The sequence below is a fragment of the Brucella tritici genome (genome assembly GCF_008932295.1).
Classification (GTDB): Bacteria; Pseudomonadota; Alphaproteobacteria; order Rhizobiales; family Rhizobiaceae; genus Brucella; species Brucella tritici.
Window position 1 is genome coordinate 113700 of sequence record NZ_WBWA01000004.1, and the last position, 57671, is coordinate 171370.

Genomic DNA, 57671 nt, shown 5'->3' on the forward strand with positions numbered 1-57671 from the left:
GGAAGAAGCCAGGCTGCCCTATCGTGTCGAAGGCGTTCCGTTCAAGAATCGCGGGCCGGAACATTTCACTCATCAGCCTTTCGGGCAGGTGCCATGGCTGATCGATGGCGATATGTCGGTCTTTGAAAGCGGCGCCATCCTGCTTCATATCGCGGAGAAGAGCGACATGCTGTTGCCGCCTGATCCGAGGGCGCGAAACGAAGTCATACAGTGGCTCTTTGCAGCACTGAATTCGGTAGAAATGGCTGCCTTGCCGCTCGCCCTTTATAAATTCACCGGTGATGAAGAGCAGACACCGGGGCGCCAGCTCATGGACAGTTTTCTGGCCGGTCGGCTTGGCCATATGGAACAGGCGCTGTCAGGCCGCGAATGGCTGACTGAGCAATTTTCGGTTGCCGATATTCTGATGGCCGACGTGTTGCGCCTGGTCGATCATTTTAACGGTCTGGCGCAGCATCCGGCCTGCCGGGCCTATGTCGAACGTGCCATGGCGCGGCCTGCATTCCAGAAAGCCTATGCCGACCAGATGGAACATTTCGCTGCGGCGGACTGATATTCCGGCGAAATTCTCACGTCATGGTGAATTTCACGCCCAAGTTGCGCTCGACAACTCCCCAGAAATTGGTAAACAGGATGTCGGCGAAGTAATTTATCAGTGCTATTTTGAATGAACAGACTGCCACATTTCGATGGATTACGGTTTTTATTATGTATGGGAATCGCCGTTTTCCATTTTTCTTTCCGCATTTCGGTGCAGAATGAGACACTGAATGATTTTATATTAACTTTTGCTTATTTTACTGATGTCTTCTTTATTGTCTCTGGGCTGTTTCTGGCAAGACGACGAAATTATCTCTGGAGCTGGCCCCGCTACGTGGCTTTTGTCGGAAGGCGGCTGGCGCGGATTTATCCGCTGCATGTGGTGGCTTTCTCGTGCTTTGTGCTTCTCTCCGTCCTGACGACAGCGGGAATCCTGCATCCCTCGGGCAACCCCAGCACAAGCTGGCGCGATGGGCTCACTCAGTTGCTGCTGATCCACAATTGGGGTCTGGGACACACGTCGTCCTACAACTATGTCAGTTGGTCGCTGAGTGCCCTTTTCGCGATGTATCTGGCTTTTCCGCTGTTCGATATGTTGTGCCGTCGTTTCGGGAGCTGGGTTCTGGTCGGCGTAATCGTGGCCATTATCGGCGGTGAATATCTGGCGCAAAAGCTCGGTGTGTTGTCACTCACCCGCATTCAATTGTCTGCTGTGGGTGTGTTCCGGACCTTACCGTCCTTTCTCTTCGGCATGTGGCTTGCAAGGCGAACACATCCTGCGATGCCAGCAGCGGCAATCAAGATATTGCTGGCCGTTTGCCTGATCGTCTTTGTGTTCTATCATCCGGGAAACGGGCCGGGTGAACCCAATACGCTCGAAGGTCCCTGGCGGCTGGCATTCCTCTATGCGGGTATCTATGTGCTCTATCTTGCGTCCAGTCAGGGCATTTATACGCCGCTACAGTGGCATGGACTGACAAAACTCTCCCGTTACAGTTTCGGTATTTTCATTCTTCATCCGCTGGTGGGGATGATGTTTTTCAGAATGACCCCGGAGCGATGGGAGGAGACAACAGCAGGCGCGGTCATGCTGCTTGCCGGAGCTGTTCTTGCAAGCCTAATGACCGCTATCGCCGCATATCACCTGTTCGAAAATCCCGTTCAACGCTGGCTGGTGCAGAGAATCGACGCCTGGGTCGGTAGGTTCGAAGGCCCAGGTGAATTTTCTGAGGCTGCGAGAGACAGCCTGCCCGTCTCCCGATAGGCAGGTATCCTCACCGGCTCGATCAGGCGGTGCGCGTCGTGCCGCTATCCTGACGCATCAGATAGAGCGATGCGCCGACGATCAGGACAGCTCCCGGCCAGAAATTGATGCTTGGCGTGGCAGCAAACACGATCCAGCCGAAAATCACGTTGATCGGCAGCCTCAGATCGTCGAACGGCTGCAGGTAGACAGCATCCGCCACCGCATAGGCTGCCGTCTGGAAATATTGTGCCAGAGCCGTGAAAGCGCCGATGATGACCAATATGGACCAGATTTCGATGGTCGGTGCGGTGATTGCGGACATGCCCAAGCCGGACGCCAGCCAAAGGGCGGCGTTGATGGGCGTGAGAAGCACCAGCATATAGGCCGAAATGCTGGCAGGCTTTTCGAAACGGGTCAGATATTTGGTCATCACCGAATATCCCGCCCAAAGTGCCGCGGCGAGGACGGGCAGCAGTGAATAGACCGTATAGGAATCCGACCAGGGTGCGATGATGATCAAGGCTCCGACAAATCCGGTGAATGTGGTCATCAGGCGTGTTGGCGTGACCTTTTCCCGCAGAAACAGTCGCGCGCACAGGATGACGAAGAAGGGTGAGGTCATGGACAGGGCGACCACCTGCCAGATTGGCACATGGGTCAGAGCGTAAATCCAGACCTGTACGCCAGCGGCAGCCAGCGCGACGCGAATGACGTGAAGACCGAAATGGCTGGTGCGTAAGGCTCTCGCGCCATCGCGAACGAGCAGGGGCAAGGTCAACACCAGCGCGATCACATATTGCCAGAAGGCGATGATGACGGATGGAATGCCGGTACGCGTTCCGGCCCATTGGGTGGCGACATTGACGGCAGCATAGGCCGAACAGGCCGCAACCATCAGTGCTGCTCCGCGCACGGTGGGTTTCAAAGTTGGGGTAGAGGCAAGTTGGCTCAACGGTTTCTTCCCTTTTTTAAGCCTGTTACCTCAGGGTACGGGAAGAAAAACTGCAGGACGAAGACGGCAAGCCGCCCAGCCGAGCATGATTCCAACCTCGTTCTCTCTCATCCGGACTATGACCGTCGGCTTCGGATTTGCACCGAATCTGCTGACCCTGTCACGTTTGCCGTGTCAGGCGCTCGCGGGCTTCGGGTGTTTCACCCGTTACCGCCGGTGGGGAGTTTCACCCCGCCCTGAGAACTGGATATTTCTTTTGCATCGAAAGGCATCAGGATGCTTCCGGCGCGGGCTGTAGTTAGGTTACGCTTTCCCATAAAGCAAGATGCACAGCAGGTTCAGCCTGTTTGTCCGGCAATCACAATTGGAGCATTTCCAGCAAAAGTGCGAAGCGGTTTTGCGTGGGAAAATGCGACGAAGCAAATATTCGAGCAGTTCCAGTGGCTCCGTTTGGGCCGAACCGCTCGAGGTGCGGGCGATAGGGTTCCTTTGATGGGCCATCCATGGGAAAAGCATGGACGTATCGGAAACTCTCTTTTAGAAACTCGTGACGGAGTTGATCGGGAGAGGGCTGGCTCCGCATGGTTCTGGGAGGAATGATGAGCACCAACGCAGTCCCCACGCAGTTTTCGCATGACCATCCGCTGTGGCAACCGGACGCTGGGCGCATCGCCGCCAGCAATCTGGAACAATTCCGCATTCGCGCAGAACAGCGCACGGATCTGAGCCTGCCGGACTACACTGCGCTGCATCGCTGGTCTGTCGAGGATCGCGGCGGGTTCTGGCAGCTTGTGTGGGATTTCTGCGAGGTTATCGGCGAGCGTGGCAGCACGGCCCTTGTCGATAAAGGCCATATGCGTGACGCAAAATTCTTCCCCGAGGCACGGCTCAATTTCGCCGAGAACCTGCTGCGCCATGAGGGGGGCGAGGAAGCCATCATCTTTCGCGGTGAGGACAAGGTCGAACGCCGCCTGACATGGGATGATCTTCACGCGCTGGTCTCGAAACTGCAGCAGTTCATGCTGGCGGAGGGGGTTCAGCCGGGCGACCGCGTGGCGGGGATGATGCCCAATATGCCGGAGGCTGTGGCCCTGATGCTGGCTGCTTCGTCCATCGGCGCGGTCTGGTCTTCCTGCTCGCCGGATTTCGGTGTGCAAGGCGTGCTGGATCGGTTCGGCCAGATCGAACCGAAGCTTTTCTTCGCCTGCGATGGCTACTGGTATAATGGCAAGCGCATCGAGGTTGCCGACAAGGTTGCTGAAGTGACGGCAAAACTGCCGGGGCTGAAGCGCTCCGTCATCGTGACTTATCTCGGCGAAGCGGAAGCCGTCGCCGCCAAGGCGGAAAAGGGCATGTCGCTCGACGCGGCTCTGGAGCCATTCAAGGCCAGGGACGTGGAATTCACGCGGCTCCCCTTCGATCATCCGCTTTATATCCTGTTTTCCTCCGGCACGACGGGCATACCGAAATGCATCGTGCACCGGGCTGGCGGCGTGCTGCTTCAGCACCTGAAGGAACACCGTCTTCATGCGGATATTCGCGACGGCGACCGTTTCTTCTATTTCACCACCTGCGGCTGGATGATGTGGAACTGGCTGGCTTCCGGCATCGCCTCCGGCGCCACGCTTCTGCTCTATGACGGTTCGCCGTTCTATCCCGATGGCAATGTGCTGTTCGATTATGCCGCCGCCGAGGGCATGACCTATTTCGGCACTTCGGCGAAATTCATCGACGCCGTTTTGAAAGCCGGTCTGAAGCCCGGCGAAACGCATGATCTGTCGGCATTGCGCACCGTCTCCTCGACCGGCTCGCCGCTATCGCCGGAAGGCTTTGCCTTCGTCTATGAGGCGGTCAAGGGGGACGTGCATCTCGCATCCATTTCCGGCGGTACGGATATCGTGTCCTGCTTTGTGCTGGGCGTTCCGACCGAACCGGTGTGGCTGGGCGAAATTCAGGGTGCCGGCCTTGGCATGGCCGTCGATGTCTGGAACGACGATGGCAAGCCGGTGCGCCGCGAAAAAGGCGAGCTGGTCTGCACCAGGGCATTCCCCTGCATGCCGCTGCAATTCTGGAACGATCCGGAAGGCGCGAAATATCAGGCCGCCTATTTCGAGCGTTTCGACAATATCTGGTGCCATGGCGATTTTGCCGAATGGACCGAGCATGACGGCATCGTCATCCATGGTCGTTCGGATGCGACGCTCAATCCCGGCGGCGTGCGTATCGGTACGGCGGAGATTTACAATCAGGTCGAACAGATGCCGGAAATCGCCGAGGCGCTCTGCATCGGGCAGGACTGGGACAAGGATGTGCGGGTGGTGCTGTTCGTGCGGCTCGCCGAAGGTGTGACGCTGGACGACGACCTCAAGGCGCGCATCAAGACCAAGATTCGCACCGGCGCCACGCCACGTCACGTTCCGGCAAAGATCGTTGCGGTTGCTGATATTCCGCGCACCAAGTCGGGAAAGATCGTGGAGCTTGCCGTGCGTGATATCGTGCACGGGCGCGACGTGAAGAACCGCGAAGCGCTTGCCAACCCGGAAGCGCTGGAGCTTTATCGGGATATTGTAGAGCTTCAAGGGGATTGATTTGGTTGCCGGATAACGAGCGCAACAAAATTTCGTTATCCGGTAATAAATAGCCACAGAACGCCACGCAAAGCCATTGCCTATTTGAAATTCACGGGACACTCTGGCCTGAACATAGCCCATCGCGAAAGTGGTGGTTGCCGGGCAGAACTTGTGGAGGACGAGTATGTTTGCATCGGGCATGAATTTCGGTCTTGGCGAGGAGATCGAAGCCCTTCGCGATACGGTGCGCCGTTTTGCGGAAAGCCGCATTGCGCCGCTGGCCACTGAAACCGATCGCAACAATGCATTTCCCATGCATCTTTGGCGTGAACTGGGTGAGCTTGGCGTACTCGGCATTACGGCGCCCGAAGAATACGGCGGTGCGGGCATGGGCTATCTCGCCCATTGCATCGCGATGGAAGAAATTAGCCGCGCTTCCGCTTCTATCGGTCTCAGCTATGGCGCGCATTCCAATCTCTGCGTCAATCAGATCAAGCGGAACGGTTCTCCTGAACAGCGCGCAAAATATCTGCCTAAGCTCATTTCCGGCGAGCATGTCGGCGCGCTCGCCATGTCCGAGCCGGGCGCGGGTTCCGACGTCGTTTCGATGAAGCTTCATGCTGAAAAGCGTGGGCAGACCTATGTGCTCAATGGCAACAAGATGTGGATCACCAACGGCCCGGATGCCGATGTGCTGGTGGTTTATGCCAAGACCGATCCGTCGGCAGGTCCGCGCGGAATCAGCGCCTTCATCGTTGAAAAAGGTTTCACGGGATTTTCGACCGCGCAGAAGCTCGACAAGCTCGGCATGCGCGGTTCCAATACCTGCGAACTGGTGTTCGAGGATTGCGAAGTGCCTGCCGAAAACCTGCTCGGGGCAGAAGGCAAGGGCGTCAATGTGCTGATGTCGGGTCTCGACTATGAACGCGTGGTGCTGGCTGGCGGCCCGCTCGGCATCATGGCGGCCTGTCTCGATGTCGTGGTGCCCTATGTGCATGAGCGCAAGCAGTTCGATCAGCCGATTGGCGAGTTCCAGTTGATGCAGGGCAAGCTTGCCGACATGTATGTGATCTTCAACGCCTCGCGCGCCTATACCTATGCGGTGGCGGCGGCCTGCGACCGGGGCGAGACGTCGCGCAAGGATGCGGCGGGCTGCATTCTCTATACGGCGGAAAACGCCACGCAGATGGCCTTGCAGGCGATCCAGTCTCTCGGCGGCAATGGCTATATCAATGATTATCCAACCGGGCGCCTGCTGCGCGACGCCAAGCTTTACGAAATCGGTGCAGGCACATCGGAAATCCGGCGTATGCTGATCGGACGGGAACTCTTTCAGGAGACCCGTTGATGGCGGTTCTGAAATCTGAAATCTCCACACGCAGCGCCAGTTTCGAGGCCAACCGCAAGGCGATGCTGGCGGCAATCGATATCGTGGCCGAGGCTTCGAGGATTGCCATTGATGGAGGCGGCGAGAAAGCACGCGAGCGCCATGTTTCGCGCGGAAAACTGCTCCCGCGCGAGCGCGTGGCGCAGTTGCTCGATCCGGGTTCGCCCTTTCTGGAAGTGGGGCTGACGGCGGCGCATGGCATGTATGGCGGCGCGGCTCCCTCGGGCGGGATCATCACCGGCATCGGGCGTGTATCGGGCCGGGACTGCATGATCGTCTGCAACGATGCGACGGTGAAGGGCGGCACCTATTATCCGGTAACCGTGAAAAAGCATCTGCGTGCACAGGAGATCGCGGGCGAGAATCGCTTGCCCTGCATTTATCTGGTTGATTCCGGCGGGGCCAATCTTCCTAATCAGGACGAGGTTTTCCCGGATCGCGACCATTTCGGGCGCATCTTTTATAATCAGGCGCAAATGTCGGCAGCGGGTATTCCGCAGCTCGCCGTGGTCATGGGGTCATGCACCGCAGGCGGCGCTTATGTGCCTGCCATGAGCGACGAGACGGTGATCGTGCGCAATCAGGGCACGATCTTTCTGGCCGGTCCGCCGTTGGTGAAGGCCGCAACCGGCGAAGTGGTGACAGCGGAAGATCTCGGTGGCGGCGATGTGCATACAAGGCTGTCCGGCGTGGCCGATCATCTGGCCAATGACGACGCCCATGCCTTGCAGATTGCGCGCGCCATCGCGGCCAATCTCAACAGCGAAAAACGCTCCTTCATTCCGAAGGGCGACGGTGCTGCTCCGCTTTACGACCCGGAAGAACTGCTCGGCGTGGTTTCCGCCGATACGCGCATTCCCTATGATGTGCGCGAAGTGATCGCGCGGCTGGTCGACGGCTCGGACTTCGATGAGTTCAAGGCGCGCTATGGCACCACGCTGGTTTGCGGCTTTGCCAGTATCTACGGCATGCCTGTCGGGATTATCGCCAATAATGGTGTGCTGTTTTCCGAAGCGGCCACCAAGGGCGCGCATTTCATCGAGCTTTGCTGCCAGCGCAATATTCCGCTGATTTTCCTGCAAAATATCACCGGCTTCATGGTTGGGCGCAAATATGAGGCCGAGGGCATTGCTAAGCATGGCGCCAAGCTGGTGACAGCTGTGGCAACGGCCAATGTGCCGAAAATCACCATGCTGATCGGCGCATCCTATGGTGCGGGCAATTACGGCATGGCGGGGCGGGCCTATTCGCCGCGCTTCCTGTGGACCTGGCCGAACAGCCGCATTGCGGTGATGGGCGGCGAACAGGCGGCGGGCGTACTGGCAACCGTCAAGCGCGACGGGATCGAACGCACCGGCGGAACGTGGTCGGCGGAAGAGGAAGCGGAGTTCAAGCGCCCGACGCTAGACATGTTCGAGCGCCAGAGCCACCCGCTTTATGCCTCGGCGCGGCTTTGGGATGACGGCATTGTCGATCCGCGCAAGAGCCGCGAAGTGCTCGGCCTGTCGCTTTCCGCCACGCTGAATGCACCCATCGAGCCGACACGCTTCGGCTTGTTTAGAATGTGAGGCAATCAGATGTTCAAAAAGATACTGATTGCCAATCGCGGAGAAATTGCCTGCCGGGTCATTCGCACGGCGTGCAAGCTTGGCATTGCCACCGTCGCGATCTATTCCGATGCCGACGCCCAAGCGCTGCATGTGGAGATGGCCGACGAGGCGGTTCGTGTCGGCCCTGCCATTTCTGCGCAAAGCTATCTGAATGTCGGTGCGATCATAGAGGCTGCGAAGGAAACCGGCGCAGAGGCTATCCATCCGGGCTATGGGTTTCTCTCCGAAAATGCACGTTTCGTGGACGCGGTTGAAGCCGCCGGGCTTGTCTTCATCGGCCCATCGGCCAAAGCCATTCGCGCCATGGGGCTGAAGGATGCCGCCAAGGCGCTGATGGAAAAGGCTGGCGTGCCTGTCGTTCCGGGTTATCACGGCGATAATCAGGATGGAGCCTTCCTCAAAAGCGAGGCGGACCGTATTGGTTATCCCGTGCTGATCAAGGCACGCGCAGGTGGCGGCGGCAAGGGCATGCGCCGCGTCGATCAGGCGGCGGATTTCGCAGCAGCACTGGACAGCGCGCGCCGCGAGGCAGAAGCCTCATTTGGCGACAGCGCTGTGCTGGTGGAAAAGTACATGACCAAGCCGCGCCATATCGAGGTGCAGGTCTTTGGCGATGATCACGGCAATGCGGTGCATCTCTTCGAGCGCGATTGCTCACTGCAACGTCGCCACCAGAAGGTGATCGAGGAAGCGCCAGCACCCGGCATGACGCCGGATATGCGCACGGCCATGGGCGAGGCTGCAGTGAAGGCCGCCTTGGCCATTGGCTATTCCGGCGCAGGCACGGTGGAGTTCATCGCCGATGTTTCGGAAGGGCTGCGGCCTGACCGGTTCTTCTTCATGGAAATGAACACACGCTTGCAGGTGGAGCACCCGGTGACGGAGGCGATCACCGGCCTCGATCTGGTCGAGTGGCAATTGCGCGTGGCCTCGGGCGAAGTCTTGCCGAAGCGACAGGACGAACTTGCCATCCATGGCTGGGCCTTCGAGGCGCGGCTTTATGCCGAAGACCCGGCGCGTGATTTTCTGCCTGCAACTGGCAAGCTTGCACTTTTCGCCCCACCGGAACAGGCGCGTACCGATTCCGGTGTGCGAACCGGTGACACGATCACGCCGTTCTACGATCCGATGATCGCCAAGATCATCGCCCATGGCGCAACGCGCGATGAGGCACTGAACCGGCTTGATGCGGCACTAAACAAGACCCGGATTGCGGGCCTCGTCACCAATCGCCAGTTTCTGTCGGCGCTTTGCAACCTCGAAGCTTTCCGTACCGGTGATGTCGATACCGGCCTGATCGCACGCGAGACGGCGACACTGTTCGCCGATAAGCAGCCTTCGGATATCGCATTTGCGCTCGCCGCGCTTGGTGCGCTCGATCTCCTGGATGCGCCACAAAACAGAGCCCCACAAAACGGAGCCCCACAAGGCGACCCATGGTCGAGCCTGCACGGGTTCCGGCTTTGGGGCGAGGCATCGCGCTCGGTTCTGATCGATCATCACGACGAACGCCGCACGGTCAGCTTCACGACGAGGGACGACGGGCATTTCGGCTTTGCTCTCGGCACCATCGAAATTCGTGAGCATAAGAACGGGCTGGTTCGCTTTGCTGTCGATGGCCGCGTGTCTGAGGCGTCCGTGATGCACATCGGGCATGATGTGACGGTGCAAGTCGACGGTCGCGACACCATATTTCATCATGTGCTGTCTGCCGGAGCGGAAGACGACGCCGCCACCGAAAGCCGCATTTTGGCGCCAATGCCGGGACTGGTACGGCTTGTATCCGCCGTGGAGGGCGCTAGCGTTGCCAAAGGCGATCTGCTGGTGACGATGGAAGCGATGAAGATGGAACTGTCACTGACCGCGCCGCGCGACGGCAAGGTTGCGACGGTGACGGTCGCAGCGGGCGATCAGATCAATGAAGGCGCGCTGCTTGTCGAATTGGAGGAAGACCATGGCTGACCATGTCGAAATCGTTGAAATGGCAGCACGTGACGGGCTGCAAAACGAGAAGCGCTTTGTGCCGACGGCCGACAAGATCGCGCTGATCGACCGCCTGTCCGATTGCGGCTATGCCCGCATCGAGGCGACGAGTTTCGTCAGCCCGAAATGGGTGCCGCAACTGGCCGATGCGGCAGAGGTGATGGCCGGCATTCGTCGCGCCGATAGCGTGCGCTATTCGGTGCTCGTGCCGAATATGAAGGGCTATGAGGCGGCGGCAGCCGCCAATGCGGACGAGGTCGCGGTCTTCATTTCCGCTTCGGAGGGTTTTTCGAAAGCCAATATCAACTGCACGATCTCTGAGAGCATTGAGCGCCTGTCGCCGGTTATCGGTGCGGCGATCAATGACGGGTTGGCTATACGCGGCTATGTCAGCTGCGTTGTCGAATGTCCCTATGACGGACCGACCGCGCCGCAGGCCGTGGCCGAAGTCACCGAGCAACTGTTCTCGCTCGGTTGCCATGAGGTGAGCCTTGGCGACACGATTGGGCGCGGTACGCCGGACAAGGTTGCGGCCATGCTGGATGCAGTACTGGCGATTGCGCCCGCACATAGTCTGGCGGGCCATTATCACGACACGGGAGGCCGCGCCCTCGACAATATCCGCGTCAGTCTGGAAAAGGGCCTGCGGGTTTTCGATGCTTCGGTCGGCGGCCTGGGCGGCTGCCCGTTTGCGCCTGGTGCCAAGGGCAATGTCGATACGGTTTCCGTCGTCGAAATGCTGCATGAAATGGGTTTTGAAACCGGGCTCGATCTGGACAAGCTGCGGTCAGCGGCATTGTTCGCGCAGGCACTGCGGCAGGATAAAGCTGCATGAGCGACTTTGAGACCATCGATGTTGCGATTGATGCACGTGGCGTTGCAACGCTGACGCTGAACCGGCCGGAGCAGCACAATGTGCTGTCCGGCCTGATGATCGATGAACTGACCACCGCGACGCTGCATCTCGCCGATAATGCGGCGGTCAGGATTGTCGTTCTGACCGGCGCGGGTAAAAGCTTTTGCGCGGGCGGCGATCTGGGCTGGATGCAGGCGCAGATGAATGCCAGTCGCGCGCAGCGGATTGAAGAAGCGCGCAAGCTTGCCCTGATGTTGAAGGCGCTCCGCGATCTGCCAAAGCCGCTGATCGGGCGCGTCAATGGTCAGGCCTATGGCGGTGGTATCGGTCTCATCAGTGTCTGCGATGCGGCGATCAGCGTTTCCGGCGCGCGCTTCGGGCTGACGGAAACAAAGCTCGGCCTGATACCGGCCACCATCAGCCCCTATGTGGTGGCGCGCATCGGGCAGGCGAATGCGCTGCGCACATTCACCTCGGCGCGGCTTTTTGATGCCGAGGAAGCACGGCGGATCGGGCTGGTCCATGACGTGGTCGAGGTGGAACGTCTCGATGCGGCAGTGGAGGCTGAGATCAAACCCTATTTTTCCACCGCGCCCGCCGCAGTCGCCGCTTCCAAGCGGTTGGTTCACGCGCTGGGCGCGCCGATAGACGAGGCGGTGATCGACATGACGCTCACCCGCCTTGCCGATACATGGGAAACACCGGAGGCCGCGGAAGGGATCGCGGCCTTTTTTGCGAAGAAATCACCGTCATGGAAGGGAGGAGACTAAGACTTTGGGAGGAGCCGATTTTCGTTGTAGTTGCGGGTACTTGGCGCTTGCAATCGAAAGCCGGAAATGCATTCTTATTACATCATGAAAGCGCGCTCCCGGTCTGGAGCATGATTCCGAAAGAGCTGATGCTGTTTCGGATAATATTATGGCTCTGGCCTCTTTGAGGCGGCGGTGTGGTGTGCTTTTGGATTGACCCTTTGAGATCATGTGATGAACAAAAGGGAGGGCCCGGCAATTCGGTAGCGCAGATGCGTTGAGATTTGACCGGCAAGGGTTGTCTCGGGGCCGTCGGAGGACGCTGCCCCACCAAAGGAGAAAAAGAATGAACCTGAAACTTCTGTCCAGCGTGGCTTTCGCAGCTACACTCGGCTTTGCCAGCACCGCTTATGCAGACATCACCATTGGCGTGGTTGCACCGCTGACGGGGCCTGTCGCCGCTTTCGGTGACCAGGTGAAGAAGGGTGCGGAAACCGCCGTTGAAGTCATCAACAAGGCTGGCGGCATCAAGGGCGAGAAAGTCGTTCTGAAGTTTGCCGACGATGCCGGTGAACCGAAGCAGGGCGTTTCCGCCGCCAACCAGATCGTCGGTGACGGCATCAAGTTCGTCGTCGGCCCGGTCACGACCGGCGTTGCCATCCCTGTTTCCGACGTGTTCTCGGAAAACGGCGTTCTGATGGTCACTCCGACCGCCACCGGCCCGGATCTGACCGCTCGCAATCTGGAAAACGTGTTCCGCACCTGCGGCCGCGACGACCAGCAGGCTGAAGTCATGGCCGACTATGTCCTGAAGAACTTCAAGGACAAGAAGGTTGCCGTGATCCACGACAAGGGTGCCTATGGCAAGGGTCTGGCCGACGCTTTCAAGGCGGCGATCAACAAGGGCGGCATCACCGAAGTCCATTATGATTCGGTCACGCCGGGCGACAAGGATTTCAGCGCGCTCGTCACCAAGCTCAAGTCGGCTGGCACTGACGTCGTCTATTTCGGCGGCTACCATGCCGAAGGCGGCCTCCTCTCGCGTCAGCTTCATGATGCTGGCATGCAGGCACTGGTACTGGGCGGCGAAGGCCTGTCCAACACCGAATATTGGGCAATCGGCGGCACCAATGCACAGGGCACGCTCTTCACCAATGCCAAGGACGCCACCAAGAACCCGGCTTCCAAGGATGCTATCGAAGCGCTGAAGGCCAAGGGCATCCCGGCTGAAGCTTTCACCATGAACGCTTATGCTGCTGTGGAAGTCATCAAGGCTGGTATCGAGAGCGCCGGTTCGGCTGACGATTCCGCTGCGGTTGCCAAGGCGTTGCATGAAGGCAAGCCGATCGAAACCGCTATCGGCACGCTGACCTATGGCGCAAACGGCGACCTCAGCTCGCCGAGCTTCGACATCTTCAAGTGGGATGACGGCAAGATCGTCGGCCTCGAATAAGATCGTCGTGGTTTTAGAATAGAAAAACGCCGGGGTTTTCCCCGGCGTTTTGCATTTGTGAAGCTGAAAATTGTCAGGAACCGGTATAGCCGAGTTCCGCCTCAATGGCCTCGAATGTCTTTTCCATCGCGTAGGTGGGGCTCAAGGGAAAGCCGAAATGTCCGTAGGCAATGGACATCTGCCGTTCGGCCTTGCTTTCGCTGCCCTTCGCGACTGCCGCCACGTAGAGCGCCGCAGCCAGGCCGGTACGGTCGGCACCGGATTTGCAATGGATGAGTACCGGCTTTTCCGCATTCTGCATCAGGGCGATGAGCTGTCTGGTTTGCGCGCGGTTCAGTTCCCGCCTCGACGACATTTCGAAGTCAGCGTGGTTGATGCCGAGCGTCTTTGCAGCCGTGATCTCATCATCATACCATTTCGAGCCCGGTTCAGGCCCGCGCAGATTGATGATGGTCTTGATGCCGTAAAGCTTTTGCAGGGAGGCAATGCGTGCAGCATCGGGCTGGTTGGAGCGATAGGCCTGCCCGTCGATGATGGTGTGCACGTTGCCCTTATATTGCAGCGTATAAAGATAACCGCCCATGACGCTCAAGCCGACAAGCAGCCCAAGCCCGGCCATCCAGGCGTAAGTGAAGGACCAATCGACATATTTCCGAAAAAACGATATAGGAGCCTTATTCGAATGCAAGTAAATCATAAAATATATCTGCTTGAAAATTTCTTCTTGGATTTCGCGGCAAATATACTAAGATTTAGACTTAATCTTGTCCAAACGAACAAGAATTTCATTTTTTCTGTTTGAGTTATTTTTAAAATGCCATCCTGCGAATGTGTGGGAAATGTGTTGGAGCAAGCGTCTGCGTCAGTTTGTGGTGTCGGTAAATCGCGTTGGTTTTTCGTGGCTTAAGCTTCGGTTAACCATGACTGTTTAATCTACGATCATGTGCTGGGGCAGATAGCGGAGCAGGTTTATGCAGCGCTACAGATTTGACGATAAACGAATTCTGATCGAGGCGATTGTTGAGTTACTCAACCGGGGCGTAGAGCCCGACGAACTCGATCTTGTGCTGAGCCGGATCGGTCCGGTCGATCTTGATTTGATGCGGCAATGCCTGATCGAGGTGTGGAACTACAACCATCCCGATGTGGCGGAAACGCCGATGGCGGCCTGACGACAGGTTCTGCGGCCCCTTTGGGCGCAAAGCTTCAGGCGTCGGAAACGAATATCATGAGCGACGATCTGCGGAAGCGGGTTGAACGCGGACGACATGGCGCACGATCAGGCGCTCACGGAAGAATACGGCAGTTTCAGGCAACGGTTTGTGGGCCGAAACTGTCGGGGCAGGGCCGGGTTGAACCGGTTTTGGAGCAATCTGGCTGCTGCCCGCAATGTCATATTCCTGAAATGCAGACGGGTTATATCCATATGCGTATCGGGAATTCACTTGGGATCGTGACCACGGATGTACTGGCGCAAACTCAGGTGAAAGCGGAAGGTCGGGTTCAACCCGGCCTTTTTCGCTTTTGGGATGTCTCTGAAGGGCGCAAAGCAACTGCGCAGGGGGACTGGTTCGGTCCGAGCAGATAAGCCCATATCAAAAAGAGTTCGAATACTGACGGCAGGCGAGTTCCAGCAGGGTTTGATTCGAGAAATGGCTTCCGATGCAGATCCTGATGTTGCTCCGTTCCACCGGATGTAGCGGAAGCATTTTCTCTGCTTGATAAATACCGTATGAGAGAAGTTGCACGACGCCATTTCCAGAGGCGGCGCGATCTTATTTTCAATCACGGAAACCGTTCATGATACGTCATATCGTTCTCATCAAATTCAGTCCCGAAGTCGGAGCAGCGCAGATCGAAGAGGAGCTGCAAGCCGTCGTAGCCCTCAAGGACAAGATTGGCGGCATCCTGTCCATCACGGCAGGCGAAAACAACAGCCCGGAAAATCTCGAAAAGGGATACCGGCACGGCTTTGTGGTCGATTTCACGGATAGCGCGGCGCGGGACGCTTATCTTCCTCATCCCGAACACGCGAAGGTCGGCAAAAGCCTCGTTGAAGCAGCAGAAGGCGGTATCGAAGGCATATTGGTTTTCGACTACGCGCTCTAATTATTTGTTTTAAAGCGCATCCTGAAAACCGTTTCACACTTTTCGGGATTCGCTCTAAAGCACCAGCCCACCCACTCCCATGCGGGAAAGATCGTCGGCGGAAAGCGCAATACCAGCCATCAGGCGATCCAGCACCCAGTCGAGACTGTTTTCGCGGGCGCTGCGGGCCGATCCGGGCGCAGCGACAATATATTTGCCGTCGTGCTGGCCCAGAACCAGCAGATTGCCGGGATCGACCGGCATGCCGATGCGCAGGATTTCGCCGCCTGACATGCGGATCGACTGCGGTACGATATCCGCCTCGTCAGCAACCGCCGAGGCGCTGAAAATCACGATGATGTCGCAGGCCGGGCTGACTTCCATGATCGCTGCTGCCAGTGCTGACTGATCATGCGCGACGCGCTTTTCGCAAACAAGCGTCCCGCCATTTCGGGCAGCCCGCTTTTCCATCAGCTCGCGGGTCTTCTCAAGAACCGTCTCGCGGATCGAAGGGAGGCGCGACTGGATCAGCCCGATCCGCGCGCCATTGAAGGGATAGATGTGCAGGGCAGGCCGCGCATCGGGGCCGATTTCCCGCAACAGGGCTTCCGGCACGGCAAAAGGAATGATCTTGACGGTGGCGATCATCTGTCCGGCTTCCACCCGAACATGATTGCGCAGTGTTGCGATCGAAATCCGCGCATCATGCGCATTGATCGCATCGATACGGTCGGCATCTGCCGAAAATACGCCGTTCTTCCGGGCATGCAGGTTGACCCGCCCGGTCGTAGCGCCGCCGATCTCCACTTCGGCAGAAGCAAGCATGCTCCCAACGGCAAGTGCGGCCTGATCCTCGCCGATATCGCCCTTTTCCAGGCGTGCAGCCAGAACCGAGCCTATGCCTGCCTCCCGCAACAGAGCGAGATTGAGGCTATCGAGAACCGTGCCTTTGCGTAAAGTGAGCGCACCTGCCGTCATCGCATAGCCGAGAATTGCACCTTCGGCTTCATCGAGTGGCATTTCGGCAAATATCATTTCTACCCCCAATTCCCTCGCGCATTTTCAATAAGCATACATGGCGGGGAAGATAAACCGTCTCTGTGCTCCGGTTCTTTGTCGAAGGTCATCCCGCTCCATAAACGTCGGGCGTGGGTGGGGATGAAAGTCGTTTCACAGTTTTCGGGATGTGCATAATTCGCGGTAAATTCCTATCACGATCCCGTTTATTCACGGGATAAGCGGCGGTTTTCATCTTGCAAAGCCCATGCTTTGGGCCTATTCGCTCCGCCGCACCTGACAATTGGCGACCCATTTAGGCAGCCGTCGGATGTCGATCCCTTTACGAGGATCAATAGTTTAGAACATGTCTCCCAAAAGTGGGAACCGGTTTCGGGATAAAGACATGCGTGAAACAAAGAGACAGAGCCGTTCCTGCGACTCCGTTCTAACCGGAACCGCTCTCGGACCAGACGTACGCTATAAAAAATGGTTAGAGCGCATTGCCTAATATGACGGCCCGCATCAGCGATAGGGCCGGATTGTTCGAACAAAATGCCCAATTTTGGGCGCGACATTACGATCCAGCACAATTTTCGTCAGGCACGTGACAAACGGGATTATTCGTTATAACGGTACTTTTGGAAATTTCAGAATTTACCGAAAACTAGGAAATGACGCATGCGCCGGAGATGAAACTCTGCGCGCAGGATGGAAAGACAAATGAAACACGGCACCCCCCGGACGATCGTTTCGTTCGCCGTCTTGGCCCTCACGGCGTTTCTCGCCGGCTGCGAGAACCAGGTCCTGCTTTCCCCGAAAGGGGAAGTCGGCATGGCAGAACGCGATCTCATCCTTTTTGCGACCGGCATCATGCTGCTTGTCGTGCTTCCCGTCATCTTCATGACGCTTTACTTCGCATGGAAGTACCGCGCCTCGAATGAAAAGGCGGATTACCAGCCCGACTGGCACCACTCGACCAAGATCGAGCTGGCCGTCTGGCTCATCCCGTTGGCGATCATTGTCGTTCTCGGCTCGGTCACCTGGATCAGCACCCACAAGCTTGATCCGTATCGCCCGCTGGAATCGAACGCGAAGCCGATCAATGTCGAAGTCGTCGCGCTCGACTGGAAATGGCTTTTCATTTATCCGGATCAGGGCATCGCCACCGTCAACGAGATGGCAATGCCGGTCGATGTGCCGGTCAACTTCAAGCTGACCTCCAGCAACATCATGAATTCCTTCTTCATCCCGCAGCTCGGCAGTCAGGTCTACACCATGCCAAGCATGCAGACGAAGCTGCATCTGGTTGCCAATCATGCAGGCGAATTCGACGGTATCTCCGCCAACTATAGCGGTCAGGGCTTTGCCCAGATGCGCTTCAAGGCACATGCCTACAATCAGGCCGACTTCGACAAGTGGGTGGCCGATGTGAAGGTAAAGGCGAATGGCGAAGAACTGAGCCGCGACCGTTACGCCTCGCTGGTCCAGCCGAGCGAAAAGGTTCCGCCGCAGTTCTTCACCTATAGTGACCAGGCGCTGTTCCACAACATCGTGAACCGCTGCTGGGACGGCAAGTCCGTCTGCCTCGACGATGAAATGCATCGTCAACAGATGATCCGCGAAGCCCGCTCAAATCTGCGCAAGTCTTCGCCTGTCGATTTCAGCCAGTGGGCGAGCGACATCATCTGCGCAGTCCAGCCGCAGCGCCTTTCGCAGCTCGAAAACTGATGTGCCGATAGGTTCGTGATCTCGCAAGAGGTCACGGCCATCCGCATTCAATCCTTTGTTTCACGCGGTTCCGGAAAGATGGCCGTCTTGTGCCGTCCCGGAATTGCTCCAATCGAAGCGTGATAAAAATGTTCGGAAAACTTACGCTCGAAGCGATACCCTATCACGAGCCAATCATCATGGTCACTTTGGCCGCGGTGGCTGGCGGGGCACTCGCTATTCTGGCAGCCATTACCTACTATCGCAAATGGGCTCCGCTCTGGAACGACTGGCTGACGTCGGTCGACCACAAGCGCATTGGCGTCATGTACATCATTCTGGCACTCGTGATGCTGTTCCGCGGCTTCTCGGATGCTGTCATGATGCGCGCCCAGCAGGCTCTTGCCTCGGGTGCGAATGAAGGCTTCCTGCCGCCGCACCATTACGATCAGGTCTTCACCGCTCATGGCGTGATTATGATCTTCTTCGTGGCGATGCCCTTCATCGTCGGCCTGATGAACTTTGCAGTGCCGCTTCAGATCGGCGCGCGCGACGTGGCTTTCCCCTACCTCAACTCGCTCAGCTTCTGGCTGACGGTTGCCGGTGCGATCCTCGTCAACATCTCGCTCGGTGTCGGCGAATTCGCCAAGACCGGCTGGCTGGCCTATCCGCCGCTCTCCGGCAAGGAATTCAGCCCGGATGTCGGGGTGGATTATTATATCTGGGCCTTGCAGATTTCCGGTATGGGTACGCTGCTTTCGGGCGTGAACCTCATCACCACCATCATCAAGATGCGCGCGCCCGGCATGAGCATGATGCAGGTTCCGGTCTTTACCTGGACCGCTCTCTGCTCGAACGTGCTGATCGTTGCTGCCTTCCCGATCCTCACCGTCACGCTGGCCCTGCTTTCGCTGGACCGCTATCTGGATTTCCACTTCTTCACCAATGATGCCGGTGGCAATCCGATGATGTATGTGAACCTGATCTGGATCTGGGGACACCCGGAAGTCTATATTCTGGTTCTGCCATGCTTCGGCATCTTCTCGGAAATCGTGGCAACCTTCTCCGGCAAGCGCCTGTTCGGCTACAAGTCGATGGTTTACGCCACCGTTGCGATCACCATCCTGTCGTTCCTGGTCTGGGTCCACCACTTCTTCACCATGGGTGGCGGTGCCAACGTCAACGCCTTCTTCGGCGTGGCGACGATGATTATCTCGATCCCGACAGGGGCGAAGGTCTTCAACTGGCTCTTCACCATGTATAAGGGCCGCGTTCGCATGGAAACGCCGGTCATGTGGACCATCGGCTTCATGTGCACCTTCGTCGTCGGCGGCATGACGGGCGTTCTGCTTGCAGTTCCGCCAGCAGACTTCGTGCTGCACAACTCGGTGTTCCTGATTGCCCACTTCCACAATGTGATTATCTCGGGCGTTCTGTTCGGCTGCTTTGCCGGTCTCGTCTACTGGTGGCCGAAGGCGTTCGGCTTCAAGCTGAATGAACGTCTGGGCAAGAATGCATTCTGGTGCTGGCTCGTCGGCTTCATCCTGGCCTTCATGCCGCTCTACGTGCTCGGCCTGATGGGCATGACCCGTCGTCTGAACCACACCGAAAACCCGGCATGGCACATCTATCTGATCGTTGCTGCGGTCGGCGTTGCGATCATCCTTTGCGGTATCGTGTTCCAGGTTCTGCAGATCGCGGTTTCGATCCGCGACCGCGAAAAGCTGCGCGACAACAACGGCGACAGTTGGGGTACGGGCCGTACGCTGGAATGGTCGCTGGCTTCGCCGCCTGCCTTCTACAACTTCGCCGAAGTTCCGCATGTGCGTGATCATGATGGCTGGTGGGATATGAAGCAGAACGGCTATGTGCGCCGTACCGAAAAGTTCGCGCGTATTCATATGCCGAAGAACACCGGCACCGGCTTCATCATCGGCATTCTGAACATTCCGCTCGGCTTTGCCCTGGTGTGGCACATCTGGTGGCTGGCGATCGCCTCTGCCCTCGCTGTGCTGGCCGTTGCCATCGCTCACTCCTTCAATAATGACAGAGACTTTTACGTCTCGGCCGAAGAGGTGCAGGAAGTCGAAGACCTCCGTACCCGGCAACTGACTGCTCAGGAGGCCTGATTCCGATGAGCGCAAGCATTTCAACCGCCGCGCCGTTCACGGGTGGAAACGAGCACCCTGCTCACGAGGACCATCACGATGCAGGGTCGACCACACTGGTCGGCTTCTGGATCTACCTGATGAGCGACTGCGTCCTCTTCTCAGGGCTCTTTGCAACCTATGCCGTTCTGGCGCATCAGTTCGCGGGCGGTCCGACCGGCCGTGAACTGTTCGATCTGAACTTTGTTCTGATCGAAACCATGCTCCTGCTGGTGTCGTCGCTGACCTATGGTCTGGCAACGCTTTCGATGTTCAGGAAGAACCGCGCAGGCGTTCTGTTCTGGCTGGGCGTCACCTTCCTGCTGGGTGCAGCCTTCCTCGTGATGGAAATCTATGAATTCAATCACCTGATCCATGAAGGCGCGGGTCCGGGCCGCAGCGCGTTCCTCTCCGCCTTCTTCGCGCTGGTGGGAACCCATGGTCTTCACATCACGTCCGGCCTGATCTGGATTCTGGTGCTTTCCGCCCAGCTTCTGCGTGACGGTCTGACGGAAAAGAACCAGACGCGCGTGATGTGCCTCAGCCTCTTCTGGCACTTCCTGGATATTATCTGGATCGGCGTCTTTACCCTTGTCTATCTGTTGGGTGTACTGTGATGAGCTCTGCACACGAAACACATGACCACGGCGCGAGCCACGGCAGCCTGAAGACCTATCTGATCGGTTTCGTGCTGGCGGTTGTCCTCACCGTTGTCCCATTCATGCTGGCCATGAACGGCTATTTCACGCCGGGAACCACCGCTGCCATCGTGCTCGGTATCGCTGTCGTCCAGATTCTGGTGCATCTGGTTTACTTCCTGCACCTTGATCCGAAGTCGGAAGGCGGCTGGAACATTCTGGCGCTCATCTTCACGGTCATCATTCTGGCTATCGTGCTTGCCGGCTCTATCTGGGTCATGCATCACCTCGATACCAATATGATGCCGATGTACATGTCGCCGGAAGACGTGCGCAATCTGCCGTAATACCAAGTCTCGTTGAGGCTGACTCATCGAGACTTGTTAAGCCCGTGCGGCGATAGAGCATTTTCAGGGCGCGGATAGCGCAAGCATCTTAGCGCCCTGCTATAAAAGGCTCGTCAAACACATTCCCTGCACCACAACCCTGCAGGGAATGCATCTGTGAGCCTCGCAAAACAACTGGCCTGACGGCCCGTGATCGCGGCTTTATCCTCCCTCTCTCCCCCAAAGCCGCGTGGCGTCCCGGTTCCCTCCGGGACGCCTTTCTTTTTGGCTGTCCGTCAAAGAGGTGAGAGTAACATTTCCTGTAAAATTTTAATCAACTTGCTGTAAGTGCGATGTTGTATTTTGTAAAATAAAGATGATTGCAATCAATATCTAAGTGTAGAAAATAATAATATACGCCCTAAATTTACCATTATTGCGCATGTTGTTTGCATAGTGTACTATATCAACATAGATTAGCTCGTGTTTGATACTTATTGCGTCTCTGTTTGATCGCTAATCTGGAGAAGATGCGATGTCTTTATTTAAGGGAATGCTTATTAATAATCGTATTCTTGGTGCGGCTGTTATTGCTGCGGCTCTGTTCACGCCCGCCATCGCCTCGGCTGCAACGGCCTATGTCTCGGCCTCGGTCAATGTCCGCTCAGGCCCCGGTTCCAATTACGGGCGGCTTGCGGCTCTTCCTGCCGGTGCAACAGTCAATGCTGGTTCCTGCCGCAACGGCTGGTGCCAGATCTACAACGGTAGCAGCGTTGGCTGGGTTTCGGCGCGCTATGTCCGCTTCGGTTCCTATAGCGGTCCCGCCTATGCAGCACCGTCCAGCACCACGGTGATCGTCAATAATGACGGCTACGGTGACGGTTTTGGCCTCGGACTTGGACTTGGCTGGGCGACCGGCGGCTATTGGGGTCCCGGCTGGGGCGGTGGCTGGGGTCCAGGCTGGCGCGGCGGACCGAACTACGTCAACGGCTGTATCGGGCGTAACTGCCAGTCCAATCGTGGCGGCTGGAATAACCATTGGGGCCGCGGCCCGCAGAGGAATGGCCGTGGTGGATGGGGCGGACACGGATGGCCCAATGGCCAGATACGTCGTAACTGGGGTCCCGGTCCGGTGATCCGTCAGGGTGGTTTCGGCGGCTTTAACCGTCCGACATTTGCCAATAACGGCTTCGGCGGTTTCAGAGGCGGAATGGGCGGTGGCGGCATGCACTTCGGCAATATGCGCCCGATGCATGCCGGTCGCTGACAGGCGCCCGTCGAAACTGCAACATTGCCAAACTTGATCAGGTCGTTTCTCCCTCCTCCCAATGACCTGATGGACGGCTCGCCAGCAGCACCCCCGCCGGCGAGCCGTTCCGCTTAGAGCGCATCCCGAAAAGTGTGTAACGGTTTTCGGACAAGATGCGCGTAAAAAGCGTTGGAGCGTTGATCTGATTCAATCAGGTCGAAGCGCGCTTGGCGGTCCTGTTTTCGCAATCAAGGCGGAAGATGTGCTTGACTGGTTCAATCCTGACGGGAATTTGCAATGGTGTGGTAACGTTAATACTCCATTGACTGAAATGGTCCATATCTAGCGTTGTTGCTTGGACTTCCGTTCTCCCTATGGTAATCCCTGAATCGTCCTGGGCTGGGGGTGATGAACGGGACGCCGCCAGGCGACCGCATAGACAGGAACCGGACAGTAGCGCGTATGACTTGGAGTAACAGGACGATACAGGGAAGGAGCATCGCCGTGCTTTTGCTGGCGGCGCATTTTTCCTCCTTCGCGATGTCGCCTGCATTGGCGTTCGAGATCTTCGGTGTTCGTCTGTGGGGCGAGGACAAGAAGGAAGATCCCGATATCATCGACCCCAAGACCTACACTGTCGAGGTCACGACCACCGGCGACCGCAAGAATGCGGACGGCACGGAAGCCGATCTGAAATCCACGATTGAAGGCGCTTCAGGCCTCGTATCCGATGCAGAAAGACCTGCTTCTGGCTCAGCCGGCCTACTGGCCAAGGCGCGCGGCGATTATCGCCGCATTCTGTCCGCGCTCTATGGCGAGGGCCGCTATGGCGGCACGATTTCTATTCTTGTCGACGGCCGTGAGGCAAACGACATTCCGCCCGACGCGGAAATCCCCAATGATGCCAAGGTTGCGATCACCGTCGATCCCGGCCCGCAATTCCTGTTTTCGCGCACGGCGATTTCCAATATTGCGCCGCCGCCGGTCGACAAGCGCGATCATGTGCAGTCGCCGGAAGATGCGGGCTTTGCGCCCGGACAGGTAGCGCGATCCGGCACGGTCATCAAGGCCGAACGCCTTGCCGTCGAGGCATGGCGCCAGCAGGGCTATGCCAAGGCGCGGGTTACCGGCGAAGACATCGTCGCCGACCATGCCGACAACCGGGTGGCCGCGGATGTTTCGCTCGACCCCGGCCAGAAGGCGCATTACGGCCCGGTCAGCGTCGTTGGAACGGCGCGCATGGACCCGCAATTCGTGGCCTGGATGACCGGGCTGAAAGAGGGCCAGGAATTCGATCCGGACGATATCGAGAAAGCCAAGAAGCGTCTCGGTCGCATGGAAGTATTCCGCGCCATGAGTTTCGAGGAAGCCGAAAAGATAGAGCCGGACGGCAGCCTGCCGATGACGCTCAACGTGCAGGAGCGCAAGCCGCGCCGCTTTGGCTTCGGTGCTGAATATTCGACCATCGACGGTTTCGGTCTGACCGGCTACTGGATGCATCGCAACCTGTTCGGGCGCGGCGAACGCCTGCGTTTCGACGCCAAGATCAGCGGCATTGGCGGCACACAGGACAATTCCTTCGACCCGAAGAACTTTACCTATCTTCTGGGTACAACCTTTACTAAGCCGGGCGTCTATACGCCGGATACGGATTTTGTCGCATCGCTCGACGCCAAGCGCGAAGTGCTGGATGCCTATACCGAAACTTCGATCAATGCGAAGACCGGCTTCACGCAGATATTCAGCGATGAATTGTCAGGCGCGCTCTATGCCAAGGCGAGCCAGGGTCACTTCGATGACGACGTCTTCGGTTCGCGCAGTTTCACTACGGCAGGACTGGAGGGCAATCTCCTCTATGACAGTCGCAACAACAAGCCGGACCCGAGTTCGGGCTTCTATCTGGAAGGCAATATCCAGCCCTTCTACGAATTCCAGTACGGCAATTTCGCCACCCGCTTCACCGCCGAAGGCCGCACCTATTACGGCTTTGGCGAAAAGGATCGCGTGATCCTCGCAGGCCGTCTCAAGGTCGGTTCTATTGTCGGTGCCTCCATCGAGGACCTGCCGCCGAGCCAGCTCTTCCTGGCAGGCGGCGGCGGCTCGGTTCGCGGCTATGGCTATCGCAATATCGGCGTCAGCGCAGGCAATGGCGAGATCATCGGCGGGCGCTCGCTTGTCGAGGCCAATGGCGAAGTGCGCACCCGCATCACCGATTCCATCGGCGCGGTGGCATTTGTCGATGCCGGTTATGTCGGCGAAAAGTCGTTTCCCGATTTCTCGGAACAGATGCGTGTCGGCGTCGGTGGCGGTCTGCGCTATCTGACCGGTCTCGGACCGATCCGCCTCGATGTCGCCGTTCCGCTCAACCGCCGCTCAGGCGATCCGAGCTATGGCTTGTACGTAGGTATAGGACAGGCGTTTTGACCAGATTTCTCGCAATCATCGCCTTCGTCGCTTTCGCCGTCACGGCAGTCATCTTCGGCTGGCCGGAGCGGGAAGCTCCGGTGCTGGCCCACGCTCAGGAAAATGCTCAGGTAAATACTGGAGCACAACAGCCGGGCAGTTCGGAAGCTCAGCCCGAAGAAGAGAAATCCTATTTCCTGTCTTTCGTGGAAAGCCAGCTTTCCGCGCCGAACCGCCGCATTTCCATTTCCGGCATCAGCGGTGTTCTGTCTTCGGAAGCAACCGTCGGCTCGATCACCATTGCCGATCGCGAGGGCGTCTGGCTGCGTATCGAGAATGCCAAGCTGAACTGGAGCCGCACCGCGCTTCTCGTTGGCCGTCTCAGCATCCAGTCCCTTGCCGCCGAGCGCATCGACATCATTCGCAAGCCATTGCCTGACAACAGCCTGCCGTCGCCGGAATCGTCGACATTCAGCCTGCCGGACCTGCCGATTTCGATCAATCTCGATCAGCTTGCCATTGCGCGCCTGCATTTTGGGCCGGAGATTTTCGGCCTCGAATCGGAAGTGTCGGCCAATGGCAGCCTGTCGCTCGCCGATGGTTCGCTGGATTCCAATTTCGACATCAAGCGTCTTGACGGTCCGGGCGGAAATTTCGCGCTTCGCGCGGCCTATGCCAATTCTGACCAGAAGGTCGATCTCGACCTGAAAGTTTCGGAACCGGCCAATGGCATCGTCGCCAACCTGCTGAATATCGATGGCCATCCTCCGGTCGATCTCACTTTGAAAGGCGCCGGTCCGCTTGACGAGTTGAAGGTTGGCCTGGCGCTCGATACCAATGGCAGCCGCACGCTGACAGGCGAATTCGCGCTCAACCGGCAAGGTCAGGCGCCCGATGGCGGACGTGTTTTCTCCGCCCGTTTCAATGGCCCGATTGCGGTTCTAGTGCCGCCGGTATTCCGCGATTTCTTCGGTGCCGATACGGTTCTTTCCGCAGATGGCTTCCTCAAGGATGCAGGCGGTTTCCGTCTCGACGATCTGGCGTTGAACAGCGCTGCCTTGAAGCTGAAGGCTTCTGCCGAAACCGGCAATGACCGCTTCCTGAACAAACTGCGTATCGATGCTTCGATTGCCGATGAAAGCAAGGGGCGCGTGCTCCTGCCGGTCAAGGGCGCTGAAACCTATATCGACAATGCAAAATTCCAGGTCGCTTATGGTGATCGCCCGACCAATGACTGGACGGGAACGCTTGCCATTGCCGGTCTCAAGAACGCAACGATTTCTGCCCAGAGCATTGCACTCGATATGGGCGGCGTTGCTGAAAACCTGGATGATGCCGCCAATCGCCATATCACCTTCAAGGTCAATGGCGGGATGGACGGCATTTCGGCAGAACGTGCGGAAATTGCCGAGGCGCTTGGAAGCAAGATTGCGCTTGCCATCGACGGCGCGTGGCGCGCCGGTTCGCCGGTTGAACTGGCGCAAGCCAATATTGCCGGCAACGGTCTAAGCCTCGACCTCAAGGGCAATATTGACGATTTTGCCTTCAATGGCGATATCGCTGCCAAGATTGCAAGCCTTGCGCCTTTCGGCGCTCTGGCAGAACGGGACCTGGCCGGCAGTATCGATGTCAATGCCAAGGGCATCGTTCGCCCGGTCAGCGGTGCATTCCAGCTCGACCTCAACGGTACGGCGCAGAACATGCGCACCGGCACGGAAGCGGTTGACCGCATTCTCGATGGCGCTGTCAACTTGAGCGGTGCGCTTGGCCGCAGCGCGGAAGGATTTTCGGCGCGTGGTTTCCGCATCGGCAATGAGCTGAGCGAGATCACCGCCAATGGTTCCTTTGCATCCGACAAGGCAAGTTTCGATTTTGGCGTGATGCTGTCCGATCTCAAGCTTCTTTCGGATCAGGCATCGGGCCGGATGACAGTCAAGGGCAGCGCGCGCGGCGACGACAAGCTGATCGCGCTGGCATTGCGCGCCGATGCGCCGGAGGGCACTCTGGCGGGTCGCAAGCTTTCCGAAGGCGGTCTCGATTTCAATGCCATGCTTGATGGCAATGCAAAGACAGGTGCTGCCCTTTCCGGCAAGCTTGCTGGCAGTGCATTCCTCAATGGCCAGCGTGTTGATCTTGGAACGCTGATCGACATCGTTAACGACGAAAAGCGCCTGACCGACCTCGTCTTCAATGCAGGCGGTGCGCATCTTTCGGGCAATGTCACCCAGACCGCGAAAGGTCTCCTGACGGGCGCGCTGAAGCTCGATGCACCGGATATTTCCACCGCCGCAGCCCTGGCGCTGGCAGAGGCGACCGGCGCGGCCAATGCCGACATCACACTTGACGCCAATGACGGCCGCCAGAATGCATCGATCACAGCCAATGCCAAGGACATCAAGGTCAATGGCAATCATATCACCTCGGCTGACATTGCCCTGACGGCAAAGGACCTGTTCGGGGTGCCGGTGGTTGACGGCAATGCCGCGGCGCGCGACATCATGGTCGGCACGTTCGGCATCGACAGCTTCGATGCCAAGGCCAACGCAACCGGGTCGAAGACCGATTTTACTGCCAACACCAAGCTGAAGATCGGTACGGTCGCCAGTGCTGCCGGTTCGCTGGAACCGAAGGATGGCGGTTTTGAACTGGGTCTCGCCTCAGCCAATGTGAAGCAGGGCACGCTCAGCGCCAATCTGGCCGCGCCCGCCACCATTTCCATGAAGGGTGAGGAAATCTCCTTCGGCGATATCATCATCAATACGGGGGCGGACGCCAGTGCCGGTCAGGTCAAGGTGAATGGCGTGGTCGATGGCCGTCTCGATCTTTCGGTTGCCCTTTCCAACCTGCCGCTGGCTCTCGCCAATACGTTCAAGCCGGAACTGGGGCTGGGCGGCACGATCAACGGCACGGCGCGCATCACTGGCACGAAAGAAGCGCCCGATGTCGCCTTCGACATGGCGGCGCGCGGCGTGACCGCAGCCGAGCTTAAAAAGCAGGGCATTGCAGCTCTCAATGCGGATGCCAAGGGTACTTCGGCCAGTAATCGGCTCAATGTCGATGCGCATGTAACCGGAGGCGGCGGCATTGATGTGCGCGCCAATGGCGGCGTGCCACTCGGCAAGGGAGACCTCGCCATCGACGTCAATCTCGCCAATCTTCCGCTGACGGCGCTGAACGGTGCGGTCAAGGGACAGGATCTTGCCGGTAATGTTACCGGGACAGCGCGTGTGACAGGGCCGCTCACCAATCCTGCGGCGACGTTCAATCTGCGCGGCACCGGTCTTGCGGCCAAGCCGCTGCGTGATAACGGGCTTGCGCCTCTGACCCTGCAAGCTGCCGGCAGCTACGCCGCCATGGCCATCGACTTTTCGTCGTTGACCGTCGATGGTCCACGCGGCCTCAATGTCACCGCCAATGGCAAGGTGCCGTTCTCGGGACAGGGGCTTGGCGTCAATGTCAATGGCAGCATTCCGCTGGCGCTCGCCAACCGCTTCCTGGCGGATCGCGGTGCGCAGGCAAACGGTACGCTGACGCTGACGGCCAGCGTTTCGGGCGGTTTCAACCGTCCGCAATTGCGCGGCATGTTCTCCACCAATGGCGCAACCTTTGTCGATCCGGACACCAATGTCCGCCTCAACAATATCAATGTCATGGGCAGCCTGGATGGCGAAACCGTCACGCTGCGCCAGGTCAATGCCGCGCTCAGCAGTGGCGGATCGGTTTCTGCCAGCGGTACGATCTCGACCAATGCCGAAGCGAATTTCCCGGCCAATATAGAGATCAAGCTCAATCGCGCCCGCTATGCCGACGGCAAGCTGGTCGTGGCAACCGTCGACGGCGGGATCACCATCAATGGACCGCTGATGCGCGATCCGCTGATTTCAGGCCGCATTGATGTCGATAGGGCAGAAATCTCGGTGCCTGAAAATCTCGGCGGCGGCGCGGCCTATGTTCCGGTTCGCCACAAGAACACGCCGAAGAATGTTCAGGTGACGCTTGATCGCGCCAAGGTCGAAACGCGCCGCAGCCGGGTGCCGACGCCGACAGCGCGTCCGACCGTGCCGCGCCTCGACGTTCTCATCAATGCGCCCAACCAGATTTTCGTGCGCGGTCGTGGCCTTGATACGGAACTGGGCGGACGTCTTCGCCTGACCGGACCTGTGACCGACATCAAGCCGGTCGGCTCCTTCGACATGATCCGCGGTCGCATCGGCATCCTCGGGCAGCGCATTACCTTCGACGAAGGCCATGTCACGCTGGTGGGTGATCTCAATCCGCAGCTCAACTTCGTTGCCCGTTCGGAAGGCAATGAAATCACCGCAATCGTGACGGTGACGGGCACGGTCGATAATCTCGACATCAAGTTCTCGTCGACACCGGAATTGCCGCAGGATGAAGTGCTGGCGCAGTTGATCTTCAAGCGCTCCATCGGCGAATTGTCGGCGTTCCAGATCGCGCAGCTTGCGGCTGCTGCGGCAGAACTTGCGGGCGGTTCCAACAACTCGCTGATGAACAAGCTGCGCGCCGGGACAGGTCTCGACGATCTCGATGTCGTGACGGATGACAAGGGCCAGACGGCAGTTCGCGCCGGTCGCTATATCCGCGACAATATCTATCTGGGCGTGGAAGCGGGTTCAGGTGGCTCGACCAAGGGCACTGTCAATCTCGACATCACCCGTAACCTGAAAGCCAAGGGGTCGCTGGGTGCTGAAGGCGATTCCAGCGGCGGTATCTTCTACGAAAAAGATTATTGATCGCCGCCAATTATTGAAGGCAATCCTGGCCGGGTTTCATGACCCGGCCTTTTGCTATCTAAATACAATCCAGAATGGTGACCTTGGGCAAAAGCCACATTTTAGCCATCAAATAGCCATGACATACATATGCTTGCCGCATTTGCCTTGGATTTTAAATCGATTAAATTTTCAAAATCACTGCAATTTATGCTTTCAAACGGAATTTTCAGACACGTTTGCGCGAGTTGTTTAACCGTTCTTCAACCATAAGAACGCAAATTGCTGTTGAGTATGGCGGTCGCTTGACGGCTGTGTTTCAACCCTTGTGTCCGGGTAATTTGTATGACCAAGTTCATTGACGATCTGAGCCGCCGCCGCTTCCTTTTCGGCACCGGAGCCGTCCTCCTCACCGGTGCTGCCGGTTGTAACCAAACGATGGATATGTCGGCCTTCCAGATGAATGTCGATCCGATGTCCACCGGCGGGATTACGCCGATGCGTCCGCAGATCAGCGTCGACCGCGATATCACGACACCGGATGTCATGTACGCAGCCGTGCAGGAAGGGCCGTATGCATTACCGGCTATTCCCTACGAGAAAGTGCCAAAGCAGTTCCGCCGCCAGATCGTGCCGGACCCGACAGGGCAGGCGCCGGGAACGATTGTCGTCAGCCTCAAGGATCATCTTCTCTACTACGTTCTGCCGGGCGGAGAAGCGCTGCGTTACGGTATCGGTATCGGCAAGGCCGGATTCGAGTGGTCGGGCACGGCCAATGTCCAGTACAAGAAACAATGGCCGGTCTGGACGCCGCCGCCGGAAATGATCCAGCGCAAGCCGGAACTGGCGAAATATCGCAACGGTCAGGAGCCCGGCCCGCAAAACCCGCTGGGTGCGCGCGCGCTCTATATTTTCCAGAACGGGCGGGACACCGGCTATCGCATCCACGGCTCGCCGGAATGGTGGTCGATCGGCCAGTCCATGTCATCCGGTTGTATCCGCCTGATGAACCAGGATATCATCGATCTCTATAACCGCGTACAGGGGAAGGCCCCGATCATCGTCGGATAAATAATTGATTTCTCACAAAAAGGCCGCGCCAGATCTGGCGCGGCCTTTTCTATTTCAGTCTCAGCACGATTATTCGTAGCGCGCTGACTTCGGCATAGCTTCGCCGAGATTGATGAACTGGCGCAGTTCGGCGCGCAGATTTTCTGCCGAAGCCATATGGATCTGGCTCTGCGGCGCAACATCGTTCTGCACGATCTGAGTGGATACGCCCGGCATGACAAACGCTCCTGCGGTCAGGACGAGGGCGGCGGCAATGCCGAGGCGTCGTTCGGTTCTGGCCTGCATTTCTATCTCCTTGCGCCGGGTAACGGCGGCTTAAAATCTGGAATCACGTTCATTCGCAAAACGCTGGGACTTTTTCCGATCAAGGATCGATCTGGGTCCGATCTTGGACCGATCAGTGAAAAGTCGCGCGCGGCGTAAAATTCAAAGCGCTGTCGATGGCATGGATCGGTATTGGCAACAAAGTCTGGCCGAAATCAGCCAGCGTGTCGGCAAAATTGCGTGCAGCCCCTGCCACATCGTCGCAGCGGCGATGACAGGCAATCGCTTCAAGGCAGGTATTGAGCAGCAGCGCGTCCTGATTCTGGATGCCGGAAATCAGCCCCAGCGTCAGGCATTCCTCACGGCAGACATGGTGGGAGTCGAACGGGAAAGCGCGCAACTGGCAACTGGCGCAATGGCGCAGCACGCGGATGAAATGCGACAGCTCGCTCACCGCGCGTTTTGCTTCCGAAGGCCCAAGCACTTCCGAATAGAGGCCCCAGGTCATTTCCCACGGGATGATCGAGCCTGTCTCGAAACCCGCAGTCCAGCGGCGATAACCTTCCAGTACCAGCTTTTCCGGCAGGCGATCGAAATAGCCTGCAGTGTTGGCGCCGTTCAGTTGGGATATGCGCATATTCATGTCCGCCTCCCGAAGAAGCTGCGGAGTGAAGACATGCATGCGGGGTGTGAACCCTGCATTCTTGCCGAGGGACGTTCGGTTTCCCCCCGCACATTGCAATATCCGGTCGGCAAGAGACTGAGCTGCCAGGGCAGGCCGTCGACATTTGCGGACCGGCATTCGCCGAGACCAATCATAGGGTCCTCCAATCGAAAGGGTTCAAGGCCCAGACATCAAAGGTTGTGAATTTGCACCATGCATAAAAGCCTGAAAATTCATCTGGAGTCAATTACTCAAGTTTAAAATCTTATTAGATTTCAATTGTTTGGAATTATTCTAGACTTTAATACTCATGTTTACAGTATTCAAAGAAGAACGCAACCGCTGTGGAGGAGCAGCGGTTGCGGCAAACGGGCGCATAATGCGCGAAGGAGAGAGGACGCGGATCATTCGCCCCTTTGCTGAAGGGACAGGTTCTTGCGAGTGAACTTTTATGCGTCTCCTGAAATCGCGCAGATAGTGCGCGATTTACCGGAAATGCTTTGGCTCGCTCTAAAACAAAAAGCTGGAACGCGCCGATCTGGTTCAGTCAGATCGCAATGCGCTCTAATGACCCGAATGGTCTCCATCTTTCTGGCCGCTTTTCGCGGTGACGGGGAAATCGATCGTCACCTTACCGGCCTTTTCGAATTCCAGCGTGACTGGCACGGTCTCGCCTTCCTTGTATGGCTTTTCCGGCTGGATGAACATGAGGTGATAACCGCCGGACTTCAGCTCGACCTTCTCGCCTGCCGGAATATCCAGACCGCCTTCAAGCTGACGCATCTTCATCACGTCGTTCTGCATCGACATTTCGTGGATTTCGACGCGCTTGACGCCGCCGGTGGTGACGGAAACCAGCTTGTCGGCATCCTTGCCGTCATTGGCGATGGTCAGGAAACCGCCTGCAACCTTGGCACCGGGAACCATGGCGCGCACCGAAGGCGCCGTGATTTCCAGTTCGCCAAGCTTCGTCGGCATTGCTGCCTGCATCGAGGCCCCATCCATCTTGTCCATCTGGCCCATCTTGTCGTGTCCACCGTGCCCGCCGTGACCATCGTCAGCGCCCGCGGCCTTCACCAGCAGTTGCGGCGCAGGATGCGCAAGATCGTGCGGGTTCTGGCCTTCTTTGGGCACTTCCGTCCAGGCAACCGAAGCGTCGCTTCCGCAGACCTGCGTCACGGGAAAGGAGAGGGTGGCATCCTTGTCGAACTTGGCGAGCTGGCCGACGACGGTGAACTCGTCGTAGAAATCACCGGGCAGGTTGCCGTCAGTGAAGCGGACTTCGCGGACGCCGGAAGTCACATCCTTGCCGTGCACCTTGTAGCTCTGGGCATAGTCGCCCTTGACGGTCTCGATCTTCCAGCCCGCCTTGACCTGCGGCTGAGCCGAAATGAAACCTTCGGGAAGCTCGATCTTCACTTCAGTCGTGGCTTTGCCGTCGCAGCCATGGGGTACGCGGAAGGTTGCCTTGTAGAAGCTGCCTGCCTTGGCTTCGCTCTGGTCGAGGGAGGAGTGGGCCTGGGCCAGGCCAGCAGAGGCGCACAGTGCGGCAATCGAGATGGCGGAGGCGAAAAGACGATAGTTCTTCATTGTGTCAAACCTGAATAATCATTGGAAGGCACGCCGACGCCAAGTTCGGGGGAACAGGGTTCAGGCGCGTTTCATTCCCGAATGCGATCCGGGGAGCGCATTCGCTCAAACGATATTATTCAGGCGAGAGGTGGCGCTTGCGGCGGTGCCGATGGCGGGTAGGTGCTATGCTGCAGGATCGGTTGCGGCGGCACGATGCCGTCTGCCATGGCGATATGCGGGGCAGCGCCGGTTGAACCCGCAGGCGCAGGGCACAGGAAGGCTGATGAAATCCGGCAGGCTTCGCAACTATTGTTGCTCAGATGCTTGTCGTGACCCTGATGGTTGGGATCGGAACCATGATCGCCGATACAGAGCACCGGATAGGTGCCGTCGGGCAACTGGTATTGGGCAAGCAGATAGCTGTCGGGTGCATTGAGGTCGATGGGCTTGTGCGCAAAGGCGACGAACATCAGGGCAAATACGCTAAGGACGCGTATCGCCAGAGATATCCGATATTGGCCGATGCTTGTCTTCAACTCAAAGCTTCTCCGTTCAAGCCGAATTTACCTAGCCCATGTGCGCCGTCTTTGCCACAGGACAAATAGTCCACTGGGTAAGGCAGTAGGGCAATAGGGCAGTAAGGCATTATGTTAAGGGAATAGGGGAGTAAGGGAATAGGGGAATAGGGGAATAGGGGAATAGGGGAATAGGGGAATAGGGTGCGGACAGGTGGTGGACAAGGCAAGTAAAATATTTGCCTTGATTGAAAATGGGTGCTCGTCTTCCCTTACTCCCTTACTCCCTTACTCCCTTACTCCCTTACTCCCTTACTCCCTTACTCCCTTACTCCCTTACTCCCTTACTCCCTTACTCCCTTACTCCCTTACTGCCCTACACATACCGTCCACCACGCTGCAAAACCTCGATCTTGTAGCCGTCCGGGTCTTCCACGAAGAAGAAGCGGGCAAGCTGCACGCCGTTATTCTTGAAATCGACCAGCTTTCCGACCTTGAAGCCAAGTTCGGTGAAGCGGGCATGTTCGGCATCGACGTCATCGACCGCCACGGCGAGGTGGCCATAGCCATCGCCCAGATTGTAAGGCTCCGTGCGGCCTTTGTTGACGGTCAGCTCGACTTCGAAATCGGCTTCCGCATTGCGCAGATAGATCAGCGTGAAGGTTTCAAAATCGATGCGCTCGGCAATATCGAGGCCGAAAGCCCGATTGTAGAAGGAAACGGATTTTTCCTCGTCAAGAACGCGGATCATCGAATGAATGGCTTTGGCCATGGCTTGCTCCAATGTCTGGAATAAATAGCTGGGCGCTATTGGCGTTTGGTTGGAAAGCTGATTATGTCAGGATTGGATATGAGGCAACAATGAAGGAGTAGAGCGGTAAGGCGAGAGAGCGATAAGGCCGTTGGGCAGGATGTTTTGCTCGATATGGATTTCCTTATCTCACCGTTTCCTTACCCTCTTGGTGCTGTGAAATGGCAAGCGTAACACGCGAACAGGTTCAGGAGCGGCTGAAGGCCGTGACGGGACCGGATTTCGAAAGCGATGTTGTGTCGCTCGGTCTGGTGTCGGATATCTTTATTGCCGACGGCAAGGTCTTCTTCTCCATCACGGTTCCGGCTGCGCGCGCCGATGCGCTGGAGCCTATGCGGCTTGCCGCGGAAAAGGCCGTGAAGGAAATTCCGGGCGTCACCGGCGCGCTGGTCACGCTCACTGCCGAAAAGAAGGGCGGACGCACCAGCGACGATGCGCCGCCGCCGCCAAAACCCCAAGCTAGATCTGCAGCCGCCCCGGCGCAGCACCGCCACCCGCCACAGCCGCAGCGCGCGGCGACGAAGCCCGGCATACCGGGCGTTGGCGCGATCATTGCCGTCGCATCGGGCAAGGGCGGCGTCGGCAAGTCCACCACGGCGGTCAATCTGGCGCTGGGTCTTGCCGCCAACGGGCTGAAAGTCGGTATTCTCGATGCCGATATTTACGGACCATCCATGCCGCGCCTGCTTGGCCTTTCCGGTCGTCCGGAAACGGTCGAGGGCCGCATCCTGAAGCCGATGGAAAATTACGGCATCAAGGTCATGTCCATGGGCTTCATGGTCGATGAGGAAACCCCGATGATCTGGCGCGGGCCGATGGTCATGTCGGCGCTGACGCAGATGCTGCGCGAAGTGGCCTGGGGTGAGCTTGACGTTCTGGTGGTCGACATGCCGCCCGGCACCGGCGACGCACAGCTCACCATGGCCCAGCAGGTGCCGCTGGCGGGTGCCGTGGTCGTTTCGACACCGCAGGACCTGGCGCTGATCGACGCACGCAAGGGCTTGAACATGTTCCGCAAGGTGGATGTCCCGCTTCTGGGCATTGTCGAAAACATGAGCTACTTCATCGCGCCCGATACTGGCGCGCGCTACGATATTTTCGGCAACGGCGGCGCGCGCAGGGAAGCGGAACGTCTCGACGTGCCGTTCCTGGGCGAAGTACCGCTGCATATGGATGTGCGCGCCTATTCGGATGCGGGCACGCCGATTACTGTCAAGGAACCGGACAGCGAACACGCGAAAATCTATCGCGAGATCGCCCGCAAGGTCTGGGACAACATGAAGGGCGGCAAGGGGGCCGGCAGGCCAGCGCCGGCGATTGTCTTTGATTAGGGGGTAAGGGGGTATGGGGTTAAGGCAGTAGGGCAGTAAGGCATTATGTTAAGGGAATAGGGGAATATGTTTTGATTGCGGATGACCGCGCCGACCATATCCTTCACTGCCCTACTGCCCTACTGCCCTACTGCCCTACTGCCCTACTGCCCTACTGCCCTACTGCCCTACTGCCCTACTGCCCTACTGCCCTAATCAAGTAACCACCGACGGCTCCGCCCGCCCGCTGCGCTTCTTCACTTGCGTGATCTGTTCTGCCGCGTCGATGAATGGGGCCAGTGTTTCCTGCGTGTCGAGATTGTGCCGGGCTATATCAGCCTCATAGCGCTCGATATAGATGCGGATCGTTGCGCCGGATGTGCCTGTACCGGACAGGCGCAGCACCACACGACCGCCATCCGGGAAATAGATGCGGATGCCCTGATGTTCGCTGATCGAGCCGTCGACCGGATCGTGATAGGCGAAGTCGTCGGCCTTCTCGATTGTGAGACCATTGACGGTCGTGCCGGGCAGGCTTGCAAGCTTGCTGCGCAGATCGGACACAAGCGTCTTGGCGATATCCGAATCGACTGCTTCATAATCGTGGCGGGTATAATAGTTGCGCCCGAAACGTGCCCAATGTTCTTCGACGATATCCTTCACGCTCTGCTTGCGCACCGCCAGAATATTGAGCCAGAGCAGCACTGCCCACAGGCCGTCCTTCTCGCGCACATGGTCGGACCCGGTGCCGGAGCTTTCCTCGCCGCAGATCGTGACCTTGCCGTTGTCGAGCAGATTGCCGAAGAACTTCCAGCCCGTCGGTGTTTCAAACATGCCGATGCCGAGCTTGTCAGCCACGCGGTCGGCGGCGGCGCTGGTCGGCATGGAACGGGCGATGCCCTTGATGCCGTCCTTGTAGCCCGGCGCCAGATGCGCATTGGCGGCCAGCATGGCGAGCGAATCGGACGGCGTGACGAAGATGCCGCGCCCGATGATGAGATTGCGATCACCGTCGCCATCGGAAGCCGCACCGAAATCCGGCGCATGGTCGGACATCAGCAGATCATAGAGATCTTTTGCGTAGACGAGATTCGGGTCCGGATGATGGCCGCCGAAGTCCGGCAGGGGCACGAAATTGACGACGCTGCCTTCCGGTGCGCCGAGACGGCGCTCGAAGATTTCCTTGGCATAAGGCCCGGTCACCGCATGCATGGCATCGAATTTGAGACCGAAGCCGCCCTTGATCATCGCGCGGATGGCGTCGAAGTCGAACAGGCTTTCCATCAGTTCGGCATAATCGGTAACGGGATCGAAGATGACGACTTCGGTATCGCCGATCCGGCTCGTGCCGATCTTGTCGATATCGACATCTGCGACATCGGCAATTTTGTACTGGTCGATCACTTTCGAGCGGGCGAAGATCGCCTCGGTGATCTTTTCCGGTGCCGGTCCGCCGTTGCCGATATTGTACTTGATGCCGAAATCTTCCGTAGGCCCGCCGGGATTGTGGCTTGCCGAAAGTATCATGCCGCCGAAAGCCTTGTATTTGCGGATCATGTTGGAGGCGGCAGGCGTAGAAAGAATGCCGCCCTGACCCACCATGATGCGCCCGAAGCCATTGGCGGCGGCGATCTTGATGAGCTTCTGGATCACTTCGCGGTTATAATAGCGTCCGTCGCCGCCGACCACGAGCGTCTTGCCGGCAAAACCTTCCAGCACGTCGAAAACCGACTGGATGAAGTTTTCAGCGTAATTGGGCTGCTGGAAAACCGGAACCTTCTTGCGCAGGCCTGAAGTGCCCGGCTGCTGGTCCTGGTACGGCGTGGTGGCGATTGTCTTGACGGTCATATCTTTCCCGTTCGATTAAATGAATTAAGCAGTCAATGTGTTGGCATTTGCGGTCATTGCAAGACAACATAGATCAAACTTATTGATTGAAAATAACAAACTGTGTGGTTGTCTCTGGCCATGCTACAAATTCTGCCATGACCGACAATACTCGCCCCATCAATGGCCCGCGCGATGTGATGCGGCTGAAACGCGACGATACCACCGGCCTGGAAGCCGTGGCGGCCCGTTTTCACAGCCATGCCTATGACATGCATTTTCATGACGAATGGCTCGTCGGCGTGACCCATGCGGGCGTGCAGGATTTTTTCTGCCGGGGCAGGCGACGGCAGAGCACGCCGGGGCGGGTGATTCTCATCGAGCCGGGCGAACGCCATGACGGGCAGGCGGTCGCGGCGGACGGTTTTGCCTATAACATGCTTTATATGCCGCAATCACTGGTCAGAAGCGCAATGGGCGGCAATGATGCGCATATCGGCTTTCGCGAAACGCTGGCCGATGACGGACAGTTGTTTCATGCGGTCGCCCGCGCCTGTGAAGCTATTTTTCTGCAAGCGCCGCAACTGATGATCGAAGATTGCCGTGATCAGGTGACGAACCACCTTGCCCGGCATCTTGGGCAGGACGTGACAGAAAAAGGGGGGGCTCCGCATCCGGTCGCAGCCCGCGCGATGGACTGTCTGCGGGCGCGCTTCGATGAGGAGTTCGGCCTCGATGAACTGGCGGAAGCGGTTGGGGCTGCCGACCGTTTCCAGCTTTCACGCGGGTTCCGGCGTGAATACGGCACCTCGCCACATGCCTGTCTGGTGCAGTTGCGCCTTGCCGAAGCGCGGCGTCTTTTGCGTGAAAAAGTAGCGCCAGCGGAAGCTGCTGCGCTCAGCGGTTTCGCCGACCAGAGCCATATGGGGCGCTGGTTCCGCCGCGCCTATGGCATGACGCCCGCCGCTTATCGCAAGGGACGCACAAACGTTCCAGAAATTGCGGTGAAAAGCCGTTAGGCCTGTCCTCGAAAAGAGGAAAAGCTCATGATTTTCGATACAAAAGTAGCCATTCTTGTCCTGCATGATCTGCCTGTCTGGCAGAAGCTGAACGTGACCGCCTTTATCGCGACCGGCATATCCGGCGCTGTGCCGCACGCCATGGGCGAGCCTTATGAGGATGCGGCAGGCCGCAGGCATACGCGTCTGCTCGGCCAGCCGATGCTGATTTTCTCGGCAACACCGGATGTCCTGCAACGGGCATGGCAACAATCGATCCAGCGCGATCTCATCCGTGCGCCCTATGTGCGCGCCATGTTTGAGACCGGGCATGACGTTGCCAACCGCGCTGTATTCAAGGCGGATAATGCCGACGCGCCCGATCTGGTCGGCCTTGCGCTTTATGGCCCCAAGAAGGATATCGACAAGGCCATCAAGGGTTCTAGCCTGCATCCTTGAACAGGACGCTCTGGTCGAACAGGTAGCGGTTGGAAAGCGGCAGGCTTGCCGCGCCCATCGCCTTGGCATGGACACCAACCTTGCCCTCGATGATCTTCGGCGCGCGCAGGCCCTGCAAGTCGAGGCATGAAAGCTCCACGCGGGTCGCTTCCACGATGCGGTGACGCACATTGCCCGGCAACCAGCCATCGATGACGGCGGCGGGAAAGTCGATCACGGAGGCGGCAGCTACCGTTGCATGGGCCAGCCCGCGTGCGGCAAGCGCTACCCATTCGTCGAGCGGCGTACCAAAGTTGCGCCAGTTTTCCGGTGAAAGCCACAGATCGTCGGAAGGCAGATGCCGCTCCTGCAACATGCGTTCGAGGACGAACAGCGAGGCCGTATCGATGAGCTGTAAGGTTTCGCCGCGCTCCCACGTGCCGCGCATCCGCATCGGCATGGAGCCGAGCGCGCCCGCATTGCCGGTGCGGCCCGGATAGAGCGTGTTGTTCAGCACCACACCGCCGCCGATGAACGAGCCGATAAAGAAATAGACGAAGTCGGTGAATTCAGGCCCGCGACCGAAGGTCAGTTCCGCGCCGCAAGCTGCCGTTCCGTCATTTTGCACGAAGACCGGAAACGAAAACGCCTTGGCGAAATCGCTGACCAGATCGGCGCCAAGCCATGCATCGAGATCTTCGGCAGGTGCACCCACTTCCTCGACCCAGTTCCACAATTCGAAGGGTAATGCGATGCCGAGCCCCGCAATGCGGTCGCGCTTGGCCGGTTCGAGCGCTGCCGTGAAAGCGGCGACGCTCTCGACGGCGAAGCGACGGATTTCACCCGGCACAGGCCAGCGATAGGTAATGTGCCGCCGTTCGCGGATCGCTCCCAGAAAATCCATCAGGATGATTTCCGCACTGCGCCGCCCGATCTTGAGACCGAAGGAGAAAACCCCGTCGGCGGCAAGGCGCATCGGCATGGAAGGCTGGCCGACACGACCGCGCACCCGTTCGCCCTGCGTAATGAGGCCGTCTTTTTCCAGCGCACGAATGATGACGGAAACCGTCTGCGCCGAAAGCCCGGTCAGGCGGGCAATGTCGGCGCGGGCGAGCTGGCCATGCCTGCGTACAAGCGCCAGGACCAGCCGCTCATTATAGGCACGCACGCCGATCTGGTTTGAACCGCGATTGACGCTCGCGCCCGGCCCGGCAAATTGCAGCATGGCAGGCCCCGGAGTGCCAGAAAGTGTGCCGGAAAGAGTGCCTGACAGCGTGTCGGAAAGCATATCGGCAGACCCGCTGTCTGGTTCGCCTTCAACTTTATGCCTGACCATAGCCTCTCCCAGATTCCGTGCCATGGAATGCAATCTCAAAATGCAGCCATGGAATGCCGGAATTCCTAAACCAACCATCGAAGGAGAAAAAGCCCTCTTTGCAAGGGATATGAAATAAAAACAAACGTTTAAGATGGACCACGTAATGAAACGACCAGCCTGCTGTTCGCTTTGCCGGTCCTCTCTCCTCCGTCTCCCAGAGTGACACAGTATATTAATAAATCAAGTGGATTTATTAATTGACTCTGTTTTGAAGCCGTGTTTTGCTTCTCTTCTGCCGGGGGAAGAGGACCGGTTTCAATCTGGGAGGAGTCCATGAAGAAGACAGTTCTGTCGGCAGCCTTTGCTGCCTTCGCGCTTGGCGCTGCCGCCATTCCATTGAGTTCGGCCAATGCCGCCGATGTCGGCGCGTGCCTCATCACAAAAACCGATACCAACCCGTTCTTCGTCAAGATGAAGGAAGGCGCCATCGCCAAGGCCAAGGAGCTTGGGGTCAATCTCAAGACCTATGCAGGCAAGATCGACGGCGATTCCGAAAGCCAGGTAGCCGCTATCGAAACCTGCATCGCCGATGGCGCGAAGGGCATTCTCATCACCGCTTCCGACACCAAGGGCATCGTGCCGTCGCTCCAGAAAGCGCGCGACGCAGGCGCGCTCATCATCGCGCTCGATACGCCGCTTGAGCCTGCCGATGCGGCTGACGCAACCTTTGCCACCGACAATTTCCTTGCCGGTGAGCTGGTCGGCAAATGGGCGGCGGCGACGCTCGGCGACAAGGCCAAGGACGCGCATGTGGCCTTCCTCAACCTCACCGCATCGCAGCCGAGCGTCGATGTTCTGCGCGATCAGGGTTTTGCCACCGGCTTCGGCATCGATCCGAAGGACAAGACCAAGCTCGGTGACGAGGATGATCCGCGCATTGCCGGTCGCGACCTGACTGACGGCAATGAAGAAGGCGGACGCCGCGCGATGGAAAACCTTCTCCAGAAGGACCCGAACATCAACGTCGTCCACACCATCAACGAACCTGCCGCCGCCGGTGCCTATGAGGCGCTGAAGGCCGTCGGTCGCGAAAAGGACGTGCTGATCGTTTCCATCGATGGCGGCTGCCCCGGCGTGAAGAATGTCGAGGCCGGTGTGATCGGCGCGACCTCGCAGCAATATCCGCTGCAGATGGCGGCACTCGGCATCGAGGCGATCAAGAAGTTCGCAGATACGGGTGAAAAGCCGAAGCCGACCGAAGGCAAGGACTTCGTCGATACGGGCGTGTCGCTTGTCACCGACAAGCCGGTTGAAGGCGTTCCGTCCATCGACACCAAGACCGCACTCGACAAGTGCTGGGGCTGAGCCCTTTCTGAAACTCAGGTTCGGCAGATCGGAAGGTCTGCCGGATCTTTCTGCAGGTGAAGGCAGGAGACAGACATGAGTGAGCCACAGGCGGCTTCCGCTGCACAAAAACCGTCCATGCAGGACTATGAAAAGACGCTGGCGCAGAGTACGGCTGATGTCGCCTCCTTCGATGCGGGCGACCAGTCGGTGCTTTATCGGATGCGGAATTTCCTGCATCACAATCCCGCTGCCGTGCCGCTGATCGTGCTCGTCCTGTCGCTGCTGGTATTCGGCATCACGCTTGGCGGCAAGTTCTTCTCCGCCTTTGCGCTGACGCTCATTTTGCAGCAGGTCGCCATCACCGGCATCATCGCCGTGGCGCAGACGCTTGTGATCCTGACGGCAGGTATCGATCTTTCGGTCGGCGCCATCATGGTCCTGTCATCGGTGGTGATGGGCCAGTTCACCTTCCGCTATGGGCTTCCCGCCGAACTTTCCGTTCTGTGCGGCTTTGCCACCGGCGCGCTATGCGGCTTCATCAACGGCTTTCTGGTGGCCTATGTCCGCCTGCCGCCCTTCATCGTGACGCTCGGCATGTGGCAGGTTATCCTCGCCACCAACTTCCTCTATTCCGCCAATGAGACGATCCGCGCGCAGGAAATCACGGCTGAAGCACCGATCCTGCAATTCTTCGGCGAGAGCATTCGCATTGGCGGCGCGGTCTTCACCTATGGCGTCATTGCCATGGTGCTTCTGGTCCTGCTGTTCTGGTATGTGCTGAACCACACCGCCTGGGGACGGCACGTCTATGCCATTGGCGACGATCCCGAAGCGGCACAGCTTTCCGGCGTCTCGGTCAAGCCGATCCTCATGTCGGTCTATGTGCTGGCCGGTATCATCTGCGCGCTTGCAGGCTGGGCGATGATCGGTCGTCTCGGTTCCGTTTCACCCACAGCGGGCCAGTTCGCCAATATCGAATCCATCACCGCCGTGGTGATCGGCGGCATTTCGCTCTTCGGCGGGCGCGGTTCCATTCTCGGCACCATGTTCGGCGCGCTGATCGTGGGCGTGTTTTCGCTGGGGCTGCGCCTGTGGGGCACCGATCCGCAATGGACCTATCTCCTGATCGGCGTTCTCATCATTGCCGCCGTCGCCATCGACCAGTGGATCAGAAAGGCTGCCGCATGAAAACGAACACCACGCCTGTTCTTTCCGCCAAGGGGCTGGTCAAGCGCTATGGTCGCGTCACGGCTCTCGACCATGCCGATTTCGATCTTTATCCGGGCGAAATCCTCGCGGTCATCGGCGACAATGGCGCAGGCAAGTCCTCCCTCATCAAGGCGCTGTCCGGCGCGATCAAGCCGGATGAGGGGGAAATCCTGCTCGACGGCAAGCCGGTCAGCTTTCATTCGCCGATGGAAGCACGGCAGGCGGGCATCGAGACGGTCTATCAGAACCTTGCTTTGTCGCCTGCGCTTTCCATCGCCGACAATCTGTTTCTGGGTCGTGAAATCCGCCGCAAGGGGCCGCTTGGCTCGCTGTTCCGCATGCTGGATCGCGGTGCGATGGAAAAGATCGCGCGCGAAAAACTGTCCGAACTGGGCCTGATGACGATCCAGAACATCGGCCAGGCGGTGGAAACCCTTTCGGGCGGCCAGCGTCAGGGCGTTGCGGTGGCGCGTGCCGCCGCCTTCGGCTCCAAGGTGGTCATCATGGACGAGCCGACGGCGGCGCTTGGCGTCAAGGAATCGCGCCGCGTGCTTGAACTCATTCAGGATGTGAAGCGGCGCGGCATGCCCATCGTGCTCATCTCGCACAACATGCCGCATGTGTTCGAGGTTGCCGACCGCATCCACATTCACCGGCTCGGACGCCGCCTGACGGTCATCGACCCGAAGGAATATTCCATGTCGGATGCCGTGGCGCTGATGACTGGCGCGATGAGGCCGAAGGAAGCGGCTTAACCAAAACTCGATGAGTTTGACTCATCGAATTTGGTTAAGCCCGTGCGGCGACTGAGCAATTTCAGGGCGTCATGCGTTAGCATCTCAGCGCCCTGGTATTGAGCTTCTGATAAGGTGGCAGGACGAATCACGGAAACCGGACATGACGCCTATTGAGCGCGAAGCCCTGCCTTCGGAAATTCTTGCGCGGCTGGCGGAAACCGACGGGCGCCTGATCGTGGCCATTGCTGGCCCGCCGGGAGCCGGGAAATCCACCATTTCCGATTATCTGCTCCATGCCCTCAACAAGGGCGGCGAAACGCCGTCCATCGTCGTGCCCATGGACGGATTTCATCTTGATGACGGGATTCTCGATCAGCGCGGATTGCTGAGCCGCAAGGGTTCGCCGCCCACTTTCGACTGCGCCGGGTTTGCAGTGTTGCTGCAGCGTCTGAAACAGGCAGAGGGCGAAATCTTCATTCCGGTCTTTGACCGCTCTCTGGAGCTTTCGCGCGCTGCCGCATCCGTGGTTGGCCCCGAGCATCGCGTGCTTCTCGTCGAAGGCAATTATCTGCTGCTCGATCGGCAGCCATGGGCGCAGCTCGCGCCCTTTTTCGACATGACGATCTATCTGGATGTGCCCTTTGCAGAGCTGGAGCGCCGCCTGATCGAACGCTGGCTCGGCTTCGGCTTCGATGCCGAAACCGCCCGAAACCGCGCCCTTTCCAACGACATTCCCAATGCCAAACTCGTGGTGGCGCAGTCGCGCAAGGCGGATTTTGTCGTGGTCTCGGACGGGCGATAACAGGGAATTGCGCCTTTCAAGACTTGCGGCGATGCGCTTGCGTCTGCATGATGGGAAAATCGCTTCATCAGTTTCCGACCGGAATAGTTCCCCATGACGACTTATGTTTTTGCGCCGCCCCCGCAGCCTTTTTTGCCTGTGAAGGGAACGGACGCGCGCTTTCCCGTGCATCGCATCTATTGCGTCGGCCAGAACTATGCCGATCACGCCATCGAAATGGGCGGTGATCCGACCCGCAATCCGCCTTTCTTCTTCCAGAAGAATCCGGACAGCCTCGTGATCGAGGGCGGTGATTTCCCTTATCCGCCGAAGACCGAAGACGTACATCACGAGATCGAACTTGTGGTGGCGCTGAAGGCCGGCGGCACCGACATTGCTGTCGAAAAGGCACTGGACCATGTTTATGGCTACGCCGTCGGCATCGACATGACGCGCCGCGACCTGCAGGCCGTGGCCAAGAAGGCCGGTCGTCCGTGGGAAGTCGCCAAGGCCTTCGAGCACTCTGCGCCCTGTTCGGCCATTGTGCCGGTGTCGGAAATCGGTCACCCGGAAAAGGCTGCGATTTCGCTCGCCATCAATGGCGCAACCCGCCAGTCGGGCGACCTCAACCAGATGATCTGGAAGGTGGCGGAAACCATTTCCTACCTGTCTTCGCTCTTTGAGCTGCAGCCCGGCGATCTTATCTTTACAGGTACGCCTGCGGGCGTTGGACCGGTGAAGCGCGGCGACCGTCTGGAAGGCAAGGTCGACGGCGTGGCAACCCTCACCGTTACCGTGGCCTGATTCTCTTCACGTGGAGGAGCATGAATGAGCATCTATCTTCCCGATGACGTGCACGACGCTTTGGAGCGCTTCATCGCCGAAAAGCATCCCGGTCTCAACCAGACCGAGGCGACGACTCTGATCCTGCGCAAATGGCTGGTGCGCGAGGGCTATCTGTCGGCGGAGCCCGAACACGGCACACCGCCGGATGAACTGAACGCGACCAATGACGATTGAACAAGGCAGCAATTGACTATGGCCAAACAGCCGCCGGAAGGAGCGGGTCGCAAGACCGCGCTCGGGCGACGCCTTTTGATTCTGATGATTCTGGCAATTCTGCTCGTGATCGCGCTCGTCTGGATGAGCATTTATCTCTTCGATCCAAATGGCGGTCTGGACTTCGATGATCTCGGGATTTTCGCTTTGGATTTCAATGCGGTAGATATGATGCTGCCAGGCATTGTGTGAGTGCGTTAATCTTTTTGTTACCATTTGAAATATTCATTTTGGCCAAGCCCTAACGTTTAGCGCTTCCGTTTGCCGTCTTTTGCATGGTACATGATCCTCATCGACTGAAAGAATATTGACTGAAACGGGCGCTTTCCGATGCCCGTAAAGCCAAGAGGATCTGGATGGCATTCGAGGACATCAAGGCGGAAATTGCGCTGCTTTTCGAGCAAATGGTGAATCAGCCGCAAGACGCTCATGAAATCCGTGAAACGGTTCGCGAGAAGCTCAATGCGCTGCGGGCCAGTGGTTTGCCTCTGCCTGAAGATCTGGTCGAGCTTGAAAAACGCATCGAAAAAGATTTCGATTCCTGAGAACGGGTCCGGTCATGCGTTACGCGCTTTCCTCTTCTTCATCCGCTGATCTGGTCCGCAAGGGCCTCATGCTTCTTGGTTGTGCCGTGGCGCTCAGCGCCTGCAATACAACCAATGACGGCAAGCCCGTGAAAACGGCGCTGATCACGCAGACCGATGCATCCAGCCAGACTGCTTCCGCAGCAGGCAGTGCGGCCGGTGCCGCTGCCAATGCTGCAGGCACGGCGACCGCCGATGCAGGCGCTGCTGCCGGAACGCAGACCGTCGCAGCCGTGACCGATCCTTCCGATCCGGTCCTGCCTGCCGTTGTTCCCATTCCCGGCATTCGTGGCCAATCCGAACCGATGATGGCCTATGCGGGTGCCCAGGCTGCCGCTTCGCCGGCATCGGTTGCCGCCAATATGGCGTTTGAGACACCGGATCATGCACCGGAAGAACTTGATGCGCTGATTACCAAATATTCCGTCGCCTATGACGTACCGGAACGCCTTGTGCGCCGGGTCGTGCATCGCGAAAGCCGGTTCAATCCGGGTGCCCGCAACGGACCCTATTGGGGCCTGATGCAGATCAGCCATCCGACCGCGCGCGGCATGGGATATACGGGCGCGGCCAAGGGCCTGCTCGATGCGGAAACCAATCTGAAATATGCGGTTCGCTATCTGTCCGGCGCCTATAAGGTTGCAGGCGGTGATGAAAGTCAGGCAGTCCGCTATTATGCGCGCGGCTATTATTACGATGCCAAGCGCAAGGGACTGTTGCAGGAAACCGGCCTCGACGGACGCTGGAAGCGCAGCGGACCGACCCGTGACGCAGCCGCTTCCATCCAACCGGCATCCTTGCCGGAAGGCGGGGCAGCACCGCTCCCCGGCGTTGCTCCCATTCAGGCTTCCTACGCACCGGCGGGGCAATAAACTAACTGTCATCTTGACGCTGCAAAGTGATGGCAGTTTCCTGTCCTGAATCGACGACAGGGAAATTTCATGAAAGTAAGACTGCCTCATCCAGTCAAATGGAAATATGACCGGGCCGAATTGTGGGCCGATGGCGTCATCCATGTTCTGGGTGTCGGGATGGCGCTTGCAGGCGCCATTGCCATGCTGATCTATTTCCTGCCGAACATGCCTGCGGCGACCTCGATTTCGTCGGGGGTCTATCTCGCGAGCCTTCTGGCAGCGCTCGGCATTTCGGCTGTCTACAATATCTGGCCGGTTTCGCCGACCAAATGGTTCCTGCGCCGTTTCGACCATTCGGCGATTTATCTTCTGATCGCCGGAACCTACACGCCTTTTGCCATGCATATGGGCGACCGCGCACTGCCGCTGCTTCTCTTCGTTTGGAGCGTGGCTTTTGTCGGCATCATGCTGAAACTGTTCATGCCGGGACGTTTCGACCGGCTGTCGATCCTGCTTTATCTGGCGCTCGGCTGGAGCGGCGTCATGGTCTATGACACCATGGTGCAATCGCTGCCGCCAGCCGTTTTCTGGCTGATTGCTGCCGGTGGCATGGTCTATTCGCTGGGTGTGATTTTCCATGTCTGGGAGCGCCTGCGGTTTCAGAATGCCATCTGGCACGGCTTTGTCGTGGTGGGCGCGGCACTGCATTATTGTGCGGTGTTCTTTGTCGGCGCGTGGAATTAGCGAAAAGGGCGGTGTCCCAGATTCAGTTTATGACGTGCCGAAAATGGTGGTTTGCGAGAACCGGAGCGGAATGTACTTTAAGGTACATGAGCACCGGAAGCGCAGTAAAACGTCATTTGCAGGCCGTCAGAAGCTGAATCCTAATGAAAATCGCGGGAGTTCGGCATTATTCTAACATTCCGCGGATGATGCGCCATCTGGGATGGAGCGACGAGGCGCTGCGCTTCGCGTCCGCTCATCTCGATCAGTGCTGCCGAACGATCCTGCAACTTTGACGCCACCAGATGCACGACCCCTTCGGGACTGCGCTGGAGGCGACCTTCGATATGGATCAGCCGCGCGCCCATCACTTCGCGGCGAAACGCCTTCATGATCTTCGACCAGACGACAATATTGGCGATACCGGTTTCATCCTCGATGGTGAGAAACACCACGCCCTTGGCGCTGCCGGGGCGCTGGCGGACGGTGACGACGCCCGCCACTTTCATGCGGCGTCCGTCGGCGCCTTCCTGCACAGCACGACAGGTTGAAACGCCTTCCGCTGCCAGCCCCTCACGCAGATATTGCAGCGGATGCCCTTTCAGAGAGAGCCGCGTCGTCTCGTAATCGGCAATCACATGCTCGGAGGCGGCCATTTCAGGAAGCTTTGTGCGCGGTTCCTCCGCCAGTTCGCTGGTTGCGGCGGCGCGGAACAGCGGCAGGGTTTCATCATTGGGCAGACGGCGCACGGCCCAAAGTGCTGCGCGGCGGTCGATATCGAGCGAGCCGAAGGCATCGGCATCGGCCAGAAGCGTGAAGGCGCGCCGGTCGAGCCGGAGCCGCCGATGCATGTCCTCGATGGTGCGGTAAGGCTCCTGCCGGTCGGCAATCAGGAGTTCGGTGTCCCGTTTGGAAAAGCCGTCGATCTGGCGGAAGCCGAGCCGGAGCGCTGGTCGAATATCGAGCGTATCCTCCAGAATATTATCCCAGTGACTGAAGTTCACATCGACGGGCAGCACCGTCACGCCATGTTCGCGGGCATCGCGCACGATTTGGGCGGGTGCGTAAAAACCCATGGGCTGGGAATTGAGAAGCGCGGCGGCGAACACTTCCGGATGATGGCACTTGATCCACGCGGAAATATAGACCAGATGCGCAAAGCTTGCCGCATGGCTTTCGGGAAAGCCATATTCGCCGAAACCCTTGATCTGGTTGAAGCAGTTTTCGGCAAAGGTCCGGTCGTAGCCACGATTGACCATGCCTTCGATCATCTTTGTCTCCATCGTATGGATGGTGCCCATCTTGCGGAAAGTGGCCATGGCACGGCGCAACTGGTTGGCCTCATCCGGTGTGAATTTTGCAGCCTCCATGGCAATGCGCATCGCCTGTTCCTGAAACAGCGGCACGCCTTTGGTCTTGCCGAGAATTTGCAGCAACTCGTCGGGTGGCCCATATTCCGGCGCTGGCGATGGCAAGGTGCAGGGTTCCTGTCCGTTTCGCCGCCTAAGATAAGGATGCACCATGTCGCCCTGAATGGGGCCGGGGCGCACGATGGCGACCTCGATGACGAGATCATAGAACTCACGCGGGCGCAGACGTGGCAGCATGTTCATCTGGGCGCGGCTTTCCACCTGAAACACGCCGAGCGAATCCCCCTTGCACAGCATGTCGTACACGGCTTTGTCTTTTTGCTCCACGGTCGCCAGCGTCAGCTTTTCGCCACCATAAAGCTGCGGCTTGTGCTGGTGAATGAGGTCAAAAGCCTTGCGGATGCAGGTGAGCATGCCGAGCGACAGCACATCCACCTTCATCAGCCCCACCTCATCGATATCGTCCTTGTCCCATTCGATGAAGGAGCGGTCTTCCATCGCTGCCGGGCCGATGGGCACGGTCTCGTCCAGACGGTCGCGGGTGAGCACGAAACCGCCGACATGCTGCGACAGGTGGCGCGGAAAGCCGATCAGCGTGATGGCCAGTTCCACCGCGCGTCGGATGATGGGATTGTCGGGGTCGAGACCCGCCTGTCTGATATGCTGCTTGTCGATGCCGCCGCCCGATATGCCCCAGACCGTATTGGCGAGCGCTGCCGTCACATCCTCAGTCAGCCCCAGCGCCTTGCCAACATCGCGGATCGCGCTGCGGGACCGATAGCTGATGACGGTTGCGACAATGGCCGCGCGATCTCTGGAATAGCGATCATAGACATATTGCATCACCTCTTCGCGCCGCTCATGCTCGAAATCGACGTCGATATCCGGTGGCTCCTTTCGCTCCACCGAAAGAAAGCGCTCGAACAGGAGGTCAACCTGTGTCGGGTCCACACCGGTGACGCCAAGGCAGAAGCAGACAACGGAATTGGCCGCCGAACCGCGCCCCTGACACAGAATGCCTTCTCCGCGGGCATAGCGCACAATGTCATAGACGGTGAGGAAATAGGCCGCATATTGCAGCTTTTCGATCAGCGCCAGTTCCTTGTGGATCAGCGCCTGCACCTTCGGCGGGATGCTGTTAGCGCCGTAATGACGGGCGGCACCTTCCCAGGTGAGATCATGCAGATGCTGTTGCGGCGTCTTGCCGGGCGGCACGGGCTCGTCGGGATAATCATATTTCAGCTCATCGAGCTGGAAGGTGATGGGCGCGACGAAATCGGCGGTCGCTTCGACGGTCTCAGTGTAGTCGCGAAACAGCCGCAGCATTTCCTTTGGTGGTTTCAGGTGGCGTTCGGCGTTCTTTTCGAGAAGCTGCCCGGCTGCGAAAACAGTCGTGTGGTGGCGGGTTGCCGTCAGCACGTCCTGAAGCGCGCGGCGGTCGGGATGATGATAAAGCACGTCATTGGTGGCGAGCAGCGGTACATTGGCCTCGGCTGCAAAACGGGCGATACGTTCGGCCCGACGTCCGTCATGGCCCTGATGCGGCATGGCAAGCGCCAGCCAGACCGAGCCGGGGGCTGCTTGCGCAATCTCCGTCAGGCGAGCGGCAAAATCCGGTCTGTCTTCGTCAGGCGGAAAGACCGCGATCTGAAACTGCCGGGCGCGAAACAGCAGGTCGCTCCATTCGAGATGGCATTCGCCCTTGATGGCAGCGCGTACCTTGCCCTCCGTCAGCAGGCGGCACAATTGCCCATAGGCAGCGCGATCACGCGGATAGACGACCATATCCGGCGTACCGTCGGTGAAGGACAGGCGGCAGCCGATGAAAAGCCGGAAATCGCTCTTGTCGCGAAAATCCTTCCATGCCGCATGTGCCCGCACCACGCCGGCCAGCGTGTTGCGGTCGGCAATGCCGATACCGGACAGGCCAAGCTCATGTGCACGCGCTACCAGTTCCTGCGGATGCGACGCACCGCACAGGAAGGAGAAATTGCTGGCAGCAGCCATTTCAAAATAATGAGCCATCACGCGAACAGTCCGTGTAAAAACCAGCGCGGATGATTGGCGCCGTCATAAAGGCCTTCGCGGAAAATCCAGAAACGCTGGCCGTTCTCGTCTTCCACCCGGTAATAATCGCGCAGTTCCGGAACCGTGTGACCGATTGCGAGCCACCATTCCGGTTCGATCCTTTCCGGTCCTTCGGCAAGGCGCACATGATGGCGCACCCGTCGCCACAGGAAGAACGAAGGCGGACTGTCGGGCACTTCCGCCACGCTTTCGATCAACTGTGGCGGGCGAAACAGTTTTATGGGGCGCGCTGGCGGGTCGCCGGGAAGCAATGGGGGAAGTGCTGCCGTGCTTTCGTAATCGGCTTCGCCCTTCCCGTTCGTGTGCAGGGCAGGGCGCAGGCCGAAGGCCCGTTCGGGAATATGCGTGTTGCGCGAAAAGGAAACGAGAACGCGGTTCTGTCCAAGCCGCGCCGAAAGCCGGTCGACAAGCTGGCCGAACCCCGCTTCATCTTCCTCATGCTGGTCGAGCCCCGTCTGGCGCTGGGCGATTGGCGCACTGCGCAGCGCTGCCAGCCGGATCATGTCGAAGCCGAAACCTGCATCGAGCGGGTCGGTCAAGGCGTTGAGCCTTTCACGTGCAAGGCGCAGAAAAACCTCGTCGTTGCGCAAAGGCTGGCCGGTTTCGATGTGGATATGACGCACTTCGCCATCGACACGGAAGAAGGAGGCTTCAATCAGAAGCGCGCCTTTGCCCTCCGGTTCAAGTTGCGCAAAAAGCTCCTGCGCCAGTTCCTGCAAGATGCGTTCGACCAGTTCCATTGCGGTAACCGGCTCTGACAGGCGGCGCTCGACGGCACTGAGCGGCATGATGCGCATGGGAGAAATCGGAGCGCGCTCCTGCCGTGCCAGCCGGTCGAGCCTGGTGGCAAGATCGGTGCCGAAACGGGCGGTGAGGGCTGCGCGCGGAAGCCCCATCACATCGCCGATACGTTTCAATCCGGCGCGCTTGAGGCCGGTTTCGGCAGCTTGCGTCAGTTCAAGCGCGGAGAGCGGCAGGCGGGGAAGCAGCCGGTCGGCCTCTGTCCTGCTGAAGACACCGCCCTTCGTTCCCCGTGCCAGAAGCCGCGCGGAAAAACTGTTATCGGCAATCGCCGCCTGTACGCCAAGCCTGGCCCGTTCCAGACGCAGGATTGCATCGGCACGCATGGCGTCGAGCCCGCCAAAAAGATGCGCGCAGCCGGTTATGTCGAGCATCAGCCCATGCGGCTCATCGAAGGCGACAAGCGGCGTGTAGCGTTCGCACCAATGGGCAAGACGCTTGAGCAATGCCGCATCATGTTCCGGTGCCGCCGCTGCCACTTCAAGCCTTTCCACGCGGGCGCGCGCATCCGTCAGCGCCATGCCGGGAAAAAGGCCAAGCTTTGCCGCTGCCGCATCCACCGCTGTCAGGCGTAGCGCATTGGCCGTGCGCTCGGTCACCACCAAAGGCAGGCGCGGTTTGCCGTCAGGCGGAGCGCTGATGCGAAGCCGGTCGGTCGGTAGAAACGGAAACCAGAGGGCGAGAAACAGACGTTCTGCCATCCCGTTCTCTTGCATCAAATTCAAGGGTTTCATTGTTCCATTCCATGATCCATTGCCCGCATGTGCCGTGGCGATTGCGCTCCAGAACCGTCGAGAAGACAGGCTTGCCGGGTGCATTTGCTCCGCTTGAACGGGATGGCGCGGGCGCCACCCGCCAGCGGCTGACGGCAGCGCTTTGCACAGCCGTCCGGTGGCTCCTGAGCAGGATGACGGGCAGTTGCGCGGTTTCTGTTGCCAGAAGCAGACGACGCGAGGCAGTCAGGTCGAGGCATTTCGGCTGGCCTGTCACCGAGGCGACGACGCCGGAAACAAGATGCGAGGCCTTGCCGCCGCTTCCAGCTTCCAGCGCGTCGTTTGCCGCCTTCAGGACATCCTGTGCCGTAGGGCAGCGCACGATCAGAAATCGCGACGGGTCGATCCCGAAGGCATGAAGCCCCGGCGGATAAAGCCCGCCATATTCACTTGCAGCGCTTTCTTCCTCGATCCAGATAATCGGGCGCCGGGGGTCTGCCGCACGTTCTGCCGCGCGGGCGGCAAAGGCCAGCGCAAAGCCGGTCGCGGCCATATGCGCGCCGGGGTTTTCGGCAAAAACCTCATGCAGCGCATCACCTGCAAGGCCATGCGGAAAGGCAGCATCCGCCCCGGCAAGGCCGAGCGTGAAACTGCGTGCCCGCCCGAAGCCCGTTTGTCCCTGATTTGCAAAACTACCTTGCGGATCGTTGCCTTCAATGGTCGTAACCATGCGCCGCAGCGCCGCGATGTCGATGCCGCTCACGTCTAGATTCCATCTTTTGTTCTCTATATGTTCTAGTATTGAATCGAGCGAGGCAAGAGTCAAGCGGGATCAGAAATCAGTCCAGTGGACTGATTTCCTTGCGTAGGCGTTTCACACTTTTCGGGATACGTTCTATCATCGCGATAGCGGTTTTGGATTAGGCGGCTTCCCTGAAAGGCACGCCTGCCAGTTGCGCCAGATGGCCGGGAAGGTCGGTGCCAGCACCTGCCGCATTGATCGTGTCGAAATAATCATGCCAGCCGGTGGCTGTGATTCCGGCAATCAGCATGTCGAGAGCTGCTTCGTCCGGGAAACGCCAGATGGCGAAGAAACTCTGGTCGGGTGCAAAAGGCTTTGTCGCGTCGACGGGACCTAATGCCAAAGCCTCGATACCGAGCGCCGCAAGACCGCCCATACCCGCGCCGACTTTCTCAAAAAAGGCCTGCCTGCCTTCAGCATCGAGCGCGTGCCAGCTTGATTTCGGGGAATAAAGCTCGGCGAGGTAATAGGTCATGTCATATCCCTTAGGGTTTCATTGATCTTGAAGGAGCGACCGGCATCGGTGTGACTCCAGATGCGGCGCAGCAAGGTGCTGAGAAGCTGCTGTTCGCCTGACGAGAGATCGCTCATCAGGCTTGCAATCCATGCGGTATGTTGTTCGAAAAGCTGTTGCGCCAGCAGCACCCCTTCGGATGTCAGCCGGACAGTTAGCTTGCGGCGGTCCTCGCTATCCGCGTGGCGCTTGAGGAAACCATCACGCTCCAGCCCGTCCAGCAGGCCGGTGATGGTGGCGCGCGTGACGCCTGCGCGTTCTGAAAGCTCGTGCGGCGAGAGGCCGCCAGGCGCATTGTGCAGCAGAAACAGCAGGACGAACTTGCCCTCCGAAAGCTTGTGCGGTGCCAGCCGGTTGGCGCAATCCCGGTCAATGGCTGCAGCAAGTGACAAAACTTCAAAGCAGGCTTTCAGCGCGTCGGTGGACGAACTGTGCCGGCGTTCCATTTCACCCAGAAGGGCGCGATGCTTTTGCTCGATTATTTCCATACGGTACCTTATAGTAAGGTGCCGTATCAAATGCAAGCGGATTTGAACATGCGAATGAAAATCAGGGGAGCTTGATCGATGGGTATATGCGGTTTATATATGATACATATATGAACCGTATGGTCTGGACAATGATATGGGTATCGTGAAAATCGCTGACGAACTGCATGAGGAACTGCGCAAGGCGAGTGACGTCATGTGCCGTTCGATCAATGCGCAGGCTGAATACTGGATGAAGATCGGCATGCTGGCGCAGGCCCATCCCGACCTGTCGTTCAACGAGATCGTGCAGATGCAGTTGCGCGCTGCACAGGTCGAACTACCGGTTCTGGCGGTTCAATCGTCATGACCAAGACACCTGCCGAAGTGGAGAAAATGGCGGCATCCGGCGCGCTGCTCGCCTCCGTTTTTACACTTCTCGACCGCACGCCGCTGGCGGGCATGACCACGATGCAGGTCAACGATCTGGTCGAGGATTACATTACCCGCGAGTTGCAGGCGCGGCCTGCCAGCAAGGGGCAATATGACTATCCCTATGTGCTGAACAGCTCGAAGAACGAAGTCGTCTGCCACGGCATGCCGTCGAATGACGAGATCATTGAAAACGGCGAGATCATCAACTTCGATATCACGCTGGAAAAGAACGGCTATATCGCCGATTCCAGCAAGACCTATATGGTCGGTGACGTTACTCCCTTTGCCTCGCGGCTGGTCCGTGTGACCTATGAGGCCTTGTGGAAAGGGATTGCTGCCGTGCGACCCGGCGCGACACTGGGCGATATCGGTCATGCCATCGAGCGTCACGCCAAGCGGCATGACTACAGCATCGTGCGGGAATATTGCGGCCACGGTATCGGTCGCGAGATGCACGAGGAACCGCAGGTCTTGCATTTCGGCAAGCCCGGCACCGGCGTGCGTTTGCGCGAAGGCATGGTGTTCACCATCGAACCGATGCTCAATCAGGGAACGGCCAAGGTGAAGACCGAAAAGGACGGCTGGACGGTGGTGACGCGTGACGGAAAACTGTCAGCGCAGTTCGAGCATACGGTTGCAGTCACCACGAATGGCGTGCGGGTGCTGACCTTGCGTCCCGGTGAGGAAAAGATGCTCGCTGGTGTAAAACACGCAGCTTGATCTCATCCGATCCTGCCAGCCATCCAGAGCACAAAGACAATCGTCCCGCCCACGCTCATTCCAGCGGCAAGAATAGTCCCTGCGATGACGGGCACGAGTTTCAGGACCGAAATATGGGGCGTTATTTCCAGCCGGAAATTCGCCCTGATCTTTTCAGGGGTCAGGCAGGTAATTTCGTAATCGCCGGGTGTCGTGCAGTCGAAATATCCCAAGGCGTGAGAAGCATTGCCGCGCATGTCCGTCCGCCGGACACTCAACAGAAAACGGCTTATGGAATGATAGGCAATCGGGGCGCCGGTCGCGCGCGCCTTGATGGAAAATTGCGTTGAGAAATAGGCTGTTCCTGTGAGAACGGTAAATGACGGAAATACGATGTTGATCGCGTAGCGCCCGGCTTTCGGCAAATGAAAGATATGTGGCCGGGCGTTACCCGCAAATTGGTGGCGGACATCAGGCGCAATCATTTTCCACAGGATGGCAATGCAGCGCACCAGCAGATAAATGCCGAGCAGAATGCAGGCAGGCAAGGCCAGATAGAAAGACAAAATTCACGTCCCGCTCTAAAAACAAAAAGCCCGCCGGGAAGGCGGGCTTTTGTCTGGATTGGATATGCTTATTTGCGATCACGCGCAGCAAGCGTGCGCAGACGCAGTGCATTGAGCTTGATGAAGCCTGCGGCGTCCTTCTGGTCGTAAGCACCCTGATCGTCTTCGAAGGTGACGAGCTTGTCGGAATAGAGCGACTTGTCCGATTCGCGACCGATCACCATCACATTGCCCTTGTAAAGCTTGAGCGTGACTTCGCCTTCGACATGGCGCTGGCTGTGATCGATTGCCGCCTGCAGCATTTCGCGTTCCGGCGAGAACCAGAAGCCGTAATAGATCAGCTCGGCGTAGCGCGGCATCAGCTCGTCTTTCAGATGCGCTGCACCGCGGTCGAGCGTGATCGATTCGATGGCGCGATGGGCCGCCAGCAGGATCGTGCCGCCCGGCGTTTCGTAGACGCCACGCGACTTCATGCCCACGAAGCGGTTTTCCACGAGGTCGAGACGACCGATGCCGTTGTCGCGGCCATAGTCATTGAGCTTGGCAAGAAGCGTTGCAGGCGACAGGCGCTCGCCATTGATCGAAACGGCATCACCCTTTTCAAAGCCGATCTTGATGATCGTTGCCTTGTCGGGTGCAGTTTCCGGCGAAATGGTGCGCATATGCACATATTCCGGAGCCTCGACAGCCGGATCTTCCAGAACCTTGCCCTCGGACGAGGAGTGCAGCAGGTTGGCATCGACGGAGAACGGCGCTTCGCCCTTCTTGTCTTTCGCAACCGGGATCTGGTGCTGTTCGGCGAATTCGAGCAGATGCGTGCGGCTCTTGAACGACCAGTCGCGCCATGGGGCGATGATCTTGATGTCCGGGTTCAGCGCATAGGCCGAAAGCTCGAAACGAACCTGGTCGTTGCCCTTGCCGGTTGCGCCGTGCGCGATGGCGTCGGCGCCGGTCTTCCTGGCGATTTCGATCAGGTGCTTGGAGATCAGCGGGCGGGCAATCGAGGTGCCGAGCAGATAGACGCCTTCATAGACGGCATTGGCGCGGAACATCGGGAAAACGAAATCGCGCACGAATTCTTCACGCACGTCCTCGATGAAGATTTCCTTGATGCCCAGCATTTCCGCTTTCTTGCGGGCTGGCTCAAGTTCTTCGCCCTGACCGAGATCGGCGGTGAAGGTCACAACTTCCGCGCCGAGTTCTGTCTGAAGCCACTTCAGGATGATCGAGGTGTCGAGGCCGCCCGAATAGGCGAGAACGACTTTCTTAACGTCTTTCCACTTGCTCATAATAAACTTCCGTCTCATCAGGCGCTCCAGAGCGGCGCCCAAAATTTGTCCGTAGTTCTTTTATCAGTTGCCAAGCAGCGTGCAAGCCGAAGGGCTGCGACTTATCGCGAAAACTCATGCGTATTATACCAGGGCGCTGAGATGCTAACGCATCATGCCCTGAAAATGCTCAGTCGCCGCACGGGCTTAACCAAAACTCGATGAGTCAA

52 protein-coding genes and 1 riboswitch (1 of these 53 only partly in view) are annotated in these 57671 nt (G+C 58.4%); of the genes, 34 read left to right on the plus strand and 18 right to left on the minus strand.

All coding sequences use genetic code 11. From position 1 onward, the window contains the following. On the plus strand, positions 1-553 hold the 3' portion of the coding sequence (locus F9K91_RS06345; RefSeq protein WP_151677451.1) for a glutathione S-transferase family protein. Its footprint begins 86 nt before the window's first position; the window shows 553 of its 639 coding nt (coding positions 87-639); the start codon falls outside the window, past its left edge; the stop codon is at positions 551-553. A gap of 114 nt (positions 554-667) precedes the next feature. After that, on the plus strand, positions 668-1804 hold the full coding sequence (locus tag F9K91_RS06350) for an acyltransferase family protein (protein ID WP_151677452.1): 1137 nt from the start codon (positions 668-670) through the stop codon (positions 1802-1804). Between the two features lie 22 nt (positions 1805-1826). Here the strand turns inward: F9K91_RS06350 and F9K91_RS06355 are convergent, their stop codons facing one another. Beyond that, positions 1827-2738: a DMT family transporter gene (locus tag F9K91_RS06355; RefSeq protein ID WP_268890834.1), complete on the minus strand. Its 912-nt coding sequence runs from the start codon at positions 2736-2738 to the stop codon at positions 1827-1829. A gap of 95 nt (positions 2739-2833) precedes the next feature. Then, positions 2834-2986: riboswitch (FMN riboswitch) on the minus strand. Between the two features lie 351 nt (positions 2987-3337). Here F9K91_RS06355 and F9K91_RS06365 point away from each other — a divergent pair. From F9K91_RS06365 to F9K91_RS06400, 7 genes are all read left to right on the plus strand, one after another. Next, a complete protein-coding gene (locus F9K91_RS06365; RefSeq protein WP_151677454.1) occupies positions 3338-5326 on the plus strand; it encodes an acetoacetate--CoA ligase in 1989 nt (662 codons plus the stop codon). A 181-nt stretch (positions 5327-5507) separates the two neighbouring features. Beyond that, a complete protein-coding gene (locus F9K91_RS06370; RefSeq protein ID WP_208852683.1) occupies positions 5508-6656 on the plus strand; it encodes an isovaleryl-CoA dehydrogenase in 1149 nt (382 codons plus the stop codon). Further along, complete coding sequence (locus F9K91_RS06375) at positions 6656-8263, plus strand: carboxyl transferase domain-containing protein (protein ID WP_151677456.1); 1608 nt, start codon at positions 6656-6658, stop codon at positions 8261-8263. The genes F9K91_RS06370 and F9K91_RS06375 overlap by 1 nt, the downstream gene beginning before the upstream one ends. 9 nt (positions 8264-8272) lie before the next feature. Further along, the gene (locus F9K91_RS06380) at positions 8273-10267 is read left to right on the plus strand and encodes an acetyl/propionyl/methylcrotonyl-CoA carboxylase subunit alpha (protein ID WP_151677457.1); all 1995 of its coding nucleotides are present in this window, start codon (positions 8273-8275) and stop codon (positions 10265-10267) included. Continuing rightward, a complete protein-coding gene (locus F9K91_RS06385; protein WP_151677458.1) occupies positions 10260-11123 on the plus strand; it encodes a hydroxymethylglutaryl-CoA lyase in 864 nt (287 codons plus the stop codon). Before F9K91_RS06380 ends, F9K91_RS06385 begins: the two co-directional genes overlap by 8 nt. After that, the gene (locus F9K91_RS06390; RefSeq protein WP_151677459.1) at positions 11120-11914 is read left to right on the plus strand and encodes a crotonase/enoyl-CoA hydratase family protein; all 795 of its coding nucleotides are present in this window, start codon (positions 11120-11122) and stop codon (positions 11912-11914) included. The genes F9K91_RS06385 and F9K91_RS06390 overlap by 4 nt, the downstream gene beginning before the upstream one ends. Before the next feature lie 325 nt (positions 11915-12239). Next, positions 12240-13346, plus strand: a complete 1107-nt coding sequence (locus F9K91_RS06400) for a branched-chain amino acid ABC transporter substrate-binding protein (protein WP_151557090.1) — start codon at positions 12240-12242, stop codon at positions 13344-13346. Between the two features lie 73 nt (positions 13347-13419). Here F9K91_RS06400 and F9K91_RS06405 read toward each other — a convergent pair whose 3' ends face one another. Further along, a complete protein-coding gene (locus F9K91_RS06405) occupies positions 13420-14013 on the minus strand; it encodes a tyrosine-protein phosphatase (protein WP_151677507.1) in 594 nt (197 codons plus the stop codon). A 304-nt stretch (positions 14014-14317) separates the two neighbouring features. Between F9K91_RS06405 and F9K91_RS06410 the strand changes: the two genes are divergently transcribed. Next, positions 14318-14518, plus strand: a complete 201-nt coding sequence (locus tag F9K91_RS06410; protein WP_010657850.1) for a hypothetical protein — start codon at positions 14318-14320, stop codon at positions 14516-14518. A 269-nt stretch (positions 14519-14787) separates the two neighbouring features. Here the strand turns inward: F9K91_RS06410 and F9K91_RS06415 are convergent, their stop codons facing one another. Then, positions 14788-15135: a hypothetical protein gene (locus tag F9K91_RS06415; protein WP_151677460.1), complete on the minus strand. Its 348-nt coding sequence runs from the start codon at positions 15133-15135 to the stop codon at positions 14788-14790. Between the two features lie 11 nt (positions 15136-15146). Between F9K91_RS06415 and F9K91_RS06420 the strand changes: the two genes are divergently transcribed. Continuing rightward, positions 15147-15455 carry a Dabb family protein gene (locus tag F9K91_RS06420; protein WP_151677461.1) on the plus strand — a complete coding sequence of 103 codons (309 nt, stop codon included), beginning with the start codon at positions 15147-15149 and terminating at the stop codon, positions 15453-15455. A 54-nt stretch (positions 15456-15509) separates the two neighbouring features. Here F9K91_RS06420 and F9K91_RS06425 read toward each other — a convergent pair whose 3' ends face one another. Then, positions 15510-16469, minus strand: coding sequence for a molybdopterin-binding protein (locus F9K91_RS06425; RefSeq protein ID WP_151677462.1), 960 nt, complete (start codon positions 16467-16469; stop codon positions 15510-15512). Positions 16470-17153: 684 nt separating this feature from the next. Here F9K91_RS06425 and cyoA point away from each other — a divergent pair. From cyoA to F9K91_RS06465, 8 genes are all read left to right on the plus strand, one after another. Further along, positions 17154-18161, plus strand: a complete 1008-nt coding sequence (gene cyoA / locus F9K91_RS06430) for a ubiquinol oxidase subunit II (RefSeq protein WP_151677463.1) — start codon at positions 17154-17156, stop codon at positions 18159-18161. 128 nt (positions 18162-18289) lie between these two features. Continuing rightward, positions 18290-20269 (plus strand): cytochrome o ubiquinol oxidase subunit I, encoded by a 1980-nt coding sequence (gene cyoB / locus F9K91_RS06435; protein WP_151645772.1) that lies wholly within the window; start codon positions 18290-18292, stop codon positions 20267-20269. A gap of 5 nt (positions 20270-20274) precedes the next feature. After that, positions 20275-20904, plus strand: a complete 630-nt coding sequence (cyoC, locus tag F9K91_RS06440) for a cytochrome o ubiquinol oxidase subunit III (protein WP_151557077.1) — start codon at positions 20275-20277, stop codon at positions 20902-20904. Continuing rightward, positions 20904-21272, plus strand: a complete 369-nt coding sequence (locus F9K91_RS06445) for a cytochrome o ubiquinol oxidase subunit IV (protein WP_010657856.1) — start codon at positions 20904-20906, stop codon at positions 21270-21272. The genes cyoC and F9K91_RS06445 overlap by 1 nt, the downstream gene beginning before the upstream one ends. A gap of 514 nt (positions 21273-21786) precedes the next feature. Next, positions 21787-22518 carry an SH3 domain-containing protein gene (locus F9K91_RS06450; protein ID WP_151677464.1) on the plus strand — a complete coding sequence of 244 codons (732 nt, stop codon included), beginning with the start codon at positions 21787-21789 and terminating at the stop codon, positions 22516-22518. 444 nt (positions 22519-22962) lie between these two features. Next, entirely contained in the window at positions 22963-24924 is a 1962-nt protein-coding gene (locus tag F9K91_RS06455; protein WP_459562242.1) for an autotransporter assembly complex protein TamA, read from the plus strand. Beyond that, a complete protein-coding gene (locus F9K91_RS06460; RefSeq protein WP_151677466.1) occupies positions 24921-29657 on the plus strand; it encodes a translocation/assembly module TamB domain-containing protein in 4737 nt (1578 codons plus the stop codon). The genes F9K91_RS06455 and F9K91_RS06460 overlap by 4 nt, the downstream gene beginning before the upstream one ends. 324 nt (positions 29658-29981) lie before the next feature. After that, positions 29982-30707 carry a L,D-transpeptidase gene (locus F9K91_RS06465; RefSeq protein ID WP_151557069.1) on the plus strand — a complete coding sequence of 242 codons (726 nt, stop codon included), beginning with the start codon at positions 29982-29984 and terminating at the stop codon, positions 30705-30707. A gap of 69 nt (positions 30708-30776) precedes the next feature. Here F9K91_RS06465 and F9K91_RS06470 read toward each other — a convergent pair whose 3' ends face one another. The 5 genes from F9K91_RS06470 to F9K91_RS06495 form a co-directional block, all read right to left on the minus strand. Continuing rightward, complete coding sequence (locus F9K91_RS06470; protein WP_151677467.1) at positions 30777-30992, minus strand: hypothetical protein; 216 nt, start codon at positions 30990-30992, stop codon at positions 30777-30779. Positions 30993-31104: 112 nt separating this feature from the next. Next, a complete protein-coding gene (locus tag F9K91_RS06475) occupies positions 31105-31614 on the minus strand; it encodes a hypothetical protein (RefSeq protein ID WP_192799296.1) in 510 nt (169 codons plus the stop codon). 585 nt (positions 31615-32199) lie between these two features. After that, positions 32200-33225 (minus strand): DUF1775 domain-containing protein, encoded by a 1026-nt coding sequence (locus F9K91_RS06480; protein ID WP_151677468.1) that lies wholly within the window; start codon positions 33223-33225, stop codon positions 32200-32202. Between the two features lie 119 nt (positions 33226-33344). After that, positions 33345-33743 (minus strand): hypothetical protein, encoded by a 399-nt coding sequence (locus tag F9K91_RS06485; protein ID WP_061344748.1) that lies wholly within the window; start codon positions 33741-33743, stop codon positions 33345-33347. Positions 33744-34098: 355 nt separating this feature from the next. Beyond that, complete coding sequence (locus F9K91_RS06495) at positions 34099-34494, minus strand: VOC family protein (RefSeq protein WP_151650928.1); 396 nt, start codon at positions 34492-34494, stop codon at positions 34099-34101. Between the two features lie 200 nt (positions 34495-34694). Between F9K91_RS06495 and apbC the strand changes: the two genes are divergently transcribed. Continuing rightward, positions 34695-35864, plus strand: a complete 1170-nt coding sequence (gene apbC, locus F9K91_RS06500) for an iron-sulfur cluster carrier protein ApbC (RefSeq protein ID WP_151677470.1) — start codon at positions 34695-34697, stop codon at positions 35862-35864. Positions 35865-36059: 195 nt separating this feature from the next. On the opposite strand, the gene F9K91_RS06505 is transcribed toward apbC, so the two are convergent. Continuing rightward, positions 36060-37691, minus strand: coding sequence for an alpha-D-glucose phosphate-specific phosphoglucomutase (locus F9K91_RS06505; protein WP_151677471.1), 1632 nt, complete (start codon positions 37689-37691; stop codon positions 36060-36062). A 137-nt stretch (positions 37692-37828) separates the two neighbouring features. Between F9K91_RS06505 and F9K91_RS06510 the strand changes: the two genes are divergently transcribed. Together F9K91_RS06510 and F9K91_RS06515 are read left to right on the plus strand one after the other, a co-directional pair. Then, a complete protein-coding gene (locus F9K91_RS06510) occupies positions 37829-38689 on the plus strand; it encodes an AraC family transcriptional regulator (RefSeq protein WP_151677472.1) in 861 nt (286 codons plus the stop codon). A gap of 27 nt (positions 38690-38716) precedes the next feature. Continuing rightward, a complete protein-coding gene (locus F9K91_RS06515) occupies positions 38717-39127 on the plus strand; it encodes a DUF2000 domain-containing protein (protein WP_151677473.1) in 411 nt (136 codons plus the stop codon). Here F9K91_RS06515 and F9K91_RS06520 read toward each other — a convergent pair. Next, the gene (locus tag F9K91_RS06520) at positions 39111-40394 is read right to left on the minus strand and encodes an ROK family transcriptional regulator (protein ID WP_412842147.1); all 1284 of its coding nucleotides are present in this window, start codon (positions 40392-40394) and stop codon (positions 39111-39113) included. The two genes, F9K91_RS06515 and F9K91_RS06520, sit on opposite strands and share 17 nt — an antisense overlap. Positions 40395-40757: 363 nt before the next feature. Between F9K91_RS06520 and F9K91_RS06525 the strand changes: the two genes are divergently transcribed. The 10 genes from F9K91_RS06525 to trhA all read left to right on the plus strand — a co-directional run bounded on the left by F9K91_RS06525 (position 40758) and on the right by trhA (position 47739). Then, positions 40758-41789, plus strand: a complete 1032-nt coding sequence (locus F9K91_RS06525; protein ID WP_061344752.1) for a sugar ABC transporter substrate-binding protein — start codon at positions 40758-40760, stop codon at positions 41787-41789. A gap of 75 nt (positions 41790-41864) precedes the next feature. Then, entirely contained in the window at positions 41865-42959 is a 1095-nt protein-coding gene (locus F9K91_RS06530) for an ABC transporter permease (RefSeq protein WP_151677475.1), read from the plus strand. Then, positions 42956-43735, plus strand: a complete 780-nt coding sequence (locus F9K91_RS06535) for an ATP-binding cassette domain-containing protein (protein ID WP_061344754.1) — start codon at positions 42956-42958, stop codon at positions 43733-43735. Before F9K91_RS06530 ends, F9K91_RS06535 begins: the two co-directional genes overlap by 4 nt. 142 nt (positions 43736-43877) lie before the next feature. Next, positions 43878-44519, plus strand: coding sequence for a nucleoside/nucleotide kinase family protein (locus tag F9K91_RS06540; protein WP_151556603.1), 642 nt, complete (start codon positions 43878-43880; stop codon positions 44517-44519). A gap of 93 nt (positions 44520-44612) precedes the next feature. Further along, entirely contained in the window at positions 44613-45302 is a 690-nt protein-coding gene (locus tag F9K91_RS06545) for a fumarylacetoacetate hydrolase family protein (RefSeq protein ID WP_151677476.1), read from the plus strand. Positions 45303-45326: 24 nt separating this feature from the next. Further along, positions 45327-45518 (plus strand): ribbon-helix-helix domain-containing protein, encoded by a 192-nt coding sequence (locus tag F9K91_RS06550; RefSeq protein ID WP_061344757.1) that lies wholly within the window; start codon positions 45327-45329, stop codon positions 45516-45518. A gap of 18 nt (positions 45519-45536) precedes the next feature. Then, entirely contained in the window at positions 45537-45749 is a 213-nt protein-coding gene (locus F9K91_RS06555) for a hypothetical protein (protein ID WP_151645800.1), read from the plus strand. Between the two features lie 164 nt (positions 45750-45913). Further along, positions 45914-46102, plus strand: coding sequence for a hypothetical protein (locus F9K91_RS06560; RefSeq protein WP_061344759.1), 189 nt, complete (start codon positions 45914-45916; stop codon positions 46100-46102). Between the two features lie 14 nt (positions 46103-46116). Continuing rightward, complete coding sequence (locus F9K91_RS06565) at positions 46117-47013, plus strand: lytic transglycosylase domain-containing protein (RefSeq protein ID WP_151677477.1); 897 nt, start codon at positions 46117-46119, stop codon at positions 47011-47013. Positions 47014-47082: 69 nt separating this feature from the next. Next, positions 47083-47739 carry a PAQR family membrane homeostasis protein TrhA gene (trhA, locus tag F9K91_RS06570; protein WP_151677478.1) on the plus strand — a complete coding sequence of 219 codons (657 nt, stop codon included), beginning with the start codon at positions 47083-47085 and terminating at the stop codon, positions 47737-47739. A 140-nt stretch (positions 47740-47879) separates the two neighbouring features. On the opposite strand, the gene F9K91_RS06575 is transcribed toward trhA, so the two are convergent. The 5 genes from F9K91_RS06575 to F9K91_RS06595 all read right to left on the minus strand — a co-directional run bounded on the left by F9K91_RS06575 (position 47880) and on the right by F9K91_RS06595 (position 54494). Continuing rightward, positions 47880-51113 (minus strand): error-prone DNA polymerase, encoded by a 3234-nt coding sequence (locus F9K91_RS06575; protein ID WP_151677479.1) that lies wholly within the window; start codon positions 51111-51113, stop codon positions 47880-47882. Then, complete coding sequence (locus F9K91_RS06580) at positions 51113-52666, minus strand: Y-family DNA polymerase (protein ID WP_151677508.1); 1554 nt, start codon at positions 52664-52666, stop codon at positions 51113-51115. Before F9K91_RS06580 ends, F9K91_RS06575 begins: the two co-directional genes overlap by 1 nt. Further along, positions 52602-53453 (minus strand): ImuA family protein, encoded by an 852-nt coding sequence (locus F9K91_RS06585; protein WP_151556597.1) that lies wholly within the window; start codon positions 53451-53453, stop codon positions 52602-52604. The genes F9K91_RS06580 and F9K91_RS06585 overlap by 65 nt, the downstream gene beginning before the upstream one ends. Positions 53454-53610: 157 nt before the next feature. Beyond that, a complete protein-coding gene (locus F9K91_RS06590) occupies positions 53611-53967 on the minus strand; it encodes a DUF6616 family protein (protein ID WP_109989204.1) in 357 nt (118 codons plus the stop codon). Further along, positions 53964-54494 carry a MarR family winged helix-turn-helix transcriptional regulator gene (locus tag F9K91_RS06595; protein WP_151556595.1) on the minus strand — a complete coding sequence of 177 codons (531 nt, stop codon included), beginning with the start codon at positions 54492-54494 and terminating at the stop codon, positions 53964-53966. The genes F9K91_RS06590 and F9K91_RS06595 overlap by 4 nt, the downstream gene beginning before the upstream one ends. Positions 54495-54630: 136 nt before the next feature. Here F9K91_RS06595 and F9K91_RS06600 point away from each other — a divergent pair, with 136 nt between their 5' ends. Together F9K91_RS06600 and map are read left to right on the plus strand one after the other, a co-directional pair. Beyond that, positions 54631-54843, plus strand: coding sequence for a ParD-like family protein (locus F9K91_RS06600; RefSeq protein WP_151556594.1), 213 nt, complete (start codon positions 54631-54633; stop codon positions 54841-54843). Continuing rightward, complete coding sequence (gene map, locus F9K91_RS06605; protein WP_151677480.1) at positions 54840-55628, plus strand: type I methionyl aminopeptidase; 789 nt, start codon at positions 54840-54842, stop codon at positions 55626-55628. The genes F9K91_RS06600 and map overlap by 4 nt, the downstream gene beginning before the upstream one ends. A gap of 2 nt (positions 55629-55630) precedes the next feature. Here map and F9K91_RS26275 read toward each other — a convergent pair whose 3' ends face one another. Continuing rightward, positions 55631-56173 carry a hypothetical protein gene (locus F9K91_RS26275; protein WP_235912800.1) on the minus strand — a complete coding sequence of 181 codons (543 nt, stop codon included), beginning with the start codon at positions 56171-56173 and terminating at the stop codon, positions 55631-55633. Positions 56174-56241: 68 nt separating this feature from the next. Continuing rightward, a complete protein-coding gene (locus F9K91_RS06615) occupies positions 56242-57462 on the minus strand; it encodes an argininosuccinate synthase (protein ID WP_040129026.1) in 1221 nt (406 codons plus the stop codon). Between the last annotated feature and the right edge of the window lie 209 nt (positions 57463-57671).

What these genes read in the sequence shown, in the direction of transcription:
- F9K91_RS06350 (WP_151677452.1), top strand. Translation starts at nt 668, where the DNA reads ATGAACAGACTGCCACATTTCGATGGATTACGGTTTTTATTATGTATG.
- F9K91_RS06365 (WP_151677454.1), top strand. Translation starts at nt 3,338, where the DNA reads ATGAGCACCAACGCAGTCCCCACGCAGTTTTCGCATGACCATCCGCTG.
- F9K91_RS06370 (WP_208852683.1), top strand. Translation starts at nt 5,508, where the DNA reads ATGAATTTCGGTCTTGGCGAGGAGATCGAAGCCCTTCGCGATACGGTG.
- F9K91_RS06375 (WP_151677456.1), top strand. Translation starts at nt 6,656, where the DNA reads ATGGCGGTTCTGAAATCTGAAATCTCCACACGCAGCGCCAGTTTCGAG.
- F9K91_RS06380 (WP_151677457.1), top strand. Translation starts at nt 8,273, where the DNA reads ATGTTCAAAAAGATACTGATTGCCAATCGCGGAGAAATTGCCTGCCGG.
- F9K91_RS06385 (WP_151677458.1), top strand. Translation starts at nt 10,260, where the DNA reads ATGGCTGACCATGTCGAAATCGTTGAAATGGCAGCACGTGACGGGCTG.
- F9K91_RS06390 (WP_151677459.1), top strand. Translation starts at nt 11,120, where the DNA reads ATGAGCGACTTTGAGACCATCGATGTTGCGATTGATGCACGTGGCGTT.
- F9K91_RS06400 (WP_151557090.1), top strand. Translation starts at nt 12,240, where the DNA reads ATGAACCTGAAACTTCTGTCCAGCGTGGCTTTCGCAGCTACACTCGGC.
- F9K91_RS06410 (WP_010657850.1), top strand. Translation starts at nt 14,318, where the DNA reads ATGCAGCGCTACAGATTTGACGATAAACGAATTCTGATCGAGGCGATT.
- F9K91_RS06420 (WP_151677461.1), top strand. Translation starts at nt 15,147, where the DNA reads ATGATACGTCATATCGTTCTCATCAAATTCAGTCCCGAAGTCGGAGCA.
- F9K91_RS06425 (WP_151677462.1), bottom strand. Translation starts at nt 16,469, where the DNA reads ATGATATTTGCCGAAATGCCACTCGATGAAGCCGAAGGTGCAATTCTC.
- cyoA (WP_151677463.1), top strand. Translation starts at nt 17,154, where the DNA reads ATGAAACACGGCACCCCCCGGACGATCGTTTCGTTCGCCGTCTTGGCC.
- cyoB (WP_151645772.1), top strand. Translation starts at nt 18,290, where the DNA reads ATGTTCGGAAAACTTACGCTCGAAGCGATACCCTATCACGAGCCAATC.
- cyoC (WP_151557077.1), top strand. Translation starts at nt 20,275, where the DNA reads ATGAGCGCAAGCATTTCAACCGCCGCGCCGTTCACGGGTGGAAACGAG.
- F9K91_RS06445 (WP_010657856.1), top strand. Translation starts at nt 20,904, where the DNA reads ATGAGCTCTGCACACGAAACACATGACCACGGCGCGAGCCACGGCAGC.
- F9K91_RS06450 (WP_151677464.1), top strand. Translation starts at nt 21,787, where the DNA reads ATGTCTTTATTTAAGGGAATGCTTATTAATAATCGTATTCTTGGTGCG.
- F9K91_RS06455 (WP_459562242.1), top strand. Translation starts at nt 22,963, where the DNA reads ATGACTTGGAGTAACAGGACGATACAGGGAAGGAGCATCGCCGTGCTT.
- F9K91_RS06465 (WP_151557069.1), top strand. Translation starts at nt 29,982, where the DNA reads ATGACCAAGTTCATTGACGATCTGAGCCGCCGCCGCTTCCTTTTCGGC.
- F9K91_RS06470 (WP_151677467.1), bottom strand. Translation starts at nt 30,992, where the DNA reads ATGCAGGCCAGAACCGAACGACGCCTCGGCATTGCCGCCGCCCTCGTC.
- F9K91_RS06475 (WP_192799296.1), bottom strand. Translation starts at nt 31,614, where the DNA reads ATGAATATGCGCATATCCCAACTGAACGGCGCCAACACTGCAGGCTAT.
- F9K91_RS06480 (WP_151677468.1), bottom strand. Translation starts at nt 33,225, where the DNA reads ATGAAGAACTATCGTCTTTTCGCCTCCGCCATCTCGATTGCCGCACTG.
- F9K91_RS06495 (WP_151650928.1), bottom strand. Translation starts at nt 34,494, where the DNA reads ATGGCCAAAGCCATTCATTCGATGATCCGCGTTCTTGACGAGGAAAAA.
- apbC (WP_151677470.1), top strand. Translation starts at nt 34,695, where the DNA reads ATGGCAAGCGTAACACGCGAACAGGTTCAGGAGCGGCTGAAGGCCGTG.
- F9K91_RS06505 (WP_151677471.1), bottom strand. Translation starts at nt 37,691, where the DNA reads ATGACCGTCAAGACAATCGCCACCACGCCGTACCAGGACCAGCAGCCG.
- F9K91_RS06510 (WP_151677472.1), top strand. Translation starts at nt 37,829, where the DNA reads ATGACCGACAATACTCGCCCCATCAATGGCCCGCGCGATGTGATGCGG.
- F9K91_RS06515 (WP_151677473.1), top strand. Translation starts at nt 38,717, where the DNA reads ATGATTTTCGATACAAAAGTAGCCATTCTTGTCCTGCATGATCTGCCT.
- F9K91_RS06520 (WP_412842147.1), bottom strand. Translation starts at nt 40,394, where the DNA reads ATGCTTTCCGACACGCTGTCAGGCACTCTTTCCGGCACACTTTCTGGC.
- F9K91_RS06525 (WP_061344752.1), top strand. Translation starts at nt 40,758, where the DNA reads ATGAAGAAGACAGTTCTGTCGGCAGCCTTTGCTGCCTTCGCGCTTGGC.
- F9K91_RS06530 (WP_151677475.1), top strand. Translation starts at nt 41,865, where the DNA reads ATGAGTGAGCCACAGGCGGCTTCCGCTGCACAAAAACCGTCCATGCAG.
- F9K91_RS06535 (WP_061344754.1), top strand. Translation starts at nt 42,956, where the DNA reads ATGAAAACGAACACCACGCCTGTTCTTTCCGCCAAGGGGCTGGTCAAG.
- F9K91_RS06540 (WP_151556603.1), top strand. Translation starts at nt 43,878, where the DNA reads ATGACGCCTATTGAGCGCGAAGCCCTGCCTTCGGAAATTCTTGCGCGG.
- F9K91_RS06545 (WP_151677476.1), top strand. Translation starts at nt 44,613, where the DNA reads ATGACGACTTATGTTTTTGCGCCGCCCCCGCAGCCTTTTTTGCCTGTG.
- F9K91_RS06550 (WP_061344757.1), top strand. Translation starts at nt 45,327, where the DNA reads ATGAGCATCTATCTTCCCGATGACGTGCACGACGCTTTGGAGCGCTTC.
- F9K91_RS06555 (WP_151645800.1), top strand. Translation starts at nt 45,537, where the DNA reads ATGGCCAAACAGCCGCCGGAAGGAGCGGGTCGCAAGACCGCGCTCGGG.
- F9K91_RS06560 (WP_061344759.1), top strand. Translation starts at nt 45,914, where the DNA reads ATGGCATTCGAGGACATCAAGGCGGAAATTGCGCTGCTTTTCGAGCAA.
- F9K91_RS06565 (WP_151677477.1), top strand. Translation starts at nt 46,117, where the DNA reads ATGCGTTACGCGCTTTCCTCTTCTTCATCCGCTGATCTGGTCCGCAAG.
- trhA (WP_151677478.1), top strand. Translation starts at nt 47,083, where the DNA reads ATGAAAGTAAGACTGCCTCATCCAGTCAAATGGAAATATGACCGGGCC.
- F9K91_RS06575 (WP_151677479.1), bottom strand. Translation starts at nt 51,113, where the DNA reads ATGGCTCATTATTTTGAAATGGCTGCTGCCAGCAATTTCTCCTTCCTG.
- F9K91_RS06590 (WP_109989204.1), bottom strand. Translation starts at nt 53,967, where the DNA reads ATGACCTATTACCTCGCCGAGCTTTATTCCCCGAAATCAAGCTGGCAC.
- F9K91_RS06595 (WP_151556595.1), bottom strand. Translation starts at nt 54,494, where the DNA reads ATGGAAATAATCGAGCAAAAGCATCGCGCCCTTCTGGGTGAAATGGAA.
- F9K91_RS06600 (WP_151556594.1), top strand. Translation starts at nt 54,631, where the DNA reads ATGGGTATCGTGAAAATCGCTGACGAACTGCATGAGGAACTGCGCAAG.
- map (WP_151677480.1), top strand. Translation starts at nt 54,840, where the DNA reads ATGACCAAGACACCTGCCGAAGTGGAGAAAATGGCGGCATCCGGCGCG.
- F9K91_RS06615 (WP_040129026.1), bottom strand. Translation starts at nt 57,462, where the DNA reads ATGAGCAAGTGGAAAGACGTTAAGAAAGTCGTTCTCGCCTATTCGGGC.